General features: G+C 70.5%; 48 protein-coding genes and 1 other RNA gene (1 of these 49 only partly in view). 16 read left to right on the top strand and 33 right to left on the bottom strand.

All coding sequences use genetic code 11. The features are described 5' to 3' along the window. Positions 1-198 precede the first annotated feature (198 nt). From ACFZB3_RS46145 to ACFZB3_RS46120, 6 genes are all read right to left on the bottom strand, one after another. Positions 199-480, bottom strand: coding sequence for an HU family DNA-binding protein (locus tag ACFZB3_RS46145; RefSeq protein ID WP_189268239.1), 282 nt, complete (start codon positions 478-480; stop codon positions 199-201). Positions 481-755: 275 nt separating this feature from the next. Further along, the gene (locus tag ACFZB3_RS46140; RefSeq protein WP_391389115.1) at positions 756-2159 is read right to left on the bottom strand and encodes a malic enzyme-like NAD(P)-binding protein; all 1404 of its coding nucleotides are present in this window, start codon (positions 2157-2159) and stop codon (positions 756-758) included. 336 nt (positions 2160-2495) lie between these two features. Beyond that, on the bottom strand, positions 2496-4847 hold the full coding sequence (locus ACFZB3_RS46135; protein ID WP_391389113.1) for a UvrD-helicase domain-containing protein: 2352 nt from the start codon (positions 4845-4847) through the stop codon (positions 2496-2498). Between the two features lie 246 nt (positions 4848-5093). Beyond that, positions 5094-5915 (bottom strand): zf-HC2 domain-containing protein, encoded by an 822-nt coding sequence (locus ACFZB3_RS46130; protein WP_391389111.1) that lies wholly within the window; start codon positions 5913-5915, stop codon positions 5094-5096. Continuing rightward, on the bottom strand, positions 5915-6436 hold the full coding sequence (locus ACFZB3_RS46125; RefSeq protein WP_010039908.1) for a sigma-70 family RNA polymerase sigma factor: 522 nt from the start codon (positions 6434-6436) through the stop codon (positions 5915-5917). Before ACFZB3_RS46125 ends, ACFZB3_RS46130 begins: the two co-directional genes overlap by 1 nt. A 433-nt stretch (positions 6437-6869) precedes the next feature. Continuing rightward, a complete protein-coding gene (locus ACFZB3_RS46120; RefSeq protein ID WP_391389109.1) occupies positions 6870-7472 on the bottom strand; it encodes an ABATE domain-containing protein in 603 nt (200 codons plus the stop codon). A gap of 307 nt (positions 7473-7779) precedes the next feature. Between ACFZB3_RS46120 and ACFZB3_RS46115 the strand changes: the two genes are divergently transcribed. Next, on the top strand, positions 7780-8316 hold the full coding sequence (locus ACFZB3_RS46115; protein ID WP_391389107.1) for a peptidoglycan-binding protein: 537 nt from the start codon (positions 7780-7782) through the stop codon (positions 8314-8316). On the opposite strand, the gene ACFZB3_RS46110 is transcribed toward ACFZB3_RS46115, so the two are convergent. From ACFZB3_RS46110 to ACFZB3_RS46080, 7 genes are all read right to left on the bottom strand, one after another. Then, the gene (locus ACFZB3_RS46110) at positions 8267-9001 is read right to left on the bottom strand and encodes a helix-turn-helix domain-containing protein (RefSeq protein ID WP_391389105.1); all 735 of its coding nucleotides are present in this window, start codon (positions 8999-9001) and stop codon (positions 8267-8269) included. The two genes, ACFZB3_RS46115 and ACFZB3_RS46110, sit on opposite strands and share 50 nt — an antisense overlap. Positions 9002-9252: 251 nt before the next feature. Next, entirely contained in the window at positions 9253-9609 is a 357-nt protein-coding gene (locus ACFZB3_RS46105; protein ID WP_391389103.1) for a hypothetical protein, read from the bottom strand. Between the two features lie 76 nt (positions 9610-9685). Continuing rightward, complete coding sequence (locus ACFZB3_RS46100) at positions 9686-10534, bottom strand: alpha/beta fold hydrolase (RefSeq protein WP_391389101.1); 849 nt, start codon at positions 10532-10534, stop codon at positions 9686-9688. A gap of 375 nt (positions 10535-10909) precedes the next feature. Then, positions 10910-12070: a uroporphyrinogen-III synthase gene (locus ACFZB3_RS46095; protein ID WP_391389150.1), complete on the bottom strand. Its 1161-nt coding sequence runs from the start codon at positions 12068-12070 to the stop codon at positions 10910-10912. Positions 12071-12164: 94 nt separating this feature from the next. Then, positions 12165-13532 (bottom strand): NarK family nitrate/nitrite MFS transporter, encoded by a 1368-nt coding sequence (locus tag ACFZB3_RS46090; RefSeq protein ID WP_391389099.1) that lies wholly within the window; start codon positions 13530-13532, stop codon positions 12165-12167. Between the two features lie 159 nt (positions 13533-13691). Continuing rightward, positions 13692-14615, bottom strand: coding sequence for a hypothetical protein (locus tag ACFZB3_RS46085; protein ID WP_391389097.1), 924 nt, complete (start codon positions 14613-14615; stop codon positions 13692-13694). Positions 14616-14733: 118 nt separating this feature from the next. Beyond that, complete coding sequence (locus tag ACFZB3_RS46080) at positions 14734-15183, bottom strand: ATP-binding protein (RefSeq protein WP_391389094.1); 450 nt, start codon at positions 15181-15183, stop codon at positions 14734-14736. Between the two features lie 233 nt (positions 15184-15416). Between ACFZB3_RS46080 and ACFZB3_RS46075 the strand changes: the two genes are divergently transcribed. The 4 genes from ACFZB3_RS46075 to ACFZB3_RS46060 are packed head-to-tail and all read left to right on the top strand — an operon-like array spanning position 15417 to position 17444. Continuing rightward, positions 15417-16271: a Scr1 family TA system antitoxin-like transcriptional regulator gene (locus ACFZB3_RS46075; protein ID WP_391389148.1), complete on the top strand. Its 855-nt coding sequence runs from the start codon at positions 15417-15419 to the stop codon at positions 16269-16271. After that, entirely contained in the window at positions 16186-16467 is a 282-nt protein-coding gene (locus ACFZB3_RS46070; RefSeq protein ID WP_391389092.1) for a DUF397 domain-containing protein, read from the top strand. Before ACFZB3_RS46075 ends, ACFZB3_RS46070 begins: the two co-directional genes overlap by 86 nt. A gap of 4 nt (positions 16468-16471) precedes the next feature. Further along, positions 16472-17107, top strand: coding sequence for a hypothetical protein (locus ACFZB3_RS46065; RefSeq protein ID WP_391389090.1), 636 nt, complete (start codon positions 16472-16474; stop codon positions 17105-17107). A 37-nt stretch (positions 17108-17144) separates the two neighbouring features. Further along, positions 17145-17444 (top strand): hypothetical protein, encoded by a 300-nt coding sequence (locus ACFZB3_RS46060; RefSeq protein WP_391389089.1) that lies wholly within the window; start codon positions 17145-17147, stop codon positions 17442-17444. Here ACFZB3_RS46060 and ACFZB3_RS46055 read toward each other — a convergent pair. Genes ACFZB3_RS46055 through ACFZB3_RS46030 form a run of 6 tightly spaced genes read right to left on the bottom strand, consistent with a single transcriptional unit; the run spans position 17432 to position 22135 of the window. Next, positions 17432-18025, bottom strand: a complete 594-nt coding sequence (locus ACFZB3_RS46055) for a hypothetical protein (protein ID WP_391389087.1) — start codon at positions 18023-18025, stop codon at positions 17432-17434. The two genes, ACFZB3_RS46060 and ACFZB3_RS46055, sit on opposite strands and share 13 nt — an antisense overlap. 3 nt (positions 18026-18028) lie before the next feature. Next, positions 18029-18631, bottom strand: coding sequence for a hypothetical protein (locus tag ACFZB3_RS46050; RefSeq protein ID WP_391389085.1), 603 nt, complete (start codon positions 18629-18631; stop codon positions 18029-18031). A gap of 19 nt (positions 18632-18650) precedes the next feature. Continuing rightward, on the bottom strand, positions 18651-20084 hold the full coding sequence (locus tag ACFZB3_RS46045) for a putative T7SS-secreted protein (RefSeq protein ID WP_391389083.1): 1434 nt from the start codon (positions 20082-20084) through the stop codon (positions 18651-18653). Further along, positions 20084-20407, bottom strand: a complete 324-nt coding sequence (locus ACFZB3_RS46040; RefSeq protein WP_391389081.1) for a hypothetical protein — start codon at positions 20405-20407, stop codon at positions 20084-20086. Before ACFZB3_RS46040 ends, ACFZB3_RS46045 begins: the two co-directional genes overlap by 1 nt. A 40-nt stretch (positions 20408-20447) precedes the next feature. Continuing rightward, positions 20448-21485 (bottom strand): hypothetical protein, encoded by a 1038-nt coding sequence (locus tag ACFZB3_RS46035; protein WP_391389079.1) that lies wholly within the window; start codon positions 21483-21485, stop codon positions 20448-20450. Continuing rightward, entirely contained in the window at positions 21473-22135 is a 663-nt protein-coding gene (locus tag ACFZB3_RS46030) for a hypothetical protein (RefSeq protein WP_391389078.1), read from the bottom strand. Before ACFZB3_RS46030 ends, ACFZB3_RS46035 begins: the two co-directional genes overlap by 13 nt. 371 nt (positions 22136-22506) lie before the next feature. Here ACFZB3_RS46030 and ACFZB3_RS46025 point away from each other — a divergent pair, with 371 nt between their 5' ends. Together ACFZB3_RS46025 and ACFZB3_RS46020 are read left to right on the top strand one after the other, a co-directional pair. Continuing rightward, a complete protein-coding gene (locus tag ACFZB3_RS46025; protein WP_391389075.1) occupies positions 22507-27132 on the top strand; it encodes a DUF6531 domain-containing protein in 4626 nt (1541 codons plus the stop codon). A gap of 14 nt (positions 27133-27146) precedes the next feature. Then, positions 27147-27461 (top strand): hypothetical protein, encoded by a 315-nt coding sequence (locus ACFZB3_RS46020; RefSeq protein WP_391389072.1) that lies wholly within the window; start codon positions 27147-27149, stop codon positions 27459-27461. Between the two features lie 78 nt (positions 27462-27539). Here ACFZB3_RS46020 and ACFZB3_RS46015 read toward each other — a convergent pair whose 3' ends face one another. Together ACFZB3_RS46015 and ACFZB3_RS46010 are read right to left on the bottom strand one after the other, a co-directional pair. Next, positions 27540-28742 carry an acyltransferase family protein gene (locus ACFZB3_RS46015; protein WP_391389070.1) on the bottom strand — a complete coding sequence of 401 codons (1203 nt, stop codon included), beginning with the start codon at positions 28740-28742 and terminating at the stop codon, positions 27540-27542. Further along, on the bottom strand, positions 28739-30841 hold the full coding sequence (locus tag ACFZB3_RS46010) for a glycosyltransferase (RefSeq protein ID WP_391389147.1): 2103 nt from the start codon (positions 30839-30841) through the stop codon (positions 28739-28741). Before ACFZB3_RS46010 ends, ACFZB3_RS46015 begins: the two co-directional genes overlap by 4 nt. Positions 30842-30985: 144 nt before the next feature. Between ACFZB3_RS46010 and ACFZB3_RS46005 the strand changes: the two genes are divergently transcribed. Further along, complete coding sequence (locus ACFZB3_RS46005; RefSeq protein ID WP_391389067.1) at positions 30986-31447, top strand: hypothetical protein; 462 nt, start codon at positions 30986-30988, stop codon at positions 31445-31447. A gap of 741 nt (positions 31448-32188) precedes the next feature. On the opposite strand, the gene ACFZB3_RS46000 is transcribed toward ACFZB3_RS46005, so the two are convergent. Further along, positions 32189-33169, bottom strand: a complete 981-nt coding sequence (locus ACFZB3_RS46000) for a LysR family transcriptional regulator (protein WP_391389064.1) — start codon at positions 33167-33169, stop codon at positions 32189-32191. Between the two features lie 84 nt (positions 33170-33253). Between ACFZB3_RS46000 and ACFZB3_RS45995 the strand changes: the two genes are divergently transcribed. The 6 genes from ACFZB3_RS45995 to ACFZB3_RS45970 all read left to right on the top strand — a co-directional run bounded on the left by ACFZB3_RS45995 (position 33254) and on the right by ACFZB3_RS45970 (position 41013). Then, positions 33254-34609, top strand: coding sequence for an MFS transporter (locus ACFZB3_RS45995; RefSeq protein ID WP_391389061.1), 1356 nt, complete (start codon positions 33254-33256; stop codon positions 34607-34609). A gap of 117 nt (positions 34610-34726) precedes the next feature. After that, a complete protein-coding gene (locus ACFZB3_RS45990; RefSeq protein ID WP_391389059.1) occupies positions 34727-36034 on the top strand; it encodes an extracellular solute-binding protein in 1308 nt (435 codons plus the stop codon). Further along, the gene (locus ACFZB3_RS45985; RefSeq protein ID WP_391389056.1) at positions 36031-36918 is read left to right on the top strand and encodes an ABC transporter permease subunit; all 888 of its coding nucleotides are present in this window, start codon (positions 36031-36033) and stop codon (positions 36916-36918) included. Before ACFZB3_RS45990 ends, ACFZB3_RS45985 begins: the two co-directional genes overlap by 4 nt. Further along, positions 36915-37736 (top strand): ABC transporter permease subunit, encoded by an 822-nt coding sequence (locus ACFZB3_RS45980; RefSeq protein ID WP_391389053.1) that lies wholly within the window; start codon positions 36915-36917, stop codon positions 37734-37736. The genes ACFZB3_RS45985 and ACFZB3_RS45980 overlap by 4 nt, the downstream gene beginning before the upstream one ends. Positions 37737-37747: 11 nt before the next feature. Then, positions 37748-40000 (top strand): alpha-xylosidase, encoded by a 2253-nt coding sequence (gene yicI, locus ACFZB3_RS45975; RefSeq protein WP_391389051.1) that lies wholly within the window; start codon positions 37748-37750, stop codon positions 39998-40000. Then, entirely contained in the window at positions 40000-41013 is a 1014-nt protein-coding gene (locus ACFZB3_RS45970; RefSeq protein WP_391389050.1) for a substrate-binding domain-containing protein, read from the top strand. Before yicI ends, ACFZB3_RS45970 begins: the two co-directional genes overlap by 1 nt. A gap of 78 nt (positions 41014-41091) precedes the next feature. Here the strand turns inward: ACFZB3_RS45970 and ACFZB3_RS45965 are convergent, their stop codons facing one another. The 5 genes from ACFZB3_RS45965 to ACFZB3_RS45945 all read right to left on the bottom strand — a co-directional run bounded on the left by ACFZB3_RS45965 (position 41092) and on the right by ACFZB3_RS45945 (position 49177). Further along, positions 41092-41700, bottom strand: coding sequence for a hypothetical protein (locus tag ACFZB3_RS45965; RefSeq protein WP_391389047.1), 609 nt, complete (start codon positions 41698-41700; stop codon positions 41092-41094). A 14-nt stretch (positions 41701-41714) separates the two neighbouring features. Next, positions 41715-46589 carry a ricin-type beta-trefoil lectin domain protein gene (locus tag ACFZB3_RS45960; protein ID WP_391389044.1) on the bottom strand — a complete coding sequence of 1625 codons (4875 nt, stop codon included), beginning with the start codon at positions 46587-46589 and terminating at the stop codon, positions 41715-41717. 295 nt (positions 46590-46884) lie between these two features. Further along, positions 46885-47271, bottom strand: a transfer-messenger RNA (tmRNA) gene (gene ssrA, locus ACFZB3_RS45955). Between the two features lie 110 nt (positions 47272-47381). Continuing rightward, positions 47382-47924, bottom strand: coding sequence for an SsrA-binding protein SmpB (gene smpB, locus ACFZB3_RS45950; protein ID WP_391389145.1), 543 nt, complete (start codon positions 47922-47924; stop codon positions 47382-47384). An 83-nt stretch (positions 47925-48007) separates the two neighbouring features. Then, positions 48008-49177, bottom strand: a complete 1170-nt coding sequence (locus ACFZB3_RS45945; protein ID WP_391389042.1) for a S41 family peptidase — start codon at positions 49175-49177, stop codon at positions 48008-48010. A gap of 222 nt (positions 49178-49399) precedes the next feature. Here ACFZB3_RS45945 and ACFZB3_RS45940 point away from each other — a divergent pair, with 222 nt between their 5' ends. After that, positions 49400-50716: an RNA-guided endonuclease TnpB family protein gene (locus ACFZB3_RS45940; RefSeq protein WP_391389040.1), complete on the top strand. Its 1317-nt coding sequence runs from the start codon at positions 49400-49402 to the stop codon at positions 50714-50716. On the opposite strand, the gene ftsX is transcribed toward ACFZB3_RS45940, so the two are convergent. Together ftsX and ftsE are read right to left on the bottom strand one after the other, a co-directional pair. Then, positions 50643-51560 carry a permease-like cell division protein FtsX gene (gene ftsX, locus ACFZB3_RS45935; RefSeq protein ID WP_361288528.1) on the bottom strand — a complete coding sequence of 306 codons (918 nt, stop codon included), beginning with the start codon at positions 51558-51560 and terminating at the stop codon, positions 50643-50645. The genes ACFZB3_RS45940 and ftsX overlap by 74 nt on opposite strands. A 47-nt stretch (positions 51561-51607) precedes the next feature. Further along, a complete protein-coding gene (gene ftsE / locus ACFZB3_RS45930) occupies positions 51608-52297 on the bottom strand; it encodes a cell division ATP-binding protein FtsE (protein ID WP_059203505.1) in 690 nt (229 codons plus the stop codon). Between the two features lie 257 nt (positions 52298-52554). Between ftsE and ACFZB3_RS45925 the strand changes: the two genes are divergently transcribed. After that, complete coding sequence (locus ACFZB3_RS45925; protein ID WP_089106595.1) at positions 52555-52749, top strand: hypothetical protein; 195 nt, start codon at positions 52555-52557, stop codon at positions 52747-52749. A gap of 110 nt (positions 52750-52859) precedes the next feature. Here the strand turns inward: ACFZB3_RS45925 and ACFZB3_RS45920 are convergent, their stop codons facing one another. The 4 genes from ACFZB3_RS45920 to ACFZB3_RS45905 all read right to left on the bottom strand — a co-directional run. After that, positions 52860-53687 (bottom strand): hypothetical protein, encoded by an 828-nt coding sequence (locus ACFZB3_RS45920; RefSeq protein WP_391389036.1) that lies wholly within the window; start codon positions 53685-53687, stop codon positions 52860-52862. A 303-nt stretch (positions 53688-53990) separates the two neighbouring features. Then, positions 53991-55097 (bottom strand): peptide chain release factor 2, encoded by a 1107-nt coding sequence (prfB, locus tag ACFZB3_RS45915; RefSeq protein WP_391389033.1) that lies wholly within the window; start codon positions 55095-55097, stop codon positions 53991-53993. A gap of 314 nt (positions 55098-55411) precedes the next feature. Beyond that, positions 55412-56650 carry a protein kinase gene (locus ACFZB3_RS45910; protein WP_391389031.1) on the bottom strand — a complete coding sequence of 413 codons (1239 nt, stop codon included), beginning with the start codon at positions 56648-56650 and terminating at the stop codon, positions 55412-55414. Positions 56651-56761: 111 nt separating this feature from the next. After that, positions 56762-57671 carry the 3' portion of a protein kinase gene (locus tag ACFZB3_RS45905; protein WP_391389027.1) on the bottom strand. The gene runs 881 nt beyond the window's last position, so only the last 910 of its 1791 coding nucleotides appear in the window; its start codon lies off the right edge, out of view; the stop codon is at positions 56762-56764.

The following is a 57671-nucleotide window of genomic DNA, read 5'->3' as shown; positions in this document are numbered from 1 at the left end:
GCCGCTGATGTCACAGCCCCCGGGCAGGCACAGCATGGAGAAGCTCGTGGAGCTCGGCGCGAAGGTGGAACTGCCGGGCAAGGCGCTCGGCTGACGCCTGCGAGAGCTGGTACGACGATGGGGCGGCCCCTGGTGGAGGGGCCGCCCCATCGTCGTGTTACGCGCCGTATGCCGTCCCGTGGCCTACGGACGGCAAGGTCACTTGCCCTTGGCGGATTCCTTGAGCTTCGAGCCCGCGGAGACCTTCACGCTGAAGCCGGCGGGGATGTTGATCGGCTCGCCGGTCTGGGGGTTGCGCGCGGTGCGAGCGGCACGGTGGGTGCGCTCGAAGGTCAGGAAGCCGGGGATGGTGACCTTCTCGTCGCCCTTGGAGACGATGTCGCCGACGACATCGGCGAAAGCGGCCAGCACGGCGTCGGCGTCCTTGCGAGTCACCTCGGCACGGTCGGCCAGCGCGGCCACCAGCTCACTGCGGTTCATGTTGTTACTCCCGTGTTCTTCTTGCCATTGAGGCGTGCCACGCGGCGGAGCCGCATGTTGGGCCGGGACGCATCCTGCCCCCACCTGCGGCGGGAACGCCAATCCGGGTGCCGCCCATACCCTACGGGTGGGCCGAAGGGGGGGTTTCACGACGCGCCGGTCGGATGGCGTGGCAAGTTTCACAAACGTTTGCCTGGGTCGGGTGTCGGGTGCCGGCCGGTGGGGGCTGGTCGCGCAGTTCCCCGCGCCCCTTACGGGACGCCCCCGAAGGGCGCTTACGCGCCCTTCGCCGCTTCCCGGACCGCGCCCGCCACCGCTCCCGCGACCTTCTCGTTGAAGACGCTCGGGATGATGTAGTTCGGGTTCAGCTCGTCCTCCGTGACCACGTCGGCGAGGGCCTTCGCGGCCGCGAGCATCATGTCGGTGTTCACCGTACGGGACTGGGCGTCCAGGAGGCCGCGGAAGACACCCGGGAAGACCAGCACGTTGTTGATCTGGTTCGGGAAGTCGGAGCGGCCGGTGGCCACCACGGCGGCCGTCTGGCGGGCGATCGCCGGGTCGACCTCGGGGTCCGGGTTCGCGAGTGCGAACACGATCGCGCCTTCGGCCATGGCGGCCACGTCGTCGCCGTCGAGGACGTTCGGCGCGGAGACGCCGATGAAGACGTCGGCGCCGCGCACGGCCTCCTTGAGGGTGCCGGTGAGGTTCTCGGGGTTGGTGTTGTCGGCGATCCAGCGCAGCGGCGAGTCGGCCGGGGCGTCCACGAGGTCCTCGCGGGCGGAGTGCACGACACCGTGGATGTCGGCGACGACGGCGTTCTTCACGCCGGCCGCGATCAGCAGCTTGAGGATGGCCGTACCGGCCGCGCCCGCGCCGGACATGACGACCCGGATGTTCTCGATCGCCTTGCCGGTGACGCGAAGTGCGTTCGTCAGGGCGGCGAGGACGACGATCGCGGTGCCGTGCTGGTCGTCGTGGAAGACGGGGATGTCGAGGGCCTCGCGCAGCCGGGCCTCGATCTCGAAGCAGCGGGGCGCCGAGATGTCCTCCAGGTTGATGCCGGCGAACCCGGGGGCGATCGCCTTGACGATCTCGACGATCGCGTCGGTGTCCTGGGTGTCGAGGCACAGCGGCCACGCGTCGATGCCGGCGAACCGCTTGAAGAGGGCCGCCTTGCCCTCCATGACCGGGAGCGCGGCCTTCGGGCCGATGTTGCCGAGGCCCAGCACGGCCGAGCCGTCCGTCACGACCGCAACGGAGTTGCGCTTGATGGTGAGGCGGCGCGCGTCCTCGGGGTTCTCCGCGATCGCCATGCACACGCGGGCCACGCCCGGGGTGTAGATCATGGAGAGGTCGTCACGGTTGCGGATCGGGTGCTTGGCCTGCATCTCGATCTTGCCGCCGAGGTGCATGAGGAACGTACGGTCCGAGACCTTGCCGAGGACGACGCCCTCGATGCCGCGCAGCTGCTCGACGATCTGGTCGGCGTGCGCGGTCGAGCTGGCCGCGATGGTGACGTCGATACGGAGCTTCTCGTGGCCGGACGCGGTGACGTCGAGGCCGGTGACCGAGCCTCCGGAGGACTCCACGGCGGTGGTGAGCTGCGAGACGGCGGTTCCGCTCGCGGGCACCTCCAACCGGATGGTCATCGAGTAGGAGACGCTGGGCGCCGTTGCCATGGCCGACTTCCTTCGTTGTGTCACCGTGTCGCTGGTTTTGCCGTCCGATCGTCGCACCTACCGCCGGGTAGGCGTTAGCCGAGCCTTATTGCGTACGTATTGTTCGCGCAAAAAAGAGGCCCACGTCACACGTGACGTGGGCCTCCAACGTTCATGACACCGACCCGCCATGCTCGCCTCGCGGCAAGTGGTCGCTCGTAGCGACGAAGGTTGGGCCCGGGGGCTTGGATCGAGCCGGTGTCACGACAAGGCTAACAAACAGATCCCGCGCGGCCATTCCCGTCCGGGGACTTCACAGGAAAACCCCGGCCGAACCAGCCGAACGGGCCTGCCCCGTCAGTCCCTGAGCAGGTCCGGCACCCCCGCCTCGTCCGGCACGTCCCGCTCGCCGGAGACCACCGTCAGCTGCTGCGTCGCCCGGGTGAGGGCCACGTACAGCACGCGCAGCCCGGCCGGGGACTCGTCGGCGATCTCCGCGGGCGAGACGACGACCGTGGCGTCGTACTCCAGGCCCTTGGCCTCCAGGCTGCCGAGGGCCACCACCCGGTCGCCGAGCCCGGCGAGCCAGCGGGACGCCTCGGCGCGCCGGTCCATGGCGACGACCACGCCGACTGTGCCGTCGACCAGGTCCAGCAGCCGCTCGGCCTCCGCGCGCACGGTCTTCTCCAGCGAGTCGCGCACGACGGCGAAGCGCGGCTCGACGCCGGTGGAGCGGACGGCCGAGGGGGACTTGGAGCCGGGCATGGCGAGGGCCAGGACCTTGGCCGCCAGTTCGGCGATCTCGGAGGGGTTGCGGTAGTTGACCGTGAGCTCGAAGCGGCGCCGCGGGCGGGTGCCCAGGGCCTCGTCGCGGGCCTCGGCCGCCTCGTCGGGGTCGGACCAGGAGGACTGGGCCGGGTCGCCGACGACCGTCCAGGTGGCGTGCCGGCCGCGGCGGCCGACCATCCGCCACTGCATCGGGGTGAGGTCCTGCGCCTCGTCGACGATGACGTGGGCGTACTCGACCCGCTCCTGGGCGAGCCGTTCGGCGCGCTCGCGCTGCGACTCCTCGCGCACCGGCATCAGCTCCTCCAGGCCGGTGAGCTGGTCCAGCGGGTCCGCCTCGCGCTTCCGCTTCGGGCGGGCGGGGGTGCCGAGGATCGCCTGGAGCTCGTCCAGCATGGCGATGTCGTGGACGGTACGGCCGTCCCGCTTCAGGGAGCGGGCCACCCGGCGGACCTCGCCCGGGTTGAGGACGCGGCGGGCCCAGCGGCCGAGGCGTCTCTCGTCGGCCATCGCGGTGAGGACGGCCTGCGGGGTCAGCTCGGGCCACCAGGCGTCGAGGAACTCGATGAAGGGGTCCTCGGTGAGGATGTCCTCGTCGAAGGAGGAGCGCAGCTCGGCGGCGAGCTCCGGGTCGGTGTGTCGGCCGGCCGCGCCGGAGCGGGCCCACAGGGCGTCCAGGAGGAGCTTGCGGGCGCGGGGGCGGAGCAGGTTGACCGGGGCCGTGCCGCCCAGCGCGTTGTGCCGGATGCGGTCGAGGTCCTCGGCCTCCAGCTCCAGGCGGCGGTTGAAGGCGACGACCCTGAGCCGGGTCGGTGAGCCGTTCAGCTCCAGGGCTCCGCGGGCGGCCTTGCGCAGCACCCGGAGCATCCGGGCGGAGCCCTTGGCGCGGGCGGTGGCCGGGGTGTCGTAGAGGGTGGCCTCGGCGCCGTCGACGAGGGAGCCGATGGCGCGGATGGCGACCTGGCCCTCCTCGCCGAGCGACGGCAGCACGCCCTCGGTGTACGCGACGAGGAGCGGGGTCGGGGAGACGATCAGGATGCCGCCCGCGTACCGGCGCCGGTCCTGGTAGAGCAGGTAGGCGGCGCGGTGCAGGGCGACGGCCGTCTTGCCGGTTCCCGGGCCGCCCTCGACGTAGGTCACGGAGGCGGCGGGGGCGCGGATGACGAGGTCCTGCTCGGCCTGGATGGAGGCGACGATGTCCCGCATGGTGTGGCTGCGGGCCTGGCCGAGGGCGGCCATCAGGGCGCCGTCGCCGATGACGGGCAGCGTGTCGCCGTCGAGGAAGGCGGTCAGCTCGGGGCGCATCAGGTCGTCCTCGACCCCGAGGACCCGGCGGCCCTTGGAGCGGATGACCCGGCGTCGTACGACACGCCCGGGATCGACCGGGGTGGACCGGTAGAAGGGCGCGGCGGCCGGGGCCCGCCAGTCGATGACCAGCGGGGCGTAGTCCTCGTCGAGGACGCCGATGCGGCCGATGTGCAGGGTCTCGGCGATGTCGGCCGTGTTGTCGCCGCGGACCGCGCCCTCGGCGGGTTCCACGGCCGTGTAGGCGCCGTCGGGCCCCTTCTTGCCGTCCTTGCCGAGGAGCAGGTCGATACGGCCGAAGAGGAAGTCCTCGAACTCGTTGTTGAGCCGGTTCAGGTGGATGCCTGCCCGGAAGACCTGCGCGTCGCGTTCGGCGAGCGCGCCGGGAGTGCCTACCTGACCGCGCTTGGCCGCGTCGTTCATCAGGAACTCCGCCTCGTGGATCTTCTCCTCGAGACGGCGGTACACCCGGTCGAGATGTACCTGTTCGGCGCTGATCTCACGGTCTCGGACGGAATCCTGGACCGCGTCCCGGAGCGAGTCCTGGACGGAGTCCTGTGCGGAATCCCGATCCGAGCCGTGAGAGCCGACCGCGGATTGCTGAGCCTGAGCGGCCACCGGGCCCCCTTCTGACGTGCTGGGCAGCCGTCAACCGTACGCGAAGGGGGCCCGCCGAAGCCAGGGCCTGTCCGGCGGATCATGCCGCAGACGCGGGACGTGGCACGCACATCTGCGGCGTTGTCGTCACTCGCCGACGCTCCGCGTCGACTCCCTCCTCCGCCTTGCAGCTGCACGCACCACGTCCCGCTCACCGGCACTGACAGCCGCCGCTGATTTCCTGCGGCCTGATCCGCCGGACAGGCCCTACGCGCTGACCGAGACGAGCTTCTTCCCGTCGAAGGTCATGACCTCGAAGTGGTCGATCTGGTTGGGGGTGAAGGCGGCCCCGCCGTGCACGTAGAGGGGCTCCTTGGCCTTCGCCGACTTGGCGTCGGTGATGCCGTATCCCCAGGTCGGAACGGACCAGGAGGTCACCGTCTCGCGCTCGCCGTTCTTGCCGACGGCGATCAGCGAGCACTTCTTCGGGCCGGTGACGTTCTCGAGCTGGAGGACCGCATGGGTGCCCCAGTCCTTCTTCTCCACGGCGACGGTGGCGCTGACGTGGGTCGTCGGGTCCGTGGCCGACTTCTTGTCGGTCATGGTCTGGAAGGCCGCCTGGGCAGGCCCCATGGCCATGTCCGCGTTGCCGTTGTCCGAGCTGCCGCTCAGCGCCACGCCGGCCGCCGTGCCACCGGCGATCAGCACGACCGAGGCGGCCAGTGCAAAAATGTTCCGCCTGCTGCGGACCTTCCGCTTCTCGGAGACCTCGACGACGAGCTTCTCGACCATCCGCGGGCTGGGCTTCGCGGACAGCGACTCGCCGATGGACGGGGTACTTCCGGAGCCCGGCAGATCCGCCAGGGCCGCGAGCATGGGCTCCATTCCGGCCAGCTCGTCGAGCTGCTGGGCGCACCATTCGCACCCGGCCAGATGGGCCTCGAAAGCGGTTGCCTCGGCGTCGTCGAGAATCCCGAGCGCATACGCGCCGACAGTCTCGTGCTCATTGGGCACCGGAGATTCCTGCATAGCACCAGACATACCCGAACCACCTGTGCCGAACCCGCCGTGCCCCCCGTACACACTCATCACGCCGTCACCCCCCGCTCCTCCAGTGCCAGCTTCATCGACCTGAGGGCATAGAACACCCGCGAACGGACGGTGCCGCTGGGTATACCCAGCGTTTCGGCCGCCTCGTTGACGGTACGCCCCTTGAAGTACGTCTCGACGAGCACCTCCCGGTGGGCCGGGGTCAGGTCGTCGAGCGCGTCAGACAGCGTCATCAGCCACAGCGCCTTGTCGATCTCGTCCTCCGCGGGGATGACCTCCAGCGGCGACGGATCGACCTCCTGCGGCCGGGCCTGCCGGCTGCGGTGACCGTCGATGACGATGCGGCGAGCGACCGTCACCAGCCAGGGGCGTACAGATCCGGTCGCCCGATTGAGCTGGCCGGCGTTCTTCCAGGCACGGATGAGTGTCTCTTGCACGACGTCCTCGGCGCGTTGCCGATCACCGGCGACCAGCCGAAGGACATACGCAAGGAGAGGTCCGGCGTGCTCTCGGTAGAGGGCACGCATCAGCTCCTCATCAGGCTCCGAGGGCTGGGACATGCGATGTCGGGCCCTCGATCCACGTTCATTGGCCACGGCCGCATCCTTGCGCACGCCCACCTCCGGTGTCCGGGGGTTCCCCCAGTCGGTCGCTCCCCCACCGGTACGGAAGTGACTCGCGGTGTGTTCAACAAGACCCCACATTTTTCTGCGAGGTGACATGACGAGCGGGACATGACCCCACATTCCCACCGCGTGATCTTTACATTTCCGACACAACGTCGAGAGCGGCCGGACTGCCCGTACTCACCCGTCACCAAACGGAGTGTTGTCGAAATCACTTTCGCGGAGCTTCGATGAAGATCCGGCAGAAGCCGCGAATGGGACGGGAGTTGGGATACGGAGTGACGGCGGTCACGTGCGCCCACGTGCCCTCGCGCGGGTTGCGGGGCGCCGGGGACCCCGGCCGGCCTCCGCCGCGGCGGGGGCGCGTTCACGCTCGCGCGAGGGCGGCGCGGCGCCGGTGCCGGGCCACCCGCTCACGGTTCCCGCAGACCTCGCTGGAGCACCAGCGGCGCCTGCGCCCCCGGGAGGTGTCCAGGTACACGAGGGGGCAGTTGTCACCCTCGCACTCCCTGACCGCCGCCCGCGCGACGGGGTCGGTGAGCAGCTCCACGGCGTCCCGGGCGACGGCGGCCAGCAGCGCCGCGCAGCCCGGCGGTCCGGCCAACTCCCGCACCAGGACGCCGTCCTCGTCGGGTACGGCGCGCGGGGCCGGGGGTGCGGCGGCGCGGGCCAGGTCGTTGACGCGGGCGAGGGCGAGGTCGTACGGCCGGACCCCGGGGGTGGTGCGGTCGCGCACCAACCGCCCCACGTGTCCCCGCAGTTCACGGAAGCCCACGAGCCAGCCGGCGTCGGCGTGGGCCAGCGGGGTGCCCGCCGGGACGAGTCCGGATCCGGTGATCCAGGCCCGCAACGGTTCGATGCCGTCGAGCCGTTCGCCGGGATGCGTGGTCGCGAGCAGATCGAGGCAGATCCGCCCGGCGTCGAAGCGCAGCTCGTAAGCGGACGCGGTCGCGGCCGTACCCAGTGCCATGTGCCTGTCACCGCCTAGGACAGGGGAACCGTTCTGTTCACAGTGCCCGGTGCGGCGGGCGGCCGGAAGTCCTCGTACCGGTGTTCCGTCGTTCCCCGCGTGTTCCGCGGTTCCGCGGGGTTCCCGTGCGACCCCGCTCCGGGCGGGGACGCCGGTGCCCGGCGCACGGGCCGTCCCCGTTCGGTCCGGATACCCCGGCAGGCCTCGCCGTCCCCCGCTCCGGGCCGTGACCCTGTGTCCTGCGAACGCACAGCGAGCCGCCCCAGGGGGGACCCGTGAGGGACGGCGGTTCAGAAAGGACACGTTCATGAGCATGCGCACCCGGATCGTCGCCACGGCGGCGGCCGTACTGCTGGGCGCCGGCAGCCTGGCCCTGGCGCCGGCGGCGAGCGCCGCCGCGCCGTACCACGGCATCGACGGCGGCGGCGCCGTCACCGACGACTGGCAGGACGAGGAGAACCTCGGCGTCGACGACTACGCCCAGAGCAACGCCACGGCCCTGTGGGAGACCGTGCTGTGGGCGGACGGCGCCCAGTACCAGGACGACGACGGCGACTCGCACCCGTTCGAGAAGAGCAAGATCGACGGCTCGTTCGGCCCCGAGACCGAATCGGCCACCCAGTGGTGGCAGGAGCACTTCGGCCTGTCGGACAACGACGGCGTGGTCACCGAGCAGAGCTGGACCTTCGCCCAGCAGCGGCTCACCGGCCCGGCCGCGGGCAGCGTCGTCACGTTCCACGGCACCGCGCACAACGCCACGCTCAAGCGGATCAGCAGCAAGTACCGGGTGCGTATCAAGGGCACCGGTTCCTGGCTGATCGCGTACTACGACCAGCGCGGCTGAGCGCACCGCCGGGGCGGGCGACGCCGGTGTCGCCCGCCCTGCGGGGCAGCGCCCACACCAGCCCGGCGGCCAGCAGCGCGGCGAGGACGGACGCGGCGACCGCGGCGATCCGCCACCGCCGCTGTCCTGCGGAGGACTTGGGCGGCTCGGCCGCCGGAGCGGACCCGGCCGCCGCGGCGGCAGCGGCGGCTGTGGCGGTGGCCGTGGCGGCAGTGGCGGCGGCGGTGGCCGCTGTGGCGTCGACCGCCGCTTGGACTGCCGCCTGGACCGCCGCTTCGGCCGTCCGAACGGCGGTCCCTTCGGCCGCGCCGTCGGTCGTCGCGGCGGTCGTCGCGGCGGCTGTCGCGGCGGTCGGCGCTCCGGCGGTGGCTCCGGCCGTCGCTTCGGCCGTGGCTGCGGCCGCCGGTTCCGCCGTGCCCGGCGGCCACGCCTGCTCGGCCAGTTCCCACAGCGCCAGGAGCCGCCCCTGGTCCCCGCCGGCCAGCCGGCACAGCACCTGCGCGGCGGCCCGCGGCGGCAGTCTGTCGCCGCTCAGATAGCGCTGCCAGGACGACTTGCTGTACGCGGTGCGGCGGGCCAGTCCGGCGAGGCTGAGGCCGGTACGGCCCTTCAGGACCCGCAGTTGCTCGACCAGATGCCGGGCCTCGCGCGGCAGTGTGGCCGGCAAGGGCTGCCAGCGTGTCATGTTCCGTCCCCGTCCCCGTCCCGTCCCCCGTTGCCGTGGTCCGGCGCCAGCGTGCCGCCCTTCGGCCGGGATCCGGCAGAGCGCACATCCGCGGAGCGGGGCACGGTCCGTCGCACGCGCGCGGCCGCACGGGACGGCCCGGCGCGCCCGGGAAGGAACGGGCCGGAGTGGCGGGCGGCGAGCCGCGCCCTACGGCCCGCCGCGGGAACCGGCTCCCCAGAACGCCGTACGCCGGTCAGCGGGTTCGCCGGTCAGCCGGTCCGCTCATCGCCCGTGGCGAAGAACCGCCGCACGTACTCCCCCGGCGGCAGCCCGCTCTCCCGCATGAGGGAGAACACCTCGGCCCCCTCCCCCGGCGTCCCGTCGATGCGGAACGCCTCGGCGAAGCCCGCGTACTCGACCTGGTCGAGCGCATCGCAGTACTCGGTCGCCTCGGTCTCGGCGCGGGCGATCGCCTCGTCCGGCGAACGGGCGGTCCACAGCGTGACCCGCTCCTCGTAGACGCCGAGGACGCGGTGCCGGAACACGCACCGGACCCCGAACCAGGCCGGGTCCGCTGCTCCGGGAAACGCCATACCCCACCTGCCCGCGACGACTGTGCGGATCATGATGTCACCGGTCCGGGTGCCCGGTGGCGACAGCGCCCCGGCCCATGGCGGTGGACCGGGGCGCCTGGCGCGAGCGTCAGCTGACGGCCCTGGCGGCGTCCCTGATGAGATCCGCGACGATCCTGGGGTGGCTGAGCATCGCGACGTGCGAGGAGCCGGGCACTTCGACGACCTTGCGCGCGTTGGCGCGGCTGTACATCCAGCGCTCGCAGGCCGGCGGGATCGCCTTGTCCTGGCCGGCGACCAGCCCCCAGGTCGGGATCGTCTTCCAGGCCGCGGCCGTGGTCGGGAAGGTGAAGGAGTCGGCGTCGAACGGCCGCTGCGTGGCCTGCAGGACCCGGAAGTCGGCGGCGGAGAGGTCGGCGGCGAAGGCCGCCTGGCCGTCCTTGCTCAGGTACAGATCGGTTCCGGTGGTGCCGTCGGCCTTCGTGTACGGCACCGGCACGCTCACCGGCAGGACCTCGCTGCCGGGGAACTTGCCGATGAGATCCCCCTGCGTCTCGCCCACCTCGGGCACGAACGCCGCGATGTAGACCAGCGCCTTGACGTTGGCCTTCCCGGCCGCGGCGTTCGTGATGACCGTGCCGCCCATGGAGTGCGCGACCAGCACCACCGGTCCGCTGATGGAGTCCAGCAGGCTCGCGATGTAGGGGGCGTCGGTCGGAATGCCGCGCAGCGGGTTCGAGCCGCAGACCGTGGTGTAGCCCTTGTCCTGCAGCTCCCGGATGGTGGCGTTCCAGCAGGACGAGTCGGCGTAGCCGCCGTGCACCAGCACGATCGTGGGCTTCACCTTGGATCTCTCCTCGCCGGTTCCGGCCGGGGCCGCCGCGGCGGCCGTTCCTTCCGAGCCGGCTGTCAGCGCCGCCGCGCCGGCCAGCGCCGCGCCGGCGGCCAGTACCTTGCGGCGGGAAACCTCGGTGCTCATGGCACTCCTCACACAGTGGTCTTGAGGGTAGGGATCTGACCGGGAGCTCGCCGCTGAGCGGCTGCGCGCGGGCGGCGGGCACCACCTGGACGGGTGTGCCGTCAGGAGGTCGGCGCGGTGGGCTGGGTTCAGCGCGGTGGGCTGGGTTCAGCGCCGTCGGCTGGGTTCAGCGCCGTCGGCTGGGTTCAGCGCGGTCGGCCGGCTCGGTCGCGCACGGCCGAATTTGATCGGTGTGGCATGCCTTGGACCCTATGGAGGGCACTTTTACGGTGGCACCCGTCATATGACGGGTATTCCGGGGCCGGCGGCCCGGTTCCGCGGCTTCCCGAGCGGGAGACCGGGTGCGGAAGTCGGCACGGCTCCCGGGCCGTCGCCTCACACGTCCGCGTACTTCGCGTCCGCCGCCGGGTCCAGCGCCAGCCGGTAGCCCCGCTTGACGACGGTCTGGATGAGCTTCGGCGCGCCCAGGGCCGTACGCAGGCGGGCCATCGCCGTCTCCACGGCGTGCTCGTCGCGCCCGGCGCCCGGCAGCGCACGCAGCAGCTCGGCGCGGGCCACCACCCAGCCCGGCCGCCGCGAGAGCGCCCGCAGCAGGGACATCCCGGCAGGCGGCACCGGCTTCAGCGCGCCGTCGACGAGGACGGCATGCCCCCGGATCTCGACGCGGTGACCGGCGATGGGCAACGCCCGGGCCCGCGAGGGCAGTTCCTGGCAGAGCAGCTGGACGAGGGGGCCGAGCCGGAAGCGTTCCGGCTGGACGGTGTCGACGCCGAGGGCCTGCAGCGGCAGGGCCGTCACCGGTCCGACGCAGGCGGGGACGACGTCGTGGCCGAGGGCGGCGAGCAGGTCGCCGAGGAGCCCGCGGTGCTCGGCGCGGGAGACGAGGGAGGCCGCGGCGGGGGCGCTGGTGAAGGTGAGCGCGTCGACCGAGCGGGAGACGACGGCGTCCAGGAGCCGGTCCACCGGTCCCAGGTCCTCCGGCGGCATCCACCGGTACACCGGCACCGGCACCACCTCCGCGCCCGCCGCCCGCAGCGACTCCACGAACCCGGGCAGCGGCTCCCCGTGCAGCTGTACGGCGATCCGGCGGCCGTCGACGCCCTCCTCCAGGAGCCGGTCGAGCACCTCGGCCATGGACTCGGAGGACGGCGACCACTCCTCGGTCAGCCCGGCCGCCCGGATGGCCCCCTTGACCTTGGGCCCCCTGGCCAGCAGCTCCACGTGCCGCAGCCGCCCGAGCAGCTGCTCCCCGAAGCCCCACCCGTCGGCGGCCTCGACCCACCCCCGGAACCCGATCGCGGTGGTGGCCACCACGACATCCGGCGCCTGGTCGATGATCTCCTTGGTGGCGGCGAGCAGTTCACCGTCGTCGGCGAGCGGCACGATGCGCAGGGCGGGGGCGTGCAGCACGACGGCACCGCGCCGCTGCAGCAGTGCCCCGAGCTCGTCGGCGCGCCGCGCGGCCGTGACCCCCACGGTGAACCCCGCGAGAGGGCCGTGCGGACCGGGGTCCGGCCGCTGCTGTTCCTCGTCCATGGCCATGACTGCTCTCCTAGCTGACCCGCATGCCGAACGAGCCTGTCAACGGCGCGTGACAGGCTCGGTTCGGGTTGATGTCACCGGTGTTACGTCACACTTCGGCGTAGCTGAGCTGCGCCTTTGCCTCGGTGGCGGCCGCCGCCTGCTCCCGCACGGCCGGCCGGCGAAGGTATACGGCCCAGGTGACCGCGAAGCACAGGCCGTAGAAGACCAGGAAGGCGACGAAGGCACCGGTGCCGCTGCCGTAGGAGAGGTACGACTGCCGGAAGGCGAGGTTGATGCCGACGCCGCCGAGCGCGCCGACCGCCCCGATGAGCCCCATGGAGGCCCCGGACAGCCGCCGCCCGTAGGCCGCCGCCTCGTCCCCTTCCAGCCCCTTGGCGAGGGCCTTGGCCTGGAAGATGCCGGGGATCATCTTGTACGTCGACCCGTTGCCGAGCCCGCTGAGCACGAACAGCACGACGAAGACGGTCACGAACATCGGCAGCGACTTCTGCATGCTGGCGACGACGAGGAGGGCGGTGGCGGCGGCCATGCCGACGTAGTTCCAGAGCGTGATCCGCGCCCCGCCGTACCGGTCCGCGAGCCAGCCGCCGACGGGCCGGATCAGGGAGCCGAGCAGCGGGCCGATGAAGGTGAGGTAGGCGGACTGGAGCGGCGTCCGGCCGAACTGGACCTGGAGCACCTGCCCGAAGGCGAACGCGTACCCGATGAACGACCCGAACGTGCCGACGTAGAGGAAGGACATGATCCAGGTGTGGCCGTCCTTGGCGGCGTCGATCGCGGCGCCGGTGTCGTTCTTCACGGTGGCGAGGTTGTCCATGAAGAGCGCGGCGAGGACGGCGGCGACGACGATCAGCGGGATGTAGATGCCCAGCAGCACCCGCGGCCCGCCGCTCGCCCCGATGATCGCGAGCGCGACCAGCTGGATGACCGGCACGCCGATGTTCCCGCCGCCGGCGTTGAGCCCGAGCGCCCACCCCTTCTTCTTCAGCGGGAAGAAGGCGTTGATGTTGGTCATGCTGCTGGCGAAGTTGCCGCCGCCGATCCCGGCCAGCAGCCCCACCAGCAGGAACGTGTCGAAGGACGTCCCCGGCTTCATCACCGCGAACGCGGCGACGGTCGGGACGAGCAGCAGCCCGGCGCTGACGATCGTCCAGTTCCGGCCACCGAAGACCGCGACGGCGAAGGTGTACGGCACCCGGACGACCGCGCCGACGAGCGTGACCATCGAGGTCAGCAGGAACTTGTCGGCCGGGGTGAGTCCGTACTCCGGCCCCATGAACAGCACCAGCACGGACCACATGGTCCAGATCGAGAACCCGATGTGCTCGGAGAGAACCGAGAAGACCAGGTTCCGCCGGGCGACCTTCTCGCCGGTCGCGTTCCAGAACGCCTCGTCCTCCGGATCCCACTCCTGGATCCAGCGACTACGGGAAGTAGGGGCTGGGGCTGTCATGACGCCTCCACGGTGCTCCGCGTGCTCGGTCTGCTACGAGTGACTAGGCCACGAAGGTAGGGAGGCGTCGTTTCCGCGCTGTGGCTGTGGGTGACCGGAAGGGAACGTTGCTCTCACCCGGCGGCACGGCCCGGTGAGAGGTCGGCACGCGGGGGTGGGTCAGCGCGAGGGGTACGGGGGCTGCGGGGGCTGCTGGTGGTAGGGGCCGGGGGCGTACGGCCCGGCGGGCTGCGGGGGTGGGGCGTAGGGGCCGGGGGTGTAGGGCGCGGGGGGCTGCTGACCGTAACCGGGGGCGGGCGGGGCGGGGGGCTGACCGCCGTAGGGACCCTGACCGCCCTGGCCGCCGTACTGGCCGTACTGGCCGTACTGGCCGTAGGGACCGGCCGGCGGCGAGGGCTGCTGCCACGACTGCTGGGGCTGCGGCACCGGCCCCGGTTGCATAGGCATAGGCACGGACATGGGCGCAGGCATGGCCATGGGCATAGGCATGGGCGTGCCGGGCGGCAGATACCGCACCCGTCCGCCCTCGCCCGTCACCGGCACGAACCCGGCGGCCCGGAGCCGCTGCGCGAACTTGGCGTTGCGCCCGCGCGTGACGAAGAACCCGAGCCCCATGACGGCCATGAGGAGAACCCACACCACACCGGAGACGACGAACGCCCCCGCACTCCCGCCGGCCCGCGCCGCGGCCAGCACCAGCCCGAGGGTGAGACCGCCGGCCCCGAGCAGCATCCGCTTCTCGGCGTTCTTCCCGGTGAGGTCGAACTGGATCCGGGCCTTGAGGAGTTCGACGGCGTCGGGCACGAGGGGCGGCAGCGAGACACCGTCGGCGGCGTTCGGGTACTGCGCCCAGTTCTGCGCGGCGCGCGCCCGCCCCTGCGGGCTGTGGTCGGGCACGATGAGGAGTTTGAGCACGTTGTTGCGGGAGCCGGTGTGGCGGGCGTCGGCGTACTCGTACCCGAACTGCTGGGCGACGAAGGCGAGCCGGGCGAGCTTCTTCACGGAGGCCCAGGCGTTGGTGAGTTCGACGGGCTCACCACTGGCCATCAACTGGAACATCTTCCGTACCTGCCGCGCGCTCATCGCATCCGCTCCCCGTCGGCCGAGCCACTCTTTTCACTTCTGCAACCCAGGAAGTGTTCCATGCGGCATCCACCGGGTGAACGGCCGACGATCGGATTGACCGGAGCTTGACCTGCCGTCAGCACGTACCGACCTCGAACCACAGCAGCTTCCCGGCACCGCGGTCGAGCGGACCGCCGTCCCCGACGGACAGGCCGCCCCACGAGTCGGCGTACTCCTGCACGAGACACAGCCCGCGCCCGTCCTCGGCCGCCGCCGGGACGAACGGCACACGGTCCCAAGGGGGCTCCCCGAAGGGCGCGGGGATACGCGGGTGACTGTCCCAGACCCCGACCCGCAGCCGGCCGTCCGCGAGGGCGGTGAGCCGGAGGGAGGCGGGGCCGATGGTGTGCCGGTAGGCGTTGGTGACCAGCTCCGAGGCCAACAACTCGACGGCGTCCAGGACTTCGAGTCTGCCGTGGCCGCTCAGCGCCGCCCGTACGGTCATGCGTGCGACGCGTGCCGCGCGCGGGTCGTGCGGCAGACGGAGGGCGTACGTCCAGGTGTCGGGCAGGGATACGGTTCCCATGGAGACCTCCAGCGAGAACGAGAGGAAGGGGAGGCGGACCGCGCTCAACGACCGCGCCGGGCGGTGGCTCTGCCCGGGGGTGCTCTTCCGGCTTACGGGCGTGGGGAGTTGAGCGGTACAGGCACTACAGTAGGCCGCACACGGGAGATACATCTCCATCATCGGGGAGATGTACCCGCATTTACCTCCTGTGGGTGACAAACGAGCCGCACATCGGCCGGGAAGGACACGCCGTGCCGCCCACCAGCAACCCCACCCTGCGTCAACGGCGTCTCGGCACGGAGCTGCGCAAACTCCGTGAGCGATCCGGCCTCACCGTCACCCAGGCCGCTGCGCATCTGGGCGTCAACCAGGGGCGCGTCAGCATGATCGAGACAGGCCGCAGCTCCCTCAGCGCCGACCGCGTCCGATCACTGGCATCGGCGTACGACTGCTCGGACGCCGCCGTTGTCGACGCCCTGGTGGCAATGACCGGACGCCGAACGGGTGGCTGGTGGGAGGAGTACCGCGAACACCTGCCGGCCGCGTTGGTCGATCTGGCCGAACTCGAACACCACGCGACCGGGTTGCGGGTGGCCCTCGCGATGCACATTCCCGCATTGCTGCAGACCGCCGATCATGCCCGTGCCCTCTTCCGGGCCGTGGTACCGCCCATGCGGCAGTACGAGATCGAGCACCGCCTCACGCACCGCATGAAACGGCAGGGCATCCTCCATCGCGAGAAGCCGCTTCCGTATACGGCGATCATTCACGAGTCGGCTCTTCGCATCCGGTTCGGCGGCCCCGACGTCAGGCGCGGCCAGCTCAAGCACCTCCTCGACATGGGCGAGCTGCCGAACGTGACCGTCCGGGTAATCCCCTTCGACGCGGAGTACTACCCGAGCACAGGCCAGTCCTTCGACTACGTCGAGGGCCCCGTCCCCCAGCTCGACACGGTGCAGCTGGACACGCACCACGGCGGGTGCGGATTTCTCGACGGGGAGGCACAGTTGGCCAAGTACCGTGCCGTGCTCGACCACATGGAGTCCTGCGCGCTCGGCCCCGCCGAGTCGCACGCCTTCGTCCAGAGCCTCGTCCAGGACATCTGAGAGAGCGACCGTGCACATACTCCACTGGCGGAAGTCGACGTACAGCGGCGACAGCTCGAACTGCGTCGAGATGGCCACCACCCCTGCGGCCGTCCACATCCGCGACTCGAAGAACCCGGAAGGCCTCCGCCTCACAGTCAGGTCCTCCGCCTGGACCCACTTCACCTCCTGCCTGCCACAGCCCCGGTCACAATGACCGCATGGGAACGGACATCCACGGCTGGATCGAGTGCCGCACCTGGCGGGAAGGCCTGCCCCACGACGAGACGGCATGGTCCCCGGCCATCAGCCTCCCGATGCTGGGGATGCCGAGGGACTACGACGGCTTCGCCTGCCTCTTCGGCGTACGCGACTTCGGCGCCACGTGGCGCCCCGTGGCGCCGAACCGAGGCCTGCCGCCGGACATGTCCCCCGAGGTCCGCGAGGAGCACGCCACCTGGGCGGCCGCAGCCTTCGCCGAGACCTGGCTGACCTGGCCGGAGGCGAGGGCGATCGACTGGACGGAACCGGCGGTCCCCCGCACCGCCCACATCACCCGCTACGACCGCACCCCGGACGGCACCCTCCGCCTGCTCCACCACCACGACTGGAGCAGAGGCTTCGCCCGAGCGAGCGGCATCGACACGCTGACGTCGTCCCCCGCCGACCTGGCCGCCCTCTGCCCCGAGGGCACGGAATGGACCACCGGCACCACGGTCTACCGAGCCGAGCGCGCCCGCCGCAGGGACGCGCTCCCGGAGGACGGCCCGTGGGCACCGGTGTGGACGGTGATGGAGACCTTGGCGGGGGTGCACGGGGAGGGGAATGTGCGGTTGGTGGCGTGGTTCGACGAGTGACCGCTCGTTATCCTCTACCGGACTGACTCACGAACGTGTGCAAGGCAGCGAGCAGGAGACACGGATCGGCCCGGGCTCGGCCCTGCTGAAGGTGCTCGCGCTCCTGGTCCTCGCCGTCTACCTCATGGCGATGTCGGTCGTCGTGTCCCAGGTGGGTTGGATTCTACCCAGTAGAGCGACCGCACTCGTGTGCGTCTTCGCCATCGGCGCCAGCTGGATGACGCTGGCCATGGTCCCGTGGGAGAGGCTCGGCCTCGCAGCGGTCGTAGGGGACCGCTTCGCATCGCATCGCCCGGCAGCCGTGCCTCCATGCCGCGGCGATGGTCACTTCCAGTGAAGCGACTTGGCGACCGCCTCGAACAGATCGACCATGGCGTCGGCGAACATGTCCAGCGGCGTCGAGAAGGTGAGCAGGAGAACGGCGTCGGTGCCGGGGACGCCGACGGCGTAGTCGACCACGGTCACGGGCAGTTGGTTGCCGGAGGAATCGTCGGCATCCGGGACCGTACGGGTGCGCCGCGTGGTCGCCGGGCCGGCGAAGGGGAGTTCGACAGTGGCGACCTGCTGAGAACGGCCTCGGGCATCCAGGCGGAAACCCTGCTCCGGAGGGACGACGGTCACCAGGAGAGATGAGGACAGGGGCACCGGCCCGATGGAGGTCGTAGAGATGTAGAGCTCAACGCCGCCATTCCCATAGCCCTCTTCGGCACGAGCGAGAAGAGCTTTGCTGAATTCCCGCTTGAGCAGCACGGCGTCGTCCTGACCGTCGAAGACCCGTTCGGCCAGTGCTCTGATCGGTCCTTTCCAGCCGTCGGGCTCAAGCGGAATCCGGAACCAGCCGTCCGGAACGACGAGGCCGTAGTCGGTGGGCGGGACGAGCCCGCCGTCGGAGAGACCGCGGGCGGCAGCGTCTGGCATTCCTCAGTCTTCCTTGACCTCAGCGAGTTCCAGCGACTCGGCCAGCGTCTGTGCGAGTTCCAGCAACGCTTCGCCGAAGACGAGATTCGTCCACGACATGCGAAACACGATGACGTTGTCGACCTGCGGCGGAATGACCGCGTAAGTGACCGTCTCCATCATCGTCTTCTTCTTGAAGAGCGAACCGGTCTCGACCGACAGGAGCTCCTGGACACGTACACCGTGACCGGCCGGCAGATTCACCTCGGTCACGCTGCGCCGCTCAGGAGACGTGGGCAGAACATCGTCCAGGAGGTCGGGGAGGCGGTCCACGGACCGGTATCCGTCCCCGTCGTAGTCGTGGACCTCGTAGACAGCGGTCAGGGCCTTGGCCGCGTCGATCACGTAGGCATAGGCGAAGGTGGGGTCGCCCAGGTCGGCGGTCTCCGCCACGCGTGCCAGCGTCGAGGCCAGTTCACGGAGCTCACTGCGCGGCGCCTCGGCGCCCAGATGGCTCCGTGCGGCTTGCTTCGCCCACTCGCTGAACCCCGCGTTCTCTCCCACGGGAAGTCTGATGCAGCCTTCCGGCTCGGAGATCAGGCACTGCCACACCACGTCGTCGCTCACCCGGAAACAGTCCTCGCGGTCAGGAGCCCACTGTCCAAGCAGACTTCCACTTGTTGTACGGATTGTTCCACTCCGTGAGGCCGTGGAGCTTGTCGTTTCCGTCGATGGCGGTCGCCGCGGCAGTGTAACCGAGCCACCTCTGCCCAGCGGATCGCACATAGTCGGTGAACTTCACACCGCCCATGCTTTCGAACTTGCCGAGAATCGGCACCTCTTTGAGCGCCTTGCTGGACTCGACCCACTCGGGATTCCCGAAGGGCCGGGCTCCTCGCCAAGCGTCCCTGCCGAAAAGCTTCCCCACGTCCTTGAAGTCCTTGAGTCCCTTCACGGCGTCCGCCGTGTCCTGGTAGATCACCTTGGGATTCAGGACGTGCTTGAACTCCCCGAGCTTCCCGAAGGCTCCCGGCAGGTCGCCCGCGAGTCTCCTCGACGCTTCTTCGGCTGCTTGGTTCGCGACCTTGGTGGCCTTGCCCTTCAGGGTGTTGGCCGCCTTCACCGATCTGCCGGACAGCGAGTTGGCGGCGAGGTAGTCCGCCCTGGCGGAGCGACTCGCCGTCTGCACACCCCGCACACCCGCGGCAGCCGCCTTGCCCGCGGTCAGGGCGGCACGTCCCAGCCCCAGCGTGAGCAGAGCCACGCCGTCCAGAACCAGGTCGGCGATGCTTGCATCTCCCGAGAAGACCAGCACCAGGTGGCAGGCGAGGGACACCACCGTCGCGAGCAGAGCAATCGCGTCCAATACACCCGCCAGCGCCCAGCCGACCACCGGAATCCAGCCCACCAGCAGCGAGGCGAGGGCACAGGCTGTCGCCACCCAGCCCGCGATGTCCGCGATGCTCTTGAGCGCTCCCTTGATGTTCTCCCAGGTGGAGTCCCTCAGTTTGTCGTGGTCGATGAGCGCCTCAAGAGCGCGAGCCGCTTTCTCCCCGGCCCGGTTGCGGGCGTTCTTGGCGTCGTGCACCCGCTTGACGGCGTCGTTGACACGACTGTCGACCTCGTCTCGCTTCGTGGTCAGGTCGTGCTTCTGCTGTTCGTAGTCGCTCGCGGACTTGTCCAGGGCGTCGAGCGACCTGTCGAGACGGTCCCGCTCCTCGCGGTCGCGCTCGGCGTCGTTACGGGCTTTGTCCGCCGCCTGCTGGGAGGACGCCAGAACGGAGGCGTACTTCTCATCCGGCCGGTCCGTCTGCTCGCCCAGGAGGTCGGCGGCCGTCTCGAAGCGGTCCAGGACCTTCTTCAGCCGTCCGACGGTTCCCTCGGCCGTCTTGCGGAATTCGTCGGCGGCGGCACTCTGCCAGCCGTCCACACCGCAGAGGGCCTCGATGTTGCCCGTCTGCCTCCTGATGGCATCGGCCACCGAGCGGAATCGCCGGCCCAGCTTCGCGACAGCCTCAGGGTCCCCGGACACGGGGTCGGAGTCCAGCTCGACCGGTGACCAGTCTTTCGGCCGGGACATCATCCCCCTTGCTTCTGGGGCTTCTTCCCCTGCTCGCGGACCGCGTTGGCGAGGTCGGTGTCGATCTGCTCGTAGGCCTGGGCCGCAGCTTTCGTGATGGCCGCGAGTTTGGTCAACTCCCCTTCGAGCTTCCCTCGCTTGTAGTCCCAGTTGTCGGCGAAGTCGTCGAGCCGGTGCGTGAGTTCCTCGTGACCGACGACCTCCCGGCTCCAGCCGTACTTGTCCTTGTCGTCGAGCCCCTGCAACTCCTCGACGATCTTCTCGATACCCGTGGAGACGCTCTTGAGCACGTCGAGATCGTCGATCCTGGTCCTGTCACCCACGACGCCTCCTACGGCCGAAAGGCTCCGGCCGACTCATCGCTCACCTGTTGACTGACTGGATCTCCTGCACGATGACATCCTGGGTGGCCCCGAAGGTGCCACTGGGCAGGTTGCGGTTCGGCACGCCCGTACCAGTCCAATGGATCTTCCAGGTGATCGTGGCCTTGAGCGGATACGAGCCCGCGCCCGAGGACCGCAGGTACTTCACCCCACAGGGTGGCGTCTCGCCGGCCTTCCCCTTGGCGTAGGCCTCGCCGATGCTGTTGTTCTTGAACTCACAGACACCCGACGCCGGATACGTCACCGCATCCGAGGTACCGGGGTCGATCTGGAGGGAGTACGGTTCGGCGGTGGTCGTGGCGGTGATGCCCAGTACGGGGACGGACGCGGTGACGGAGACCGGCTTGAACTCGGCAGCGTCCAGCCAGGCCCAGGTGGGAAGGTTGACCTTCGTCTTGTCGGCCGGGGCCAGGGTCACCTTCGTCCCGGGGACGCGGATCTGGTTGTAGGCGAGTTGGGCGAGGATCTCCGGGGTGACCGCCTGGGGCACGTCCGCCGGCGGGTCGTCACCGGTGTCCACCCAGAAGATGGGCTTCGTGCAGTCGAGCGCGCCGGGGTCTCCCTCACGGCCCTTCGTGACGTACGAGTCCCACCAGTAGCCCTTGCCGGCCTTGTCCTTGTTGAAGTCCGTGTACGGCTTACCGTTGACGTAGCGGTCGCGCTGCTGGGCGTCCCACTCGTAACCCGTCGAGTCGACCGCCCAGATCGGCGTCAGGTAGGCCTCAAGTGCATCGGGTGAGTACTTGGGTGCGTAGTAACAGGCCGGCGGGGTCCAGGTCGTGGTCGGCGTCACCGCGCCGGTTGATGCCCCGGAACCGTTCTTGGAGAGGTCGTAGACGACGCCTGCCGTCGCTGAAATATTGCCCTTGCCGTCACTTCCACCGGAAGTTTTCGTATCGGGGTCGCCATTCGTGCTACCCCCGGGCCCGTAGCCCGCGAATGCCTGCGCAGGGCAGGCCAACAGAGCTGCTGCGGCAAGTATGACAACTGCCGAATTCCGGAACTTCATGGCTGGCATACGGAGCTCCCCCGCTGCGACGTCAGCTTCTCGGTGATCCAGACACCCTGCTTGTTGACTTGAAGCAGGCTGTTGTAGAGGACGTAGTCGTCCTTCGACGCCTTGGTGACCTCTGTCTTCCCAGTCTTCAGGCTCTTGTTGTAAGCCTTGGTCTGGTCCTCGCAGTAGACAAGACCTGCGGTCCCGTCGTCGTTGATCTGGACCTTGGCATCGAAGTAGCGCTTGGCTCCGGTGATCCGGCCCTTGTAGTCCACGAACTCCTGGATGAACTTCTGGCTGCCCGCAGCCGCCAAGCCCTCGGAGTAGAAACGGTAGGCCTTGTCGAGCGGAGCTTGCTTAGCGATCGCCATGTCCACAGCTTTGATGAACTGCTCAGTGTCGCTGAGGACAGCGTCCTTCTTCTCGTCGCCCGTCTTCGCCCACTCGAATGTGTACGTCAGATCCGACGGCAACGTGATCTTCGGACGCCCCGACTCGGCCGCCGAAGCCGAAGCACTCGGCGAAGCCGGCGCCGAGCTCCCCGTGTCCGCCCCCGCGATCTTGCCGTTCGCGTCGGACTTGTCTCCGCCCCCTCCGCCGCAGCCGGCAAGCAGCAGTGCGGCCGTCACACCGGCGGTGGCTGTCGTGAGCAGGCGGGAACGGCGGGTCACGGTGGGCTCCTGGTGGGGCGGTTGGGGTCTGCGAAGCAGCGAATACGGTATCGGGGTCCATCCGGAATGCACCAGAGCGATTTGCTGCACGCCAGCCGCACGAAACGCACGCGGCAAGCCATAGTCGGGCAACTCAACGCCTCCACCCCGGCTTTGGTGCCGTCCCGTGACATCGCCGCGACCCTCGGTTGGCCTCCGCAAAGGACTGTTGGCCAGGCCAGGCCGCCGGAAGGCAGGGGGCCCACACGCTCGGGCGGGCACGTATCCGGGCCGGAGCCACGGACCGCCCTTCACCCCAAAGAGGCGGGACCTGTAACTTCACGTGTGCACAGGTTTGTTGACGGGACGTACGCGACGGGGGTTGCGGGATCATGGCGGGGTACCGACCGGCGGACTGGCATCCACTCGACCTGGACAGGGACCCGACCCCGGGTGATCCGCAGCGTGTGCGCACGCTCGCCGCGCAGTTGCACGGTTTCGCCGACGACGTCTCCGACGCGCTCCGCCTGGTCAAGGGCATGGCCGGCGAGGACACCCTCCTCCAATGGGCAGGCAAGTCGGCCGAGGTGTTCAAGGAGCAGTTCAAGGACGTTCCGAAGAACCTGAAGAAGCTGAAGAAGTCGTACGAGCTGTGCGGCGACGCCCTCGCCGACTACTGGCCCAAGCTGGAGCGGGCGCAGGCGCTGGCCGACAAGGCTCTCACCAAGGCGAAGGAGGCCCAGTCCGACCTCTCCTCCGCCAAGTCCCGCCTCTCCTCAGCCGATTCCTGGGTCACCCGCGCAACCAAGGAAGCCGACAAGTACAAGGACGACCCCACCGGCAGCAAGTCGGACGGCGACAAGCCGGACGAGGGCAAGGTCCGGGCCGCCACCCGGGACGTGCAGAGCGCCAAGTCCGCGCATACCCAGGCCCAGTCGGACGTCACCACCGCGCAGAGCGCCCTCGATGCCGCGAAGAAGATGGCCGAGGACGCGCGGAAGATGCGCGACGACGCGGCGGGTGAGGCGAAGCGGAAGATCGACGAGGCCTCCGACGCCGGGATTCCGAACCGGCACTGGTGGCAGGACGTGGGGCACTGGTTCGAGGACAACTGGGACACCATCGTCACGGTCTGCAAGGTCGTCGTCGCGGTCGTCGGGATCATCGCGATGATCATCGGTGGGCCGATCCTCGGCGCGATCGTGCTGGTCGCCGCGCTCGTCGTCCTCGCGGACACGCTCTACAAGTACTCACAAGGCCAGGCGTCCCTGTGGGACGTGGCGTTCGCGGCGCTGGACTGCATACCCGGCGGCAAGGGCATCACCAGCCTCGGCAAACTCGCCAAGGGGCTCAAGGAGCTGAAAAGCCTCAAGAGCGGGCTCAAGGGGATGGCGCTGGCCGCCAAGGGGATGGGGCCAAGGCTCAAGGGCCTCGGCCGGGAGATGAAGACTCTCTTCACCTGCGGCGACCCCATCGACATGGCCACCGGGCAGATGGTCATGTCGATCGCGGATCTGTCCCTGCCCGGTGTCCTGCCGGTCGTCGTGGAGCGCAGCCACCGCACCGGAGTCCAGGCCGGCGGCTGGTTCGGACCGAGTTGGACCTCGACGCTTGATCAACGGCTGATCTTCGATGACGACGGCATCCGGTTCGTCGCGTCCGACGGCACTGTCCTGTACTACGCGGCCCCGGAGCCGGGCGAGACAACGGGTCCGGTGCTCGGCCCCTACTGGCCGCTCACGCGGGGCGGTCTGCCCGACGCGGACTTCGCACTGCGGCAGCCGGAGACGGACACGACGCTGCGGTTCCGCCGCGTACCGGGCGGCCCGGCGAACGAACTCCCCCTGGTCGGTGTGCAGGACCGCCACGGCAACACACTCACCCTGCGCCACGCCGAGGACGGCTCCCCGTCGGAACTGATCCACCACGGCGGGTACCGCGTCGGCATCAGCACGGCGGACGGCCGGGTGACGGCCCTGGCCCTCCTCAGCGCGCCCGGCGAGCCCGCGCTCCTGAGATACGGATACGACGCGGACGGCCGTCTCACGGACGTCGTCGACTCCTCTTCCCTACCTCAGCGCTACAGCTACGACGGGCGACTGCGCGTCACGGGCTGGCAGAGCAGATCAGGCGACTGGTACCGCTACGCGTACGACGACGAAGACCGCTGCGTCCGCACGGGCGGCGACGACGGCGTACTCACCTACCGCTACAGCTACGACACCGACACCCGCACCACGATCGCCACGGATTCCCTGGGCCACTCGATCACCTACGTGTTCGACGAGAACCACCGTCCCCTGCGCGAGACCGACCCGCTGGGGCACAGCACCCTGCGCGACTGGGATGAGCTCGGCCGGCTCGTGGCACAGACCGATCCGCTCGGTCACACCACGCGCCACGGTTACGACGCTGCCGGAAACCTGACCCGGACCGTACGCCCGGACGGCGCCGTGGTGTCGTTGGAGTACGACGACCTCGGCCACGTCACCAAGGTGACACAGCCCGACGGCAGCGTGTGGGAGTCGGTCTACGACGAGTGGGGCAACCGGGTGGCGGTCATCGACCCCCTGGGCGCCACGACGGCCTTCACCTTCGACGAACGGGGCGGCCTCACCGGCATCGTCGACGCGCTCGGCGAGCGCCAGCAGACACTCGTCAACGATGCCGCGGGCCTGGTCGTCGGCGTCACCGACGTCCTCGGGGCGACCGAGAGACTCGCTCGGGACGCCTTCGGCCGTATCACCGAACTCACCGACGGCTTCGGTGCGGTCACGCGAGTGGGCTGGACCCTGGAAGGGCAGCTCGCCTGGCGCCACCTCCCGAACGGGAGCACCGAGCAGTGGACGTACGACGCCGAGGGCAACCCCCTGGAGTACCGCTCCTCGAACGGCAGGCACACCAGGTACGAGAACACCCACTTCGACCTCTGCACCTTGCGGGAGGACGAGGACGGGAGCGTCGAACGCTTCGCCTACGACAGCGAGCTCAGACTCCGCAGCGTGACCAACGGCGCCGGGATGACCTGGAGTTACGAGTACGACGGGGTCGGCCGGCTGATCGCCGAGACGGACTTCAACGGCCGTACCCTCACCTACGGCTACGACGCGGCGGGGCGGCTCGTCCAACGGACCAACGGAGCGGGTGAGATCACGCGTCTGCGCCACGACGTCCTCGGAAACGTCGTCGCCATGGACGCCGACGGCGCCACCACCACGTACGAGTACGACCTGCGCGGCAGACTCGTCGGGGCCCGGAACACCGAGGTCGAGCTGTGCCGGGAACTGGACGCGGCGGGCCGTCTGCTCGCCGAGTCGTGGAACGGCCGGGAGGTCCGCTCCGAGTACGACGCCGCGGGCCGCCGGGTACTGCGCAGGACGCCGGGCGGCGCGGTCACCCGATGGGCCTACCGGCTCGGGAGGCGAGAGGTCGTCCAGCGGATCGGGGAACACGATCTGACCTTCCGGTACGACGTCGCGGGGCGTGAGATCGAGCGGGTGATGGGGGAGGCCGCCCGCCTGACACAGGACTGGGACGGCGAGGGGCTGCGTACCACCCAGCGAGTACTGACCGCAGCCGGTGACAGCCGGCAGCGGATCTTCCAGCACCGTGCCGACGGCGCGCTCACCGAGATCCACGACTCCCGCCATGGCTCGCGGACCTTCACCTTCGACCGCTCCGGAAGAGTGACAGCGGTCAACGCCGGCGCCGGCCGGGAGGAGACGTACCGATACGACGCGGTCGGCAACCTCACCGCCTTCGCCACGTCGGCAGCCGTCCGGGACGAGGAGACGGGGCCCGGCGATCGCAGCTACTCGGGCACCCTCATCGAGCGAGCCGGCCGCACCCGCTACCACCATGACGATCAGGGCCGGGTCGTCCGCAGAGTCACCGGGCTCATCTCCGGCGGCAGGCGCGAGTGGCACTACGCCTGGAACGCCGAGGACCAGCTCACGGACGTGCTGACACCGGACGGCCGGCGCTGGCACTACGTCTACGACCCCGTCGGCAGGCGGGTGGCGAAACAGATGCTCGACGCCGACGGGACCGTCCTCGACGAGACGCGGTTCTACTGGGACGAGGACGATCTCGCCGAGCAGGCCGCCGGGACCGTCAGTACGGTCTGGGACTGGGCCGGTGGCCCGGCGCCGGTGGGACAACGCGTGCGTGAGGCCCGTCCGCCCGGCCCCGGGACGTCCCAGGAGGAGATCGACGAGCACTTCTACGCCATCGTCACGGATCTTCTGGGCACCCCGACGGAAATGGTGGACACCGAGGGCGGTGTCGTATGGAGGCAGTCGTCCACGCTCTGGGGGGTCCCCGTCGTCTCGACGGCAGCCCCGCGGGTCGACTGCCCGCTGCGCTTTCCCGGGCAGTACGTCGACGCGGAGACGGGGCTCCACTACAACCACCACCGCTACTACGAGCCCGGCACCGCCCGTTACCTCAGCCCCGACCCGCTGGGGCGGACCCCGGCCCCGAACCCGCACGCCTATGTGAAGAACCCGCTCCAGTGGAAGGACCCGCTGGGGCTCAAGGCTCCGTGTCTCGTCGATCTCTACCATGGGACGCTCGGTCAGCACGCGGACAGCATCATGGCGAACGGGATCGACATGACGGCCTCGGCCCGCAAGATGGACTTCGGGAAGGGCGGCTTCTACGTCACGAACGATGCCCGGCAGGCCCTGGACTGGGCGAAGAAGCTGGCGAACGACAAGGGCGGGGTGCCCGCCGTCATCCACTTCAAGGTACCCAAGGCCCAGCTGGAGGGGTTGCGGAGCAAGATCTTCAGCGGACCGGGGGACGACGTGGCCGAGTTCATCCGGCATCACCGCAACGGTGGCGCCATGCACAACTACGAGCTGGTGGAGGGGCCGATGCTGCGCAACCTCAAGGGATTCCTGAGAGAAGGGAAGCCCCCCGTCCTGAACGGGCACCAGATCGCGATCTTCGGTGACAGGGCCGCCGAGCTCTTCACCGGCTCAATTTTCCGACGAGTAGGACCTCCGACACCATGACAACGGAATTCTTGATGGATCTCGACCAGGGCATGGCCGAGTACTTCCGCGACATCGCGAACGAGATGGTCTCGCGGTTCGGTATCTCTCGGGCGGAAGCGGTGGCCAGGATCAACGAGCGGTATCACGACGCGGAGATCTCCGCGTACCCCGATCTCATGTGCCACGAGTTCCCGGAGTACTGGTCCTACGGCCTGTACTACTTCCCGAACGAGTCCGGACGCCTGCCGACCGGTGACGAGGACGACGACGAGGGCTTCGACATGTCCGCCCTGCGTGTCCGCCCCGCACCTCCGGCGGACTCGCCCTACTGGACGCTCGGGGTCTGACCGCCCTTCCTCAGCCGCCACAGCGCCCTCACCCTCCGTGTAGTACTCCAGAGCGGGAAGACGGGGACAGGGATTGACTCACGCCCTGCGGCGCGACACCCCCCGTCGCCTCCCCGGCCCGTCCGGCCACACCCGCGCCCGTCGCCCCGCCGCCACGTCCTCCACCCACCCGAACGCCACGACCGCCACCGCGATCAGCGGCCAGACCAGCACGAACATCCAGAAGCCGTACGTCGAGTCCAGCAGTTCCGCCGCGCGGTCCGACTCCATGAACGGCAGGTCGTAGGCCTGGTCGATGATCGGGACCGTTGCCATGATCAGCAGGTTGTGCCAGAGGTAGATCGTCACCGCGCGGTTGTTGGAGAGGGTGATCCACCTGTCCCAGCGGCGCAGGCGGGGCGGCGACTCCCGCCAGGACGGGGCGTACTGGAGCAGCAGCACGACCGCCCCGAACGACCAGCACGCCTGGGCGAGCGGGATGTCGTTGAGGTCCCAGCCGTCGGGGCCCCGGTGGCCCGACGCCCACCACAGGCCCACCGCCATGACCAGGCAGGAGAGGGAGACCGCCGCGTAGCGCGGGACGCGGGCGAGGACGCCCTCCTGGTGGGCGATGCCCAGGATCCAGCAGCCGCCGTACACCGCGAAGTCCGTCACCGCGTTGCCCGTCTCGCCGGGTATGCGAACCAGCCCGGTACCCAGCACCGCGGCCGGCGCCAGGGGGGCCAGGGTCGTCGGCAGCGGCCATCTGCGGAACGCCCGCAGGAGGAGCGGCGACAGCAGGACGAACCACAGGTACGCGCGGAGGTACCAGAGCGGGCCCGCCGCCTGTTCCGCCCAGGTGTCGTCCAGCAGGCCCGACGCCGAGCCGAGGTGTTCGGGGTACGGCGGGGCGCCGATCGGGAGGACGTAGTCGAGGAGTCGGGAGCGGCCGGTCCAGCCGCCGCCCAGGTCCGGGTCCTTGAGGGGGTTCCAACCCGCCGTGAGCATCATCGTCAGCAGGACCGCGCCGAACAGCCAGAGAGGCGGCAGGAGACGGCGGAGCCGGGACCGGATCACGCTCCCCGCGGGGCGGTTCAGGCTGCGGGCCATCAGGGAGCCGGCCAGCGCGAACATCACGCCCATGGAGGGGAAGAGGACGGTCAGCCACGGCCAGCCGAAGAGGTGGTAGACCACCACGCGGAGCAGGGCCAGGGAGCGGAGGAGGTCGAGGTAGCGGTCGCGGCCGCCGGCGGTGCCGGCCGCCTTGCCGGTGCCGACCGGGGTCGCCTCTGCCTGTGTCATGCCGCCGGCCTCTCCCCCGCGGTGCCCGGTGCGGCACCCACCACTCCCGTCCGGCGCAGCTTCTGCCAGCGCAGACGGCCGCCGGTCAGCGCCGTGATCCAGGACTGGAGGAGCACGACGTACATGAGCTGGCGGTAGAGGATCTGCTGGAGCGGGAGCGAGACGAGGTGGGTCATGCGTTCGCGGTCCAGGTGGAAGGCGTAGGCCGCGCAGACCGCCTGGACCGCCAGGATCCCCAGCCAGGCGCCGATCGTCTTCTGCGTCGGGCCGAAGACGATGCCGTAGAGGAGGAACGCGTCGATCAAGGGGGCGAGGAGCGGGGCCACGACCATGAACAACGACACCAACGGCAGCCCCACCCGGCCGAAACGGCCCGACGGGCCGCGGTCCAGCAGCGCCCCCCGGTGTTTCCAGATCGCCTGCAGCGTGCCGTACGACCAGCGGTAGCGCTGCGACCACAGCTGGGAGACCGACTCCGGGGCCTCCGTCCAGGCCCGCGCCCGTTCCGCGTAGACCACGCGCCAGCCGGCGCGGTGGACCGCCATCGTGACGTCGGTGTCCTCGGCGAGGGTGTCGTCGCTCATGCCGCCGACCTGTTCGAGGGCGGTACGGCGGAACGCCCCGACCGCGCCGGGGATGGTCGGCATGCAGCGCAGCACGTCGTACATCCGGCGGTCCAGGTTGAAGCCCATCACGTACTCGATGTGCTGCCAGGCGCCGATCAGCGAGTCCCGGTTGCCGACCTTGGCGTTGCCGGCGACCGCGCCCACGACCGGGTCGGCGAAGGGCTGGACCAGCTCCCGTACCGTGGCCGGTTCGAAGACCGTGTCGCCGTCCATCATCACGACGATGTCGTGACGGGCGTTGCGCAGGCCCCGGTTGAGGGCGGCGGGCTTGCCGGCGTTCTCCTGGCGGACCACCCGGACGCGCGGCAGGTGCAGGTTCTCCACGATCCGTGCCGTGCCGTCCGTCGAACCGTCGTCGACGACGACGATCTCGACGGGGTGTTCGCTCGCGGTCAGCGAACGGACCGTGTTCTCTATGCACGTGGCCTCGTTGTAGGCGGGGACGAGCACCGAGACCGGTTCGGTCACCGGGCGGCGGCCCCAGCGGAACCCCCTGCGGCGGACCCTGCGGGTGTGCACGAAGGAGAGCCAGAGCATCAGGGCGAACCGGGCCAGCACCGACGCGCCGATCACCGCCAGGCCGGCCACCAGCACGTCCGTGATGCCGTCCGCCGCCCGGACCAGGAGGATCCAGGCCCTGCCCTGCCAGAGGTCGGGGCCGGTGACCGGGGTGTGGGCGCTCGGCGCGTTCAGGGCCTCGGTGAGGTTGTCGAAGCGGTAGCCGCGCTTTTCCAGCTGGGGCAGGAGCTTGTCCAGGGCCTGGACGGTCTGGTGGCGGTCGCCGCCCGAGTCGTGCATCAGGACGATCGCGCCCTGGCCGCCGCCCGGGGTGGCGTTGCGGACGATCCGGTCGACGCCCGGCTTGCGCCAGTCCTCGCTGTCCCGGTCGTTGACGACGGTGATGTAGCCGCGGCTGCCGATGTACCGGGTCACCGGCCAGGAGAGGTCGTCCATCGCGTCGGCGGAGGAGGAGTACGGCGGCCGGAAGAGGGAGGTGCGGATGCCGGCCGCGCCGGTGATCGCCAGCTGGGTCTGGGACAGCTCCCAGTCGATGCGCCGTTTCGACTGGTAGGACAGGTCGGGGTGGCTGAAGGTGTGCACGCCCACCTCGTGGCCCTCGGCGACCATGCGCCGGACCAGCTGGGGATGGCGGGAGGTCATGGTGCCGGTGACGAAGAAGACGGCGTGCGCGTGGTGCTTCTTCAGGACGTCCAGGACCTTCGGGGTCCAGGCCGGGTCGGGGCCGTCGTCGAAGGTGAGGACCAGGCGGTGGTCGGGGATGCGGAGGGACGTCGTACGGCCGCCCCGGGTGTCGATGACCGGGCCGCCGTCCAGGATCCTCTCCGGGACCCGGCCGGAGGCGGCCTCGGGGCGGATGCGGTGGTCGGCGAGGATCTCGCTGTGCACGTAGCCGCGCAGCATCAGCATCGCCATCAGGGCGGCGAGGAGGAGCACCGGCAGCGTCAGGCGCATGGGGAGGCGGCGGCGCCGGGCGGCGCCGGACGCGGTCGGGCGGCGCCGGGAGGTTCCGGCGCTGGTCAGGCCCCGCCGGGCGGCGCCGGTGCCGGCCGGGCGGCGCCGGGTGCGGGGCGCCATCACAGGACGGGGGCAGAGGCGTTGCCGGTACGCGGGGGCGCGCCCTCCGCGACCGGGCCGCCGGTCGGGGCGGCCGACTCGCTCGGCGGGACGGGAGGCGGCGACGAGGCGGGAGGGGAAGGCGCGGCCGAGGAGGGCGGCGCCGTGGACGGCGGGGCGGACGCGGACGACGAGCCCGGTTTCGGCGAGGAGACCGTCACCCCCGCGGACGACGCCGGCCGCGCGGACGCCGACGCGCTCGGCCCGGCGGAGCCCTTTCCGCTCACGGGCGCCCGGGAGGAGGTGCCGGCCGGCGGGGTGGTACCGCCGCTCACGGCCGGCCCGGCCACCGGGGCGCCGTCGTCCGAGGACCAGGACGACCGCGCGGGCCGCGGCGAGTCGTCGACCTTGCCGGCGGGCCGGTCGGCGTTCTGTCCGGGCACCGGCAGCCAGGGCGCGTCGGAACTCCCCGACAGCAGAGTGACGACGATGACGACCGCGTAGACCGCACAGGCGAGGCCGACGGCCATCCCGAACCTGCGGAACCGGCGGCTGCGGCGCCCCGACGCGTCGACGAAGACGGGGACCGGGGTGTCGGGGGCGCCGGAGGCGCCGGAGGTCTCCGCGGCAGCGGACCGTATCGGGCCCACAGACCTCGCAGCCCCCGCCGAACCTGCAGCCCCCGCAGAACCTGCCGCCCCTGTCGGCCGTATTCGTACGGCCCCGACGTCGTTCTGGACGGTCACCTCGTCGGGGTCGTGGACGGGATCCGGCGCCGGGTCACGCAGAAACACCCGGAGCGGCGGCTCGACCACGCTCCACGGGTCCCGTAACGACCCGGAGCCGGACCCGGACCCCGCCCTCAACACCTCGGTTTTCCCGACGGCTTCGGCGCTCCCCGCGGCCGCCACGGTCCCGGCCGCTCCGGCGGCCCCAGCCGCTCCGCCACCGCCACCGTCGGCGCCGGCGGCAGCGCCGGCGCCCGGTACGCCCGTCTCCGCCCCGTCGTCCCCCGTCACCGGAACATCCCTGGCGTCCAAGGCCATCTGCGGCAATTCGGGTTGGGTTTCTTCTCGCCAATTTTTCACGCGCGTACATCCCCCCACGGGATTGTTCCGGGCGCACTGACGAACCCGAGCACACGTCAACGGAACGGGCCCCCACCCGCTCCGAGCGCCCCCTTGCAACTCTCCGCGCTCGGGTCCATGAAGCTAGCGCACGGGGGAGATCCGTGTTCCCGATGTGTCATTTGTGGTCGTCCATCACCTCTTGATCACTGGCCGGAATCCATCCGTCGGCCGGTCGGTGAAGCCACCGTTCCGCCCGCCCGATCCCGGCGGCAGCCCGCCGCAACGCGTCGACTCCCGGATGGACCAGCCCCTTTCGCCACACGAGCGACACCGGCGACAACGGGACCGGATCGACCAGGGGCCGCGACACGCTCCCAGGTATGGCCGGAAACCCCACTACCGCGAGGACGGGATACCGGTCCTTGGCCATGACCCGCTGGAACTCCTCCTCCCCGACGGCCAGCGGCAGCGGGGGCGCGACCGTGATGCCTCGCCCCTCGAAGAGGTGAAAGGCCAGGTCGGTCCATTCCAGGGTGCGCTCGTTCCCGGCACCGGCGTACACCGTCTCGCCCGCCAGCGCGGCCAGCGGCACCGCGTCGAGGGTCGCGAGCCGGTGTTCCGAGGGGAGAATTACGGCCATGGGTTCGAGTCGCACGGGCTGGTGTTCGAGCCCGGAGCGCAGCGCCGGATCCAGTCCCGCGAACCGCCCGAAGGACACGTCGAGCCGCCCCGCGAGGAGTTCGGCCGCCGCTCCGGTGAGCCCGCTCTCGTAGCGGGCCATCAGCTCGCAGTCGGGGGCGAGTTCGCGGGCCCGGTACAGGACGCGGCGGGCGGTCTCCAGGCCCGGGGAGTTGAGGTCCACCAGCAGCGGCCGGGCCTGCCCGAACGCGGCGAGCAGGGCGTCCTGGGCGGCCAGCACCCGGCGGGCGTACGGCAGCAGCCGGACGCCGTCCGCGGTGAGGCTGACCTGCCGCGTGCTGCGGAGGAACAGCTCGGCGCCCAACTCCCGCTCCAGCCGCCGTACATCACGGCTGAGCGCCTGCTGGGCGACGTACAGCCGGGCGGCGGCACGGGTGAAGTGCAGTTCCTCGGCGACGGTCACGAAGACGCGCAGCAGGCGGGGTTCGATGTGGGCGGGCGAGGCGGGCGCTGACATCACGCGAACTTACAACACAGGCGCGTGAATCGCCGCCGAGCAGGTGTTGGACCCCTTGATCGCCCCGGGGCGACGGTGGTGTCCATGCCACAACCGACCCGGCCGGCCCGGCCGAGCCCGCGCGAGACCGTCCACACCGTCACCGCCGACTCCCTCGTCACCATCGACTTCAGCCCCCGGTTCGAGGGCCGTTCCCGTACCCGTACCCGCGCCCTTCCCCACTCCGGCCCCCGCTCCCGCCGTCGCCCACCCGGCCCCTACCGCCGCCTCTTCGCCCTCCCCGGCACCCGGGCCTTCACCGCCGGGAACCTGCTGGCCCGGCTGCCCATGGGCATGTTCAGCGTCAGCGCGGTCGTGATGATCGCCGGGTCGCGCGGTTCGTACGCCCTCGCGGGCGCCGTCACCGCGACCGGCCTCGCCGCCACCGCTCTTGCCGGGCCCTGGATCGCACGGCTCGTCGACCGGTACGGGCAGGCCCGGGTCGCCGTACCCGCGACCGTCACCGCCGTGCTGGGCAGCCTCGCCCTGCTGCTCTGCGTCCGCTACGGCGCCCCGGACTGGACCCTGTTCGCCGCCTACGCGGCCACCGCCACCACCCCCAACCTCGGCGGCATGTCCCGGGCCCGCTGGGCCCACCTGCTGCGCGACGACCCGGGCGCCCTGCACACCGCGAACTCCTTCGAACAGGCCGCCGACGAGCTGTGCTTCATGCTCGGCCCGGTCCTCGCCTCCTTCCTGACCGGCACGTTCTTCCCGGAGGCCGGCACGCTGGCCGGCGCGGTGCTGCTGCTCACCGGCGCGCTGCTGTTCGCCGCCCAGCGGGCCACCGAGCCGCCGGCCCGGCCCGGGCCGGCCACCGCACGCACACCGCTGCGCATCGGCCCGCTCCTGGCCTGCTTCGTCGCCACCGGCGCGGTGTTCGGTTCGATGGAGGTCGTCACCATCGCCTATGCCGACGCCCAGGGCCACCGCGCGGCGGCCGGTGCCGTGCTCGCCCTCCAGGCGGCCGGCTCGTGCGCGGCGGGCCTGCTGTACGGGGCGCTCCGGCCGTCCGGGCCGGCCGAACGCCGGCTCCCCTTCTGCCTGTTGTCGATGGCGGCGCTGATGTCCCTCCCGCTGCTCGCCGCGCGCGCGTTCGACAGCCTCTGGGCCCTCGCCGCCGCCCTGCTCGTGGCCGGCATGGCGACCGCCCCGACCATGGTGACCGCGATGACCCTGGTCCAGGACCGTGCCCCCGAGGGCCGCCTCAACGAGGGGATGAGCCTGGTCGTCACCGCCCTGCTGACCGGCATCGCCTGCGGCTCCGCGCTCGGCGGCTGGGCGGCCGACCACGTCTCGTCGACGGCCGCCTTCGCCACCCCGGCCGCGGCGGCCGTCGCGGCCCTCGCGGTCAACACCCTCAGTCGAATCGCTTCCGGTAATTCCCGCCGCACCCATTGACGCCCTCACAGCCCGCACCTACCGTCCTCCGTCGAAGCGCTTCGACGTCCCGCGCCGAACCGATTCGACGCGGGACGAGCACATGCACCATCCATCCGACTCCCCCGGAGGCACTGGATGTTGACGGCACGAACGCGCACGGCGACACGACGAAGGCGGACCGCCACCGCCGCGGTGATCCTCGCCGGATCGCTGCTCCTCACCTCCTGCGGCGGCTCGGGCGGCAGCACGTCCGACGGGAAGACGCTGCGGCTGTGGCACTACGAGGGTCCGACCAGCGCGATGGGCGTCGCCTGGAACGAGGCCATCAAGGAGTTCGAGGCGACCCACCCCGGCGTGCGGGTGAAGTACGAGGAGAAGAGCTTCGAGCAGATCCAGAAGACCGCGCAGATGGTCCTGAACTCCTCCGACGCCCCGGACATCATGGAGTACAACAAGGGCAACGCGACGGCGGGGCTCCTCTCCAGGCAGGGGCTCCTCACCGATCTGACCGCCGAGGCGGCCGAGCGCGGCTGGGACAGGAAGCTCAGCGCGGGGGTGCGCACCACCAGCCGGTACGACGCCGACGGCGTGATGGGCTCCGGCAAGTGGTACGGAGTGCCCAACTACGCCGAGTACACGATGGTTTACTACAACAAGGACCTGTTCGCGAAGTACGGGATCGCCGAGCCGAAGACGTTCGACGACCTGACGGCGGCGATGGACACGTTCGTCCGGAAGGGGGTCACCCCGCTCGCGAACGCCGGCTCCGAGTACATGGCCCAGCAGTACCTCTACCAGCTGGCGCTCTCGAAGGCGGACCGCTCGTGGGTCGACGCCTTCGAGCTGTACCAGGGCAAGGCCGACTTCCACGACCAGGCGTGGACGTACGCGGCGGACACCTTCGCCGACTGGGTGAAGAAGGGCTACCTCGCCAAGACCTCCTCCGGTACGACCGCCGAGCAGGCCGGCGTCTCCTTCATCCAGGGCAAGTCGCCGATCCTGTTCTCCGGCAGCTGGTGGTACGGCCGCTTCCAGTCGGAGGCGAAGTTCGGCTGGGGCAGCTTCCTGTGGCCCGGCTCGGACCTCACCCTCGGCTCCGGCGGCAACCTCTGGGTCGTACCGAAGAACTCGAAGAACAAGGACCTCGCCTACGACTTCATCGACATCACCATGTCGAAGAAGATCCAGAACCTGCTCGGCAACAAGGGCGGGGTCCCGGTCGCCGCCGACGCGAGCGCCATCACCGACCCGAAGTCGAAGCAGCTCATCGCCGACTTCAACACCGTCAGCAAGCGCGACGGCCTCGCCTTCTACCCCGACTGGCCGGTCGCCGGCTTCTACGACACCCTCGTCTCCGAGACCCAGAAGCTGATCACCGGCAGCGAGAAGCCGGACGCCTACCTGAGCAACCTCCAGACGGCGTACGACAAGGGCACCAAGTGAGGGTGCGCCGGGACTCGTACGCCCTGTTCCTCCTCCCAGGCGCCCTCGCCTTCCTCGCGGTCGTGATCGTCCCGTTCCTGATGAACACGGGTGTGAGCTTCACCGACTGGCAGGGCGTGGGCAGTCCGCACTGGTCCGGGCTCGCCAACTACCGTGAGCTGCTGGACGACTCCGAGTTCTGGGCGTCGTTCCGGCACAGCCTCTTCATGGTCGTGGCGATGGCCGCGATCCCGACCGCGCTCGGACTCCTGCTCGCCGCCGCCCTGTTCGACTACGTCGGCAAGCACTTCGGCACCCGGATCGCGGCGGTGCTCCGCGCCTGCTTCTACCTCCCCCAGGTGCTGCCGGTCGCGGTCGCCGGCATCGTCTGGAGCTGGATCCTGGCCCCGGACGACGGCTCCCTCAACGCCCTCCTGAAGGCGGTCGGGCTGGGCAGTTGGCAGCAGGACTGGCTGGGCGACCCGGACCTCGCCCTCTACACCGTGATGGGGGTGCTGGTCTGGGTACAGCTGGGCTTCCCGCTGGTCGTCTTCATGGCGGGGCTCGGCCGGGTCGACCCGCAGCTGTACGAGGCGGCCGAGCTGGACGGCGCCGGCTGGTGGCGCCGCTTCCGGCACGTCACGCTGCCGCAGATCCGCCCGGAGGTGTACGTCGTCCTGACCTGGTGCACGATCGCCGCGCTCAAGGTCTTCGGCGCGGTGTACGTCCTGACCAAGGGCGGTCCGGGCGGCGCCACCGACGTGCCCTCCTACTTCTCCTTCACCACGTTCTTCGAGAAGACCCAGGTCGGCTACGGCTCGGCGATCTCCACCGTCCTCACGGTCATCATCCTGGCCCTGGCCGTGCTCGGCCTGAAGCTGCAGAGCCGCGCGGAGGCCGTATGACCGCCCTGCGCCGCTACCCGGTCCTCCTCGCCCTCTGCCTCGCCGCCCTCTTCATGGTCGTCCCGTTCCTGATCGTGGCGGTCAACGCGGTGAAGTCCCCGGCGGAGTACTCGCAGAACGGCCCGCTGAGCCTCCCCCACGGCCTCTACCTCGACGGCCTCAAGGACTTCTGGCAGCGCGTCGACTTCACCCGCAAGCTCGTCAACTCCACCCTCATCAGCGGCTCGGTGGCCCTGCTCGCCACCGCCCTCTCCGTCCTCAACGCGTACGCGATCGGCATCGGCCGGATCAGGGGCCGCACCTGGGTCCTCGCCTTCTTCGTCCTCGCCAACATGCTGCCGCAGGAGGCCCTGGTCTACCCGCTCTACTACCTGAGCAAGCAGGCGGGCCTCTACGACACCCGGCTCAGCGTGATCATCGTGTTCACGGTGATCCAGTCGGCGTTCGGGACGTACCTCCTCTCCGCCGTCCTCGGGCAGTTCCCGCGCGAGATCGTCGAGGCGGCCCGGATCGACGGCGCGAACAAGTGGCAGATCCTGGTGCGGATCGTGGTCCCGGTCAGCCGTCCGACCCTCGGCGTGCTGCTGGTCTTCTTCTTCATCTGGACGTGGAACGAGTTCCTGCTGCCGCTGGTCATGCTGATCTCCAACGACAACCAGACGGTGTCCGTCGCCCTCGGCGTCCTCCAGGGCCAGCGCCTGATGGACGCCACGATGACCAACGCGGCCGCCCTGCTCGGCGTCCTCCCGGCCATCGTCTTCTTCCTCGTCTTCCAGCGCACGCTCACCCGGGGGATCGCCGTGGGGGCGGTCAAATAGGAGGTACGTCAGTGAAGTTCACCGACGGCTACTGGCTGCTGCGCGAGGGCGTCACCGCGGCCCACCCGGTCGAGATCCTCGACGTCACGGCCGCGGAAGGCACCCTGGAGATCCACGCGCCGACCCAGCCCATCCGCCACCGCGGCGACCTGCTGAAGGGACCGGTCCTGACGATCAGCGCGCACACCCCGATGCCCGGCGTCATCGGCGTCACCTTCACCCACTTCGAGGGCGAGCGGCCACGCGGACCGCAGTTCGAGCTGCGCAAGGCCGACTTCGCCTCCCAGGTGTCGTACGACGACGAGTACGCGACCCTGACCTCCGGCTCGCTGACCCTGCGGCTGAGCCGTACGGCCCCCTGGCGGCTCGACTTCGTCTCCGGCGGCCGCACCCTCACCGCCAGCGGCCCCAAGGGCATGGGCATCATGCGGGACACCGCCACCGGCGCCCACTACCTGCGGGAGCAGCTCGGCCTCGGGGTCGGCACGTCCGTCTACGGCCTCGGCGAACGCTTCGGGCCGCTGGTCAGGAACGGCCAGGTCGTCGACATCTGGAACGCCGACGGCGGCACCGCCACCGAACAGGCCTACAAGAACGCCCCGTTCTACCTGACGGACGCGGGCTACGGCGTCTTCGTCGACCACCCGGGGAAGGTGTCGTTCGAGGTCGGCTCGGAGGCGGTGTCCAGGGTCCAGTTCAGTGTCGAGTCACAGCAGTTGACGTACTACGTCATCCACGGCCCGACGCCCAAGGACATCCTGCGCAGGTACACGGCCCTGACCGGCCGCCCGGCGCTGCCGCCCGCCTGGTCCTTCGGGCTGTGGCTGTCCACGTCCTTCACGACGTCGTACGACGAGAAGACGGTGACGTCCTTCATCGAGGGCATGCGGGAGCGCGAACTGCCGCTCTCCGTCTTCCACTTCGACTGCTTCTGGATGCGGGAGTTCAACTGGTGCGACTTCCGGTGGGATCCGCGGGTGTTCCCGGATCCGGCGGGGATGCTGGGGCGGCTGCACGAGCGCGGGCTGCGGGTGTGCGTGTGGATCAACCCGTACATCGCGCAGCGGTCGCCGCTGTTCGCCGAGGGGAAGGAGCTGGGACATCTGCTGCGGCGACCGGACGGGAGCGTGTGGCAGTGGGATCTGTGGCAGCCGGGCATGGCGCTGGTGGACTTCACGTCGCCGGCGGCGCGGGACTGGTACGCGGGCAAGCTGGAGGCGCTGCTCGCCCAGGGGGTCGACTGCTTCAAGACCGACTTCGGGGAGCGCGTCCCGGTGGACGTGGCCTGGTCCGACGGCTCGGACCCCGAGCGGATGCACAACTACTACACCTACCTCTACAACCGGACCGTCTTCGAGGTGCTGCGCAAGCACCGCGGGGAGGGGGAAGCGGTCGTGTTCGCGCGGTCGGCGACGACCGGGAGCCAGCAGTTCCCGGTGCACTGGGGCGGCGACTGCGAGGCGACCTACGAGTCGATGGCCGAGTCGCTGCGCGGCGGGCTCTCGCTGGGCCTGTCCGGCTTCGGCTACTGGAGCCACGACATCGGCGGCTTCGAGGGCACCCCGACACCCGCGCTGTTCAAGCGGTGGCTGGCCTTCGGGCTGCTGTCCTCGCACAGCAGGCTGCACGGGTCGTCGTCGTACCGGGTGCCGTGGCTGTTCGACGAGGAGTCGGTGGACGTGCTGCGGCTCTTCACCCGGCTCAAGCTGAGCCTGATGCCGTACCTGTACGAGGCCGCGCGCACCGCCTCGGCGGAGGGGGTGCCGGTGATGCGGGCGATGGTGCTGGAGTTCCCGGACGATCCGGGGTGTGCGCATCTGGAGCGGCAGTACATGCTGGGGGCGGATCTGCTGGTGGCGCCCGTCTTCGAGGACGAGGGGTATGTGACATATTACTGTCCCGCCGGAACCTGGACCCACTTCCTGACCGGCCGCACGGTCACCGGCCCCGGCTGGGTCCGCGAGCACCACGGCTTCCTCAGCGTCCCCCTCCTGGTCCGTCCCGGCGCGGTGATCCCGGTCGGCGCGGTGGCCGACCGCCCCGACTACGACCACGCCGAAGGAGTGACCCTGCGGGCGTTCGGCCTCGACCGGGGCGCCCAGGTCACGGTTCCGGTCGGGGACGTCACCTTCACCGTCGCACGCGAGGGGGACACCCTGCGGGCCTCGTGCAGTGATCCGGCGGCGCCCTGGGCGCTGGCGGCCGGGGAGCGGACGGCGCGGGCCGCGGCCGGCACCGGGTTCCTCTCGCTGGAGCTGGGCTGATGGTGAAGATCACCGACGTCGCCCGGCACGCCGGGGTCTCCCCCAGCACGGTGTCGTACGCGCTCAGCGGCAAGCGGCCCATCTCGGACGAGACCCGGCGCCGTGTCCAGGCGTCCGTCCGCGAACTCGGCTACCGCCCGCACGCCGGCGCCCGCGCCCTGGCCGGCAGCCGCGCCAACGTCCTCGCCCTGGTGATCCCGCTGCGCACCGGCATCCACGTCCCGGTGGTGATGCAGTTCGCGGTGTCGGTGGTGACGACGGCCCGCCGGTACGACCACGACGTGCTGCTGCTGACCCAGGAGGAGGGCGAGGACGGCCTGCGGCGGGTCGCCGACTCGGCGCTCGTCGACGCCCTGATCGTGATGGACGTCCAGCTCCACGACCCCCGGCTGCCGCTGCTGCGAGCCCTGGAGCGGCCGTCGGTACTGATCGGCTTCCCGGCCGCCGCCGAGGGCCTGACCTGCGTCGACCTGGACTTCAGGGCGGCCGGCGAACTGTGCGTGGAACGGCTGGCGGGGCTGGGGCACCGGGTGGTGGCGCTGGTCGGCTCGCCGCCCGAGGTGTACGTCCGGGAGACCGCGTTCGCCCAGCGGGTCGTCCAGGGGTTCACGGCCGCCGCCCACCGCAACGGCATGGCGTCGTCCGTCCACCCGTGCGAGGCGACGCCGGCGGGGGCGCGCCGGGTCGCGGAACAACTGCTCCGCGGACAACCGGCGTTGACGGGGGTCGTCGTCCACAACGAGGCGGCCCTGGAGCCGCTGGTCGACGCCTTCGAGCAGCTGGGCCTCCGCGTCCCCACCGACCTGTCGATCACCGCGATCTGCCCGGACGAACTCGCGGCGGGGCTGCGGGTACCGGTGACCTCGGTCGCCCTTCCGACGGCCGAACTCGGCGAGCGGGCCACGGAGTTGCTGATGCGCAAGCTGGACGGGGACCCGGAGGTGCCGGCGGCCACACTTCTCGCGCCCCGGCTGACGGAACGGGCTAGCACGGCGGCGCGCCAGGCACCCTGACCGCACAGGCGTGTGCGGTGTTCCGCTCCAGGAGTGACCCCGGAGCGGAACGCCGTCCACGCGGAACCGGATCGCCGACTAGCCCTCGTCGACCATGAACTTGACGGCCTCCACCACGTACTCGCCGTAGTGGAGGTCCGCTCCGAGGGACTCCAGCCGTGCGTACTGGTCCGGAGACAGTGAGTTGTACGGCCTGGTCACGACGGCCCTCAGCAGGATCCGCAACGCGAGGTCCGGAGTGCACCGGCGCGCGCAGTCGACGAGTGCTTCGCGGACCTCGGCGGGCAGGAACTCCACCCGCTCGATCTCGGCGACGACGGCGTCCCGGTGGGCGAGACCGTCCTCCGTGTCCGCTCCGGTGAGGGGGCGTACGTCCGCCTTCGCGGACAACCGGGCGTCACACAGGCCGACGACCGTCCGCGTCCACTCGGATCCCGTGGTCCCGGTGCCCTCGAAGCCCGGCATGTACTGTGCACCGGCCGTCCACAGCACCTCGACGGTCTCCGACGGAAGGTGGTCGACAAGCACCCGGGCGTCGCGGCGAACCGCCAGAGCCACGTCGTCGACCTCCACCGCGAGGTGTTTCGCGACGACGTCGGCGGCTGTCGGCCCGTCGTAGGTCCAGTCCTGGTGGAAGAAGCTCATCACCCACGAGACACCGAAATCGAAGTCACTGAAACGCCGCACTCTGTGTCACCTCCTCAGATCGGGTAGCAGGTCTGCACGTAGTAGCCGAAGCGGTGCTTCCCCGCCGACTCGGGAACCCTCACGAGCTTGATGAAGAAGCGGTTGCCCGCGGCCTCCTTGGCCCGGTTCTCCCAGTAGACCGTACCGAGGGAGGAGTCCTTCGGTCCGAAGGTCCCCGTCCAGGTGAGCTCGGTCCGGGACTTGTCCTTCATCCAGTTCTTGATCATGTTGGCCTTCTGGCCCAGTGCGTAGTCGACGACCTTCTGTGCCGTGTCCTGGTCGACCCATACGCTGTTCGGCGTTTCCACGCCCTTGTTCTTGACCGTCTTCGCGGCGGACAGATCTTTCGCTTGCTGCTCGGTCGGGGTCACGTGCTCGTCGATCGTGTGCGCCTGACCGGGGAACTTCTGGCCGTCGAGCACGATGTCGTTGCAGTTGTGGACCAGGACCGGGGTCTCGCCCGCCACCGCGTAGAAGGTGTGAAGGCCGGCCACGGTCAGGTCGTACACGGTCCGGGGCTTCGCCTCGTGGCGGTCGAGCACCGCGGCCACGGTGCGCAGGGTGCCGTCCGGGCCGCGCAGGTTCTCGCCGGGCCGCAGGTCGGACGCCAGTGTCCAGCCCCGGCCGACGACGAACATCCGGTGTCCGGGGGTGCTGGTGAGGCGCCCGCCGTCCGCCAGGGTGACGTCGACCAGGTCGACGGCGGTGTGGTGGAAGGTACGGGTCACCGGCTCGCCCTGCGCGCGTCCGGTCGCCGGGTCGGTGGCCAGCAGGAGGTCGCCGGTCTGTACGTCACGGAGCTGCTTGCGGCCGCCGTCGGCCAGGACAACCTCGGTGGTGCCGGGGAAGCTGTTCCTCGGGCACGCCGTCCGCGCCTCCTCGTACACCTTCGCGGACCGCTCGATCGCGGAGAGGGTACGGGCGTCCACATCCAGCGCCCGCAGCGCCTTCAGTGCGTCGGCGACGCCGACACCGGTGCGCATGGCCGCGTCCACGGCACGGATCGCCTCGGTGATCTTCGCGATCGGGCCGCCGATCGGAAGCCAGGTGGCGGCCCAGGCGCAGTCGCCGAAACTGCCGCTGCCGTCACCGTTGATCTTGTGGTAGCAGCCGGTGAAGTCGCCGATGATCGACTCGTAGATGCCCTTCCAGACGTCCTTGGTCACGTCCCACGCGGAGAGCTTGACGGTCTTGGTCAGGTCCTTGAACGTCTGCGTCTTGAGGAAGACCGTGTCCTCGGCAGGGCAACCGGCCTCCGTGGCGGGCACGTCCGGGTTGTCGCACAGGTAGTAGCTGACCACCGCGTCGAAGTGCACCTTGTACACCAGCGTGTTGCAGTCCAGGCCGTGGCACTCGTTGGGGAGTCGTTCCGGCTCCCCGTTCTGCTTGATGTCGTCGATGACGGAGAACACGCCACCGATCCCGGTCCCGGCGCCCGTCTGCACCTGCTTGTTCGCGTCCGCGGCCGCCGCCTGGTCGGCCGCCTGCTGGGCCGACTCGGCGTACTTCTGGGCGTCCTTCGCCGCCTCCTCGGCCGCGGTGGCCTCGGCGTCGGCGCGGTCGGCCGCGGCGCGGGCGTCCTTCGCCGACTGCTCGGCCTCGGCGGCCGCCGTACGGGCCGCGTCCGCGTCCAGGGCCGCCTGGTCGGCGGAGTCCCGGGCGTCCTTGGCGTAACCCTCGGCGTTGCCGGCCGCCCGGTCGGCGGCCGCCGCGTCCGCGGTGGCCTGCTGGTCGTACTCGATGGTGCGCGCCAGTGACTTCTGCGCGTCCGCCGCGTACTGCGCGGCCTCGGAGGCGTAACCGAGTGCCTCCTTCGACGACCTGCGGGCGTCGGCCGCGTGACCGGCCGCCTCGGCGGCGATCGTGTACGCGGCCTTCGCGTCGCCGGTCGCGGCGTCGGCGAGGCTCTGCGCCTGCTCGGCGTTCTTCTGCGCGTCGGCGGCGTGCGCCTCGGCGACGGCCTGCTGCTGCTGGGCGATCGTCTTCGACGACTGGCCCGACAGAACGGCTAGACCCGCCGCGGAGTCGGTGTCCACGTAGGGCGAACCGAGCTGGATCGCGTCGTTGGCCGGCGCCGCGACCTGCTGTGCGGAGGCTCCGGCGGCCTCGGCCGCCTGCCCGGTCGTGTAGGCATGACCGGCCGCGTCCGCCGCGCCCGCGACCGCCTTGGCGGCCTCGGCCTTCGCCGCGTCGGCCTGCTTCTTCGAGTCGGCCGCGTGCTGCTCGGCCTCGTCGGCCAGCTTGACCGCCGTACGGGCCGCGGCAGCCGAGGCCTGGGAGGCCGTGATGGCGTCCGCCGCCGCGCTGGTCGCCGTGCGTACCGCCGCGTCCGCCTTCAGCTTGGCCGCCTGGGCGTCGTCCGCGTCGGAACGGGCCCGCTTCGCCGCCGCCTCCGCACGCGTCGCCGCGGCGTCCGCGTCGGCCGCGGCCTGGCTCGCCGCGTCGGCCTCGGTACGGGCCGAGCCCGCCGCCGCCTCCGCGTCGTCGGCCGCCTGGTCCGCCTGGTCGGCCGCCGCCCGTGAGTCCTGCGCGTCGGCGTCCGAGTCGTGCGCGTCGGCGTAGGCGTCCTTGGCGTCGGACTTCGCGCGCGCCGCGTTCGCCTTGCTCTTCGCGTCCCACGCGTCGTCCGACTTGCCCTTGGCCCGGTCCCGCGCGGCCTCCGCGTCCTGGCGCTTGCTGCGGGCGGTGGACTCGGCGGTGTCCGCCCGGTCCTTGGCCTCGGCGGCGGTCTTCGCGTACCCCTCGGCGTTCGTCTTGTGCTGCGCGGCCTCGGCCTGCTTGGCCGCGGCGGTCTCCTTCTCCGCCCTCGCCGTCTGCTCCTCGGCCTCCGCGTCGAGCCGCTTGGCGTGCGCGGTGGCGGCGGCCGCCTTCGCGTCGGTCTCCGCCCGCTGCGTCTCGTCGAGCTTCGCCTTCGCCGTGTCGCGCGCGGCCTTGGCGGTCTGCGCCTGTACGGCGGCGGCGTCCGCGGCGGCCTTCGCCTGCGCGTTGGCCTCCTGCGCGGCGGCCGTACGGAACGCGGCCTTCGACTGCGCCGCCTGCGTCACCGCGCGGGCGGCGATGGTCGCACTGTCGCCGGCGGACGCCTTGGTCGCCGCGTAGGCGGTGTCACCGGCCTTGGACAGGGCGTCGAGCGCGGCGGCCGATGCCTTGGTGACCTGGGCCTTCTGCTGCCCGACGAGCAGGCCCCGGCCGCGCGGGGCGCCCGCCTGGTCGGCGACGGCGTAGGCGGCCTGGGTGGCGGTGTCCGTGTCGGTGGCCGCCTTCTTGGCGGCGGTGACCTGCGTCTTGAGCAGGTCGAGCTGGGTCTTTGCCGCGGTCTGGGCGTCGGTGACGCCCTTCTTCGCCTTGTCGAACTGAGCCTTGGTCGGGTAGCCCAGGTCGTCGGTGCCGTTGTGGCCGGAGGGGGCGAAGTCGAACTTCTGCGGGTCGGTGCCCTTGCAGTCCCAGGTCCGCGTGTCACGGCCGTTGTCGTAGGTCGCGAGGTCCAGGCAGTTGCCGGTGCCCGGGTTGTACAGGCGGCTGGTCCCGTGGGTGCCGTACTCCCACTTCTGGGCCGGGCTCTTGGCGTTGCAGGTCGAGATCTGCACCACGGTCCCGTTCGCCGGGGAGCCGCCCTTCACCTCCAGGCACTTGCCGGAGTTGACGTTGACCAGTGCGTCGCCGCTGATCGCCCACTTCTGCCCGACCGAGCCGTTGCAGGTGTAGATCTGCACGGGCGTGCCGTTGTCCTTCTTGCCGCCGCCCACTTCGAGGCACTTGTCGGCGGCGCCGTGCGCGTGCACGATCATCGGGCTGTCGCCGATCCAGCCGGGGCCGCCGGCCGACCAGTAGTCCTGCCAGCGGGCGAGGCGGTCGGCGATCCACGACTGGCCGAGCAGTTCGCCCAGCGCCTTGGAGCCGGTGGCGAGGGCCTTGGTGGCGTCGCGGTTCGCGTCGAGGATCCGGTCGCGCTGGCCGGCCTGGGCGGCGATCTCCCGCTGCCACTCGGCGGACGCGTCCGCGACCTCCTTGCCGAGGACCCGGTCCGGGTCGACGGGGGTGAGCCAGTCGCAGGAGGCGAACCGGCTCTTCAGGTCCTCCACGGCGATCCGGTACTCGACGCTGCCCGGCTCGGGCGCGGTGCGCGGGAAACCGCCGGAGGAGAGGAAGATCCGGGCGTTGTCCGCGCTCGTCGGCTGCGTGGACCGGTTCACCAGGGCGTCCCACGCCTGGTGTTCGGCGTACGCCTGCTGCCACTGCGGGGTGGGGAGGGAGGGGTCGGGGTCGGCGCCGTAGAGCGGGGTGCCGAGGTCCCTGACCGCCTTGACCGTGGCGTCGTCGGCCTTCGGGACCGGGTCCCGGTAGAAGTCGCCCTCGTCCTTCCAGAACTGGGCCTGGATCCACTGGCTCAGGCCGGTCTGCGCGAAGAAGCCCGGGCCCGTGCCGGTGGTCCCCGGCGGCCAGTGGAATCCGGTCTCGGTGAACCCGGCGGGGGTGCTCAGGCCGTCGAGCGGCTTCTTCCACACGTCGACGTACGCGTCGAGGGCGTCGCCCGCCTTGTCGGCGGCGTCCTTGTCCTTGTCGTATGCCGTCGACAGCGGGGTGGTGTTCCAGTACTCGCGGTTCGCCGCGGTGTGCAGCTTGTCCGGGGTCTGGTCGAGCCCGTCCTGCGCGGTGCCGAACATGGCGGAGCCGCCCGTACGCAGCACCTCGGCCATCAGGCACTGGTCCTGGCGGAGCTGCTCGGCGGCCTTGGCGTCGAAGCCGTCGTAGCTGTCGGCCACCGGGCTGAAGTCGGTCGCCCGGTGCTGGGGCAGGTCCGGCCGGCCGGCGACCGCGGCGAGCACGGCGAGCGCGAGTACGGAGGGGACGAGCCGTCTGAGACGGCCCGCCTTTCGTGCAAGGGGCATGACAAGCCCGGGTCTGGAACGCAAGAGAACACCCCGTTTTTCCTGGGAAGGGCAGACAGGGGCCCCGCTCGAAGAGGTGGCGTGTGCACGTGACGGCGGTCAGAACCGCCGGCCCCTCCCCATGGCGACGATGTTCCCCCGGTCGCTGATGGACGTGCGCGGCGGCGGAGTGGTCGGCTCAGCCCAGCGCGCGCACCGCACTTTAGTAAACTTGTGGGACATCTGTGAAGAGTTTTTGACCGAACACGACGAAGGCCCGGTGGTCTGTGACCACCGGGCCCTCGCAACATGGAGATTGTGGAGATGGCGGGAATCGAACCCGCGTCCAACGGTGCAGAATCAGGGCTTCTCCGTGTGCAGTTCGCTGTGATTTTCTCGGCCCCGGCAATCACGCGAACAAGTCGCCGACGGGCCCAGTCACTGTTTGATTTCCCATCCGACCCCGTGACCGGGCCGGATGGTTTAGTCCCCTAGATTATGCCAGGGTCCGGGTCGGGAACATCCCCGGTCTGACACCCGTTAGGGCCTTCACTCACTGCTTATTAGGCAGCGAGGGCGAAGGCGCGGGAATCGCTCTTGGAATTGGCGATTATTGGTTGCGACATATGGTTAACGAGATCATTGCCGCTTCCTCGACACGCTTCCCCTGCTTCGACATCCGCTGTCGAAACCGATCATCCCCATGTTGTTTTGTGAACCCCTCCAAGGAGGGTCCGCACCCGCTGTGAGGTGCAGTGCCATCGTACGTGAACAACGAGCGACGTGGCCACCGTATTCCGGCGGTGTTCCGCGCTACGCGCCCCGCTGCCTGCGCTTGGCCGCCGCGATCGCGCGGTCCGACTCCCGCCGGTCCTGCTGCTCCCGCAGGGTCTGCCGCTTGTCGTACTCCTTCTTGCCCCGCGCGAGCGCGATCTCGGCCTTGGCCCGGCCGTCCTTGAAGTACAGCACGAGCGGCACGATCGTGTGGCCGGTCTCCTGGGACTTGACCTCCAGCTTGTCGATCTCCTCCCGGTGCAGCAGCAGCTTGCGCTTGCGGCGCGCGGAGTGGTTGGTCCAGCTGCCCTGGTGGTACTCGGGGATGTGGGCGTTGTGCAGCCACGCCTCACCCCGGTCGATCTGGACGAAGCCGTCGGTCAGCGAGCTCCGCCCCTCACGCAGCGACTTCACCTCGGTGCCGAACAGCACGATGCCGGCCTCGTAGGTGTCGACGATCGCGTAGTCGTGCCGCGCCTTCTTGTTCTGCGCGACGATCTTGCGCTTGCCGCCCTTCTCGCCGTCCCTGGCTTTGGCGGCCGTCCCCTGCTGCTTCTGCTGGGACTCTTTCGGTACGTACATTCCCTTGGCCATAGTGCCCTCCATTTTCGCACTACGGAGGGGGTGTGGGGGAAGCGGATTGGCGACGGGTTCCGCAGCCGCCCCTACGACGGGTCGCCCAGGCCGCTCAGGACCGTCTCCGCCCGCTCCAGCGCCCCGGAGGACACGTCCAGGTCGGGGGTGATGCCCCGGCCGTCGACGGTGTGGCCGGACGGGGTGCGGTAGTGGCCGACGGTGAGCTCGGCGACCGAGCCGTCGGGCAGGCGGGTCGGCATCTGGATGGAGCCCTTGCCGAAGGTGCGGGAGCCGAGGACGACCGCGCGGCCGCGGTCCTGGAGGGCGCCGGTGAGCATCTCGGCCGCGCTCATCGTGCCGCCGTCGACGAGTGCGACCAGGGGTCTCGCGGTGTCGCCGCCGGGCTCGGCGTGCAGGGAGCGCTCGGCGCCGTCGACGTCGTAGGTGGCGACCAGGCCGCCGTCGAGGAAGGCGGAGGCGGCGGTGACGGCCTCGCTGACCAGGCCGCCGGAGTTGCCGCGCAGGTCGAGGACGATGCCGGCGTCGGCCGGGGCCTGCCGGACGGCGGTGCGCACGAGTTCACCGGAGCCCCGGGTGAAGGCCGAGACCTTGATGACGGTGATGCCGGCGGTCAGCTTGTGCACGGTCACCGAGTCCGTCGACAGCAGCGCCCGGCGCAGGGTCTCGCTCCACGCGCGCGTGCCGCGTGCGAGGCCGAGGGTGACGGTCGTACCGGCGCGGGCGTCGGTGGCGTCACCGCGCAGTAACGAGACGACGTCGGTGACGGGCCGCCCGTCGACGTCCTCGCCGTCGATGGTGCGCAGCCGGTCGCCCTTCCTGATCCCCGCCTCGGCCGCGGGCGACCCTGCCTGCACCTTGGTCACGTCGATCCGGCCGTCCGCCGTCCGCCGGGCCCACAGCCCCACGCCCGTGTACTGGCCGTCGAGCGCTTCCTCGAACTCCTGGTACTCGCCCTCGGAGTAGACCGCGGCCCACCGGTCCCCGCTGCGGCTGACAGCGCGTTCCGCCGCCTCCATCGGGGACTTGCCGTCGGCCATCGCCTCGGCGGCGGCCTTCGCGACGTCCTCGTGCCCGGCACCGGCACGGGCGGCTCCGGCGGGCGTCTTCCGGCCGGACTGCCCGGGATCGGGAAACGCCCCGGTGGCCGCCCCGGTCACCAACAGCCCTGCGAACACCAACGTCAGAGCCGCCCCCCGGCGAACCCGGCGGGGCTGACAGAACAGCTCTCGGCCTGACATGCGGGTGAGTCTAGGACAACCCGAAGGACCGCACGGGTGGTTGTTCGTACGGCCCTCGTGGCATCCATCACGCATCGCCGTCCCACGGAGAACACATCGTCCATGCGGTGATCAAGGGTTCACTCGCGAGAGTGGCAAGGCCCCGACTGTGTCCGGACGTTCGGACTTCGCGCATACGGTCTGGTGACGAACGTGGAGCGATGCAGCAGAGGGGGCGACGACTTGACCCGGACGCGGCTGTCGGCCGAGGCGGCGGCCGGGCATGTCCGGTACACCTACCGGCTGCGGGTGTCGTCCTCCGCCCGCAGGGCACTGCTGGCCGAGTGGGAGTGCTGCCGGTGGGTCTGGAACGAATGCGTGGCCCGGTCGAAGAGGGCCTACCTGGCGGCGGAGACCTGCGGCCCGGCACGACTGGATCGCATGCTGACTGCGGCTCGTGCGGCCTCCCCCTGGCTGGCCGCGGGCTCCAGCGTGCCGCAGCAGCAGGTCGTCCGTGACTTCGGCAAGTCCCGGGCGAAGGCACAGAAGGACATCAAGGGGCGTCTGCCGCAGCGGCAGCGGGCCGGGCTGCCCACGCACAAGAAGAAGCGCGACGCCGCGCCGAGTCTGAACTACACGAAGCGGGGGTTCCGGCTGAAGGGCGGTCGCCTGCATCTCGCCGGCGGGATCGTGCTCACGGTCGTGTGGTCGCGGAAGCTGCCCACCGCGCCCTCCTCGGTGCGGGTGTACCAGGACCGCGTCGGGCACTGGCACTGCTCCTTCGTGATCACTTCCGAGGTGCGGCCACTGCCCGCCACCGGACGCGTACTCGGCGTGGACTGGGGTGTGAAGGAGACCGCCACCACTACCTCTGACGCACACGATCTTCCACACGCCGAACATGGCCGCAAGGCTCAGACCAGGATCACCCGGTACGACCGGATGGTGGCCCGCCGCAGGCCCCGGAAGGGACAGCGCGCCTCGAAAGGCTACGGCGAGGCGAAGAAGTGGCGGGCCAAGGCTTACGCGAAGATCGCTCGGCAGCGGCAGGACAGCGCCCGCAAGTGGGCGAAGAAGGTCGTGACCGACCACGACGTCATCGCCGTCGAGGACTTCCGGCCGAAGTTCCTCGCCGGGACGACCATGGCCCGCAAGGCGGCCGACGCCGCCATCGGTGCCGCGAAGCGGGCCCTGGTCGAGATGGCGCGCAAACACGGGCGGGACATCCGCCTCGTGCATCCCTCACACACGACCATGGACTGCGGAAGGTGCGGAGCGAGAGCCAAGCACGCCCTCCCGCTGTCAGAACGTACCTACACGTGCACCGCGTGCGGATCGGTGTCCCCGCGGGACAAGAACTCCGCACGCGTGATGCTCGTCCGGGCCGGTCTGGACCCGGCTGGCGCCGAAGGCACAAGACCTCCTGGAGCGCCGCTCCAGGAGGCTGCCCGAGCCAGGAATCCCCTCCCTCCCGGGAGGGGAGCGGTCAAACCTTCAGGTACTTGCGCAGCGCGAAGAACGCGGCAAGCGCGGGCATCAGGAGGCTTGTTGCGAGGATGAGGGGGAGCTTGGTCAACACGGCGTCCCAGCCGATGAAGTTGATCAAGTTCAGCTTGTGGGACAGGTCCAGGCCGTGGTCGATGATGAAGTAGCGGGCGATCACCAGGAATCCGCAGGCGACCGTGCCGCCGATCAGGCCGGCGACGGCGGCCTCCGCGATGAACGGGGCCTGGATGTAGAAGCCGGAGGCGCCGACCAGGCGCATGATGCCGGTCTCGCGCCGACGGCTGAACGCGGAGACGCGCACCGTGTTGACGATCAGCATCAGGGCGACCACCAGCATCAGGGCCATGACCATGCGGGCCGCCCAGTTCATGCCGTTGAGCAGGCCGAAGAGGTTGTCGAGGATGCCCTTCTGGTCCTGGACCGACTGGACCCCGTCACGGCCGTCGAAGGCGGTCGCGACGACCTGGTACTTCTCCGGGTCCTTGAGCTTGATCCGGTACGACTCCTGCATCTGGTCCGGCGTGAGGGAGTCGGCGAGCGGCGAGTCGCCGAACTGCTCCTTGTAGTGCTTGTACGCCTGGTCCTGCGACTCGTAGGTCACCTTCTCGACCACCGACATCTTGCCGAGGTCGGCCTGGATCTGCTTCTTCTGGTCGTCGGTGACGGCGCCCTTGGCGCAGTTCGGGTCGGACTCGGCGTCGCTCTTGTTGCAGAGGAAGATCGAGACGTTGACCTTGTCGTACCAGTAGCCCTTCATGGTGTTGACCTGGTCGCTCATCAGGAGCGAGCCACCGAAGAGCGCCAGGGACAGGGCGACCGAGACGACGACCGCGAAGGTCATCGTCAGATTGCGGCGGAGACCGACTCCGATCTCCGACATTACGAACGAGGCGCGCATGGCGTCGGGTTATGCCTTTCCGTGGACGTCTGCGGGATCGATGGCGGTCAGTGCTGGTAGCCGTAGACGCCGCGGGCCTGGTCGCGGACGAGGCGGCCCTTCTCCAGCTCGATGACGCGCTTGCGCATCTGGTCCACGATGTTCTGGTCGTGGGTGGCCATCACCACGGTGGTGCCGGTGCGGTTGATGCGGTCCAGCAGCTTCATGATGCCGACCGAGGTCTGCGGGTCGAGGTTGCCCGTGGGCTCGTCCGCGATCAGCAGCTTGGGCCGGTTCACGAAGGCGCGCGCGATGGCCACGCGCTGCTGCTCACCACCGGAGAGCTCACCGGGCCTGCGGTCCTCCTTGCCGCCGAGCCCGACGAGGTCGAGCACCTGGGGCACGGACTTGCGGATCTCGCCCTTGGACTTGCCGATGACCTCCTGGGCGAAGGCCACGTTCTCGGCGACCGTCTTGTTGGGCAGCAGGCGGAAGTCCTGGAAGACCGTCCCGAGCTGGCGGCGCATCTGCGGCACCTTCCAGTTGGACAGCCGGGCGAGGTCCTTGCCGAGGACGTGCACCTGGCCGTGGCTGCACCGCTCCTCGCGGAGGATCAGCCGCAGGAAGGTGGACTTTCCGGAGCCGGAGGATCCCACGAGGAAGACGAACTCACCCTTCTCCACTTCCAGGGAGACATCCCTGAGTGCGGGGTGGGTCTGCTTGGGGTAGACCTTGGAGACATTGTCGAATCGGATCACGGATGCACCACGGGTCGCCGGGGGTAGATGAGCGTGACCATACGCGAGTCGGGTGTGGAAGCGCAGGCGCCGGTCACGGTTGGGTGAGGCTTGTGCGGTTTTGTTCCGGGACAGTCTCTTCGGAGCGCCCAGGAGTGCCGGGGCGAGGTCCGCGGACGGCCGCGCTCTTTCCGGGGGAACCTGGCACAGTGGGAGGGGAACGTTCTCGTTCCGCGGAGCGTTGGATAGGTAATGGCCGGTGCAAGGAGGGTGAGCGCATGACGTACGACCGGTTGGTGTGCGCGAACTGCGCGGCGCCCGTGAGCGAAGGCCGGTGCCCCGTGTGCCGCGCCAATCGCGAGCGTCTTCAGCAGGAGAGTTTCCTCGGCGGTCTGAACCCGATGGCGCTCATCGGGCTGCTGGCGGTACTGATCGCCGCGGTGGCGCTGCTGGCGGCACACCAGACCGCGTAACGAAGCTCACACGCGAAGCTCACCCAAGAGCGACCGAAGGGCCCTGAGCCACTGCTCGGGGCCCTTCGTCCGTTGCGATGCGCATACGCTCCGTGAGCGCCGGGCTACCGTCAGGCGGCGGCGCCGCCGCGGCCGCCCACGAGGCGCGGCAGGATGCGGAAGCCGATACCGCCGGCGATCATCGTGGCGGCGCCGACGACGAGGAAGGCCGTCTGCCCGGCACCGGTCTCGGCGAGCTGGTCGCCGCCACCCTGGGCCTCGGTGTTCGAGGACCCGGTGTCGGTGAGGGCCGAGGTGCCGGCCTCCTGGGCGGAGGTGCCGGAGTTGCCGTCGGTGCCGGTGCCGGAGCCGCCGGAGGTCGAGCCACCGGTGGACGAGCCACCCGAGGTCGAACCGCCCGAGGTCGAACCGCCGGTGGACGAGCCACCCGAGGTCGAACCACCGGAGGTGGAGCCGCCCGAGGTCGAACCGCCGGTGTCGCCGCCGGTGGTCGAGCCGCCGGTGTCCGTACCGCCGGTGTCGGTGCCACCGGTGTCGGTACCGCCGGTGTCCGTGCCACCCGTGTCCGTACCGCCAGTGTCGGTGCCACCGGTGTCGGTACCGCCGGTGTCCGTGCCACCCGTGTCCGTACCACCGGTGTCGGTGCCACCCGTGTCGGTACCGCCGGTGTCCGTACCACCCGTGTCCGTACCACCGGTGTCCGTACCACCCGTGTCCGTACCGCCGGTGCCGCTGGTACCACCGTCGTCACAGGTCGGGTCCACCACGATGTCGCACGGCGTGCCGCCCGTGCCGCCATCGCTGTCACCCGACGTGACGGTCACGCCCACGCCGATGTCCAGCGCGGAAGCGGCGCCGGCGGCCGTGAGAGAGGCGCCGGCGGCGATCACTGCGCCGGCGGCTATCCGCGCGACGCGGAGACGCGTCTTCTTCGTCATATGGTTGCTACCCCCAGTAGCTGATCGTCAGTGCGGCGGCGCTCGGGGCCGGTGCTCGACGGAGACAGCTACGAATATTCAAGGCCCCCGGTTCACATGCGCCCCAGAGATACGCATGCCACACTTCACCCTTCCCATTTTCCAAGAGCACGTCAAGGCCGTTGCGTGCGCGATGTCCAGTTGCGCACCCAATGCCGGGAGTTGAAGCGTGTGAGTGTGACGTAAAACCCAGACATACGAGAACTGCCGCCACGGGGGCGGCAGTTCCAGGTCGGTCGACTCACCGTGGGCAAGTCGACAAAGTTACTTCTCCTGCTGCTTGCGCCAGCGAATTCCGGCCTCCAGGAACCCGTCGATCTCGCCGTTGAACACGGCCTCGGGGTTGCCCACTTCGTACTCGGTCCGCAGGTCCTTGACCATCTGGTACGGGTGCAGCACGTACGACCGCATCTGGTTGCCCCAGGAGTTGCCGCCGTCGCCCTTGAGGGCGTCCATCTTGGCCTGCTCCTCCTGGCGGCGCCGCTCAAGGAGCTTGGCCTGGAGGACGTTCATCGCGGTGGCCTTGTTCTGGATCTGCGACCGCTCGTTCTGGCAGGAGACGACGATGCCGGTGGGGAGGTGGGTGAGGCGCACCGCGGAGTCGGTGGTGTTCACGCCCTGGCCGCCGGGTCCGGAGGACCGGTACACGTCCACCCGGAGCTCGGACTCGTCGATCTCGATGTGGTCGGTCTGCTCGACCACGGGGAGCACCTCGACACCGGCGAAGGAGGTCTGCCGGCGGCCCTGGTTGTCGTACGGCGAGATGCGCACGAGCCGGTGCGTGCCCTGCTCCACGGAGAGGGTGCCGTAGGCGTACGGCACCTGCACGGCGAAGGTGGTCGACTTGATGCCGGCCTCTTCGGCGTACGACGTCTCGATGAGCTCGGTCTTGTAGCCCTTCTGCTCCGCCCACCGCAGGTACATGCGCTGCAGCTTCTCGGCGAAGTCGGCGGCGTCGACGCCACCGGCCTCCGCGCGGATGTTCACCAGCGCTTCCCGGGAGTCGTACTCCCCGCTGAGCAGCGTCCGGACCTCCATCTCGTCCAGCGCCTTCTTGACGGCGGAGAGCTCGGACTCGGCCTCGGCACGGGTGTCCGGGTCGTCCTCCTCGTCCGCCATCTCGAAGAGCACGGCGAGATCGTCGATCCGTCCGCGCAGCGCCTCCGCCTTCCTGACCTCGGCCTGGAGGTGGCTCAGCTTGCTGGTGATCTTCTGCGCCTCGTCCGGGTTGTCCCACAGGGACGGCGCGGCCGCCTGCTCCTCAAGCACGGCGACGTCTGCCCTCAGCTTGTCGAGGTCCAGAACGGCCTCGATCGACTCCATGGTCGAGGAGAGGGACTTGAGCTCTTCGGATACATCGACAACTGCCACGCCTCCAGCGTAACGGCTCCGCCAACCGAGGATGGCCGACGGGCATCGCCCGCCGGTTCAGGTCCACGACGGGGCCGGGGCAAGGCCTGGCGACCCGGGTCGCCCCCACCCACCGAGCGCGGACGGACGCCGGATCCCCGACGGGGTCCGGGGCGGGGTCCCACAGCGGTGGCCCCACGGCCTGCCGAGCCGGGCGGGCGTCCACCCTCCATCGGGGTCCGGGGCGGAGCCCCGCGGCGGTCATCTCTTGAGGTGCCGAGTCGGGTGGGTGGGTGGGAAGAAAGTGGGCGGAGCCACAACCCGCGCCCGACCGCTCACGGCGCCGACGAGCTGTGCGTCTGCTGCGGCGGCGGAGCCGAGTCGTCGCCCGACGTCGCCAGGTACGCCCCGGCGCCCACCGCCGCGGCCACCACCACCCCCGCCACCGCGAACGTCACCTTGCGTCGCCGCGCCGCCACCCGATGCCGTGCCGACCCCGGCCGCGGCGCCCCCGACGCCCGCGGCGCCCGCGCCGTGCCCCGGGCGCCGCCCGCCAGCTCGTCGGGGCCCGGCACCCGCATCGACGTGTGCGTGTCCCGGTTGGAGTCCGGCTTCGCGCCCGGCACCAGGGAGACCGCCCCCCGGCGCCGTACCCGCTGCTCCTCGGCGGCCGGGGCGGCGGCCGCCGACGGCTCCTCGGCCTCCTCCGGCGCCTCCGTCTCCGGCTCGTCGACGTCCAGCGGCGGCATCCCCGCCAGCGTCGGCAGCTGCTCCCGCAGCCGCGCGGCCAGCTCGGAGGCGCGCAGCCGGGACGCCGGGGCCTTCGCCAGGCACTGGACGAGCAGCTGCCAGAGCTCCTCGGGGATGCCCGGGAGCGGGACCACGGTCTCGGTGACGTGGCGGCGGAGCACGGCGCCGGGGTGGCCGCCGCCGAACGGGGTGAAGCCCGCGAGGAGCTCGTACAGGACCGTCGCGAGCGCGTAGATGTCCACCGACGCGCGGGGCGGCAGGCCCTCGACGATCTCCGGGGCCAGGTAGTCCGGCGTGCCGATGATCTTCGTGGCGCGGGTCCGCTTCGGGGAGTCGATGAGCTTCGCGACGCCGAAGTCGGTCAGCAGGGCGGGGTGGGAGCCGCCGGGGCCCAGCGGGCCCTGCATGTCCAGGAGGACGTTCTCCGGCTTCACGTCCCGGTGGACGACCCCCGCCGCGTGCGCCGCCGCCAGCCCGTCCGCGACGTCCGCGACGATCGCGACGGCCGCCTCGGGCGCGAGCCGCCGCTCCCGGTCCAGGCGGGTGCGCAGATCCGTGCCCCGGACCAGGTCCATGACGAGGGCGAGGTCGTTGCCGTCGACGACGAGGTCACGGACGGACACCACGTGCGGGTGGTCGAGGCCCAGCAGTGCCGTGCGCTCCTGCACGAAGCGGCCCACCAGCTCCTCGTCGGACGCGAGATCCTCGCGCAGCAGCTTGATGGCGACGGGCCCTTCCGGCCCCTCGCCCAGCCACACCGTGCCGGCGCTGCCCCGCCCCAGGATCTGGTTGGCGGTGTACCGGCTGCCGATCTTCCGTGCCAAGACTGCTCCTACAGACGCGTGTTGCCGACAAAAGTACGCGTCCGACGAGCCAACCTTCACCACGGAGGCGGAAATCACCCGCCAGGTGTCGACAAATCCCCAGAGTCGCGGTCAGTTGCCGGAACCGTTGCCCAGGTCGCTGACGAAGGTGCCGACCGACTTGGCCCAGTCCTTCAGCTGGGTCCAGTAGCCCACGCCGTCCCCCACCCAGGTGTGCACCGGGGTCAGGTCCCAGATCAGCCAGCCCGCGACGAACAGGATGACGACCAGGAACAGGCAGCCCTTGAGGCAGCCGAGTCCGGGGATCTTCATCGGGTTGGCGCTGCGCTGCCGCGGCTCGCGCGGGGCCCGCTGCTGCGGCTCGGCGGCGGGGGGCGCGTAGCGCTGCTGGGGCTGCTGGGGCTGTTGCGGCGGGGCGTACTGCTGCTGCGGCCGTCCGCCGCCGTACCCGGCGGGCGGCTGCTGGCCGTAGCCGGGCGGCGGCTGCTGGCCGTATCCGGCGGGCTGCTGCCCGTACCCGCCCTGTCCGCCCGGCCCGCCCTGTCCGCGCGGCTGCGGCCGGCGTACCGGCTGCTGCTGCGGGGGCTGGCGCGGCGGCTGCTGCTGCGGCCGGGCCACCTGGCGCTGGGGGCGGCGGCGCAGCGGGTCCTCGCCCGGGTCGAGGTACTGGACCTGGGTCTGCTCGTTGCGGTCGCGGGCCGCGCGGAGCTGGGTCTGCCAGGGGTGCGGCTGTTCCGGCTGCTGCTGGCCGGGCTGGCCGGACTGCCCGGGCTGGCCGGGCTGGCCCTGGGGCATCGGCGGCATGACGGCGGTCGGGTCGGCCGCGCCAGTGTTCGGCAGCACGGCGGTCGGGTCGGCGGCGCCGAACGGCACCGGTCCGCCGGTGTGCGGCAGGACGCTGGTCGCGGCGTTCGGGTCGTACGCGCCCATCGGCGTGCCCGTGTTCGGCAGCACCTGGGTCGGGTCGGCCGCGCCCGGAACGGCGGTCGGCGCCGGGTCGGGGGCGAGCAGCGCGCCGACG

It is taken from the genome of Streptomyces sp. NPDC008092, assembly GCF_042957285.1.
Lineage (GTDB): Bacteria > Actinomycetota > Actinomycetes > Streptomycetales > Streptomycetaceae > Streptomyces.
The sequence above is the reverse complement of the archived record's forward strand: the minus strand, read 5'-3'. Positions and strand labels throughout refer to the sequence as shown.

Bases quoted from the DNA above. Each gene is read 5' to 3' on its own strand.
- ACFZB3_RS46015 (WP_391389070.1), bottom strand. From the start codon at position 28,742: ATGACACAGGCAGAGGCGACCCCGGTCGGCACCGGCAAGGCGGCCGGC.
- ACFZB3_RS46090 (WP_391389099.1), bottom strand. From the start codon at position 13,532: ATGACAGCCCCAGCCCCTACTTCCCGTAGTCGCTGGATCCAGGAGTGG.
- ACFZB3_RS46130 (WP_391389111.1), bottom strand. From the start codon at position 5,915: ATGAGTGTGTACGGGGGGCACGGCGGGTTCGGCACAGGTGGTTCGGGT.
- ACFZB3_RS46110 (WP_391389105.1), bottom strand. From the start codon at position 9,001: ATGACACGCTGGCAGCCCTTGCCGGCCACACTGCCGCGCGAGGCCCGG.
- ACFZB3_RS46035 (WP_391389079.1), bottom strand. From the start codon at position 21,485: ATGCCAGCCATGAAGTTCCGGAATTCGGCAGTTGTCATACTTGCCGCA.
- ACFZB3_RS45920 (WP_391389036.1), bottom strand. From the start codon at position 53,687: ATGACGAAGAAGACGCGTCTCCGCGTCGCGCGGATAGCCGCCGGCGCA.
- ACFZB3_RS46055 (WP_391389087.1), bottom strand. From the start codon at position 18,025: ATGCCAGACGCTGCCGCCCGCGGTCTCTCCGACGGCGGGCTCGTCCCG.
- ACFZB3_RS46085 (WP_391389097.1), bottom strand. From the start codon at position 14,615: ATGAGCGCGCGGCAGGTACGGAAGATGTTCCAGTTGATGGCCAGTGGT.
- ACFZB3_RS45990 (WP_391389059.1), top strand. From the start codon at position 34,727: ATGTTGACGGCACGAACGCGCACGGCGACACGACGAAGGCGGACCGCC.
- ACFZB3_RS45995 (WP_391389061.1), top strand. From the start codon at position 33,254: ATGCCACAACCGACCCGGCCGGCCCGGCCGAGCCCGCGCGAGACCGTC.
- ACFZB3_RS45925 (WP_089106595.1), top strand. From the start codon at position 52,555: ATGACGTACGACCGGTTGGTGTGCGCGAACTGCGCGGCGCCCGTGAGC.
- ACFZB3_RS46025 (WP_391389075.1), top strand. From the start codon at position 22,507: ATGGCGGGGTACCGACCGGCGGACTGGCATCCACTCGACCTGGACAGG.
- ACFZB3_RS45945 (WP_391389042.1), bottom strand. From the start codon at position 49,177: ATGTCAGGCCGAGAGCTGTTCTGTCAGCCCCGCCGGGTTCGCCGGGGG.
- ftsX (WP_361288528.1), bottom strand. From the start codon at position 51,560: ATGCGCGCCTCGTTCGTAATGTCGGAGATCGGAGTCGGTCTCCGCCGC.
- ACFZB3_RS46095 (WP_391389150.1), bottom strand. From the start codon at position 12,070: ATGGACGAGGAACAGCAGCGGCCGGACCCCGGTCCGCACGGCCCTCTC.
- ACFZB3_RS46140 (WP_391389115.1), bottom strand. From the start codon at position 2,159: ATGGCAACGGCGCCCAGCGTCTCCTACTCGATGACCATCCGGTTGGAG.
- ACFZB3_RS45960 (WP_391389044.1), bottom strand. From the start codon at position 46,589: ATGCCCCTTGCACGAAAGGCGGGCCGTCTCAGACGGCTCGTCCCCTCC.
- ACFZB3_RS46115 (WP_391389107.1), top strand. From the start codon at position 7,780: ATGAGCATGCGCACCCGGATCGTCGCCACGGCGGCGGCCGTACTGCTG.
- ACFZB3_RS46120 (WP_391389109.1), bottom strand. From the start codon at position 7,472: ATGGCACTGGGTACGGCCGCGACCGCGTCCGCTTACGAGCTGCGCTTC.
- smpB (WP_391389145.1), bottom strand. From the start codon at position 47,924: ATGTACGTACCGAAAGAGTCCCAGCAGAAGCAGCAGGGGACGGCCGCC.
- ACFZB3_RS46065 (WP_391389090.1), top strand. From the start codon at position 16,472: ATGGGAACGGACATCCACGGCTGGATCGAGTGCCGCACCTGGCGGGAA.
- ACFZB3_RS46100 (WP_391389101.1), bottom strand. From the start codon at position 10,534: ATGAGCACCGAGGTTTCCCGCCGCAAGGTACTGGCCGCCGGCGCGGCG.
- ACFZB3_RS46045 (WP_391389083.1), bottom strand. From the start codon at position 20,084: ATGTCCCGGCCGAAAGACTGGTCACCGGTCGAGCTGGACTCCGACCCC.
- ACFZB3_RS46080 (WP_391389094.1), bottom strand. From the start codon at position 15,183: ATGGGAACCGTATCCCTGCCCGACACCTGGACGTACGCCCTCCGTCTG.
- ACFZB3_RS46000 (WP_391389064.1), bottom strand. From the start codon at position 33,169: ATGTCAGCGCCCGCCTCGCCCGCCCACATCGAACCCCGCCTGCTGCGC.
- ACFZB3_RS46105 (WP_391389103.1), bottom strand. From the start codon at position 9,609: ATGATCCGCACAGTCGTCGCGGGCAGGTGGGGTATGGCGTTTCCCGGA.
- ACFZB3_RS45980 (WP_391389053.1), top strand. From the start codon at position 36,915: ATGACCGCCCTGCGCCGCTACCCGGTCCTCCTCGCCCTCTGCCTCGCC.
- ACFZB3_RS46125 (WP_010039908.1), bottom strand. From the start codon at position 6,436: ATGTCCCAGCCCTCGGAGCCTGATGAGGAGCTGATGCGTGCCCTCTAC.
- ACFZB3_RS46145 (WP_189268239.1), bottom strand. From the start codon at position 480: ATGAACCGCAGTGAGCTGGTGGCCGCGCTGGCCGACCGTGCCGAGGTG.
- ACFZB3_RS45970 (WP_391389050.1), top strand. From the start codon at position 40,000: ATGGTGAAGATCACCGACGTCGCCCGGCACGCCGGGGTCTCCCCCAGC.
- ACFZB3_RS46010 (WP_391389147.1), bottom strand. From the start codon at position 30,841: ATGCGCCTGACGCTGCCGGTGCTCCTCCTCGCCGCCCTGATGGCGATG.
- ACFZB3_RS46020 (WP_391389072.1), top strand. From the start codon at position 27,147: ATGGATCTCGACCAGGGCATGGCCGAGTACTTCCGCGACATCGCGAAC.